Origin of the sequence: Salipiger sp. CCB-MM3, assembly GCF_001687105.1 — a bacterium.
Classification (GTDB): domain Bacteria; phylum Pseudomonadota; class Alphaproteobacteria; order Rhodobacterales; family Rhodobacteraceae; genus Salipiger.
In genome coordinates this window covers 114302-171972 of the sequence record NZ_CP014598.1, presented here as the reverse complement: position 1 = coordinate 171972, position 57671 = coordinate 114302, and the positions used below count along the sequence as shown (strand labels likewise).

At 64.0% G+C, this 57671-nt stretch carries 42 protein-coding genes (2 of these 42 running past the window's edge); 18 read left to right on the top strand and 24 right to left on the bottom strand.

Features of this window, described 5'->3' with window-relative positions:
* Positions 1-1872, bottom strand: partial view of a GumC family protein gene (locus AYJ57_RS22615; protein ID WP_083191480.1) — the 5' portion only. Its footprint begins 351 nt before the window's first position; the window shows 1872 of its 2223 coding nt (coding positions 1-1872); the start codon lies at positions 1870-1872; the stop codon falls past the left edge of the window.
* Between the two features lie 196 nt (positions 1873-2068).
* Here AYJ57_RS22615 and AYJ57_RS22610 point away from each other — a divergent pair, with 196 nt between their 5' ends.
* Complete coding sequence (locus tag AYJ57_RS22610; protein WP_083191479.1) at positions 2069-3514, top strand: oligosaccharide flippase family protein; 1446 nt, start codon at positions 2069-2071, stop codon at positions 3512-3514.
* 6 nt (positions 3515-3520) lie between these two features.
* Here the strand turns inward: AYJ57_RS22610 and AYJ57_RS22605 are convergent, their stop codons facing one another.
* Positions 3521-4603: a glycosyltransferase family 4 protein gene (locus tag AYJ57_RS22605; protein ID WP_066111323.1), complete on the bottom strand. Its 1083-nt coding sequence runs from the start codon at positions 4601-4603 to the stop codon at positions 3521-3523.
* A gap of 191 nt (positions 4604-4794) precedes the next feature.
* On the bottom strand, positions 4795-6246 hold the full coding sequence (locus tag AYJ57_RS22600; protein ID WP_066111322.1) for a hypothetical protein: 1452 nt from the start codon (positions 6244-6246) through the stop codon (positions 4795-4797).
* A gap of 453 nt (positions 6247-6699) precedes the next feature.
* On the opposite strand from AYJ57_RS22600, the gene AYJ57_RS22595 reads away from it, so the two are divergent.
* Positions 6700-8427, top strand: coding sequence for a hypothetical protein (locus AYJ57_RS22595; RefSeq protein WP_066111320.1), 1728 nt, complete (start codon positions 6700-6702; stop codon positions 8425-8427).
* Between the two features lie 189 nt (positions 8428-8616).
* Complete coding sequence (locus AYJ57_RS22590; protein ID WP_066111318.1) at positions 8617-9753, top strand: glycosyltransferase family 4 protein; 1137 nt, start codon at positions 8617-8619, stop codon at positions 9751-9753.
* A gap of 509 nt (positions 9754-10262) precedes the next feature.
* Here the strand turns inward: AYJ57_RS22590 and AYJ57_RS22585 are convergent.
* The 4 genes from AYJ57_RS22585 to AYJ57_RS22570 form a co-directional block, all read right to left on the bottom strand.
* The gene (locus AYJ57_RS22585; RefSeq protein ID WP_066111316.1) at positions 10263-11492 is read right to left on the bottom strand and encodes a polysaccharide biosynthesis/export family protein; all 1230 of its coding nucleotides are present in this window, start codon (positions 11490-11492) and stop codon (positions 10263-10265) included.
* Between the two features lie 152 nt (positions 11493-11644).
* On the bottom strand, positions 11645-13033 hold the full coding sequence (locus tag AYJ57_RS22580) for a phosphomannomutase (RefSeq protein WP_066111314.1): 1389 nt from the start codon (positions 13031-13033) through the stop codon (positions 11645-11647).
* A gap of 76 nt (positions 13034-13109) precedes the next feature.
* Positions 13110-14543: a mannose-1-phosphate guanylyltransferase/mannose-6-phosphate isomerase gene (locus tag AYJ57_RS22575; RefSeq protein ID WP_066111312.1), complete on the bottom strand. Its 1434-nt coding sequence runs from the start codon at positions 14541-14543 to the stop codon at positions 13110-13112.
* Between the two features lie 251 nt (positions 14544-14794).
* On the bottom strand, positions 14795-15925 hold the full coding sequence (locus tag AYJ57_RS22570) for a glycosyltransferase (RefSeq protein WP_066111311.1): 1131 nt from the start codon (positions 15923-15925) through the stop codon (positions 14795-14797).
* A 337-nt stretch (positions 15926-16262) separates the two neighbouring features.
* On the opposite strand from AYJ57_RS22570, the gene AYJ57_RS22565 reads away from it, so the two are divergent.
* Positions 16263-18494 carry a calcium-binding protein gene (locus AYJ57_RS22565; protein ID WP_066111309.1) on the top strand — a complete coding sequence of 744 codons (2232 nt, stop codon included), beginning with the start codon at positions 16263-16265 and terminating at the stop codon, positions 18492-18494.
* Positions 18495-18549: 55 nt separating this feature from the next.
* Here the strand turns inward: AYJ57_RS22565 and AYJ57_RS22560 are convergent, their stop codons facing one another.
* On the bottom strand, positions 18550-19647 hold the full coding sequence (locus tag AYJ57_RS22560; RefSeq protein ID WP_442974887.1) for a transglutaminase-like domain-containing protein: 1098 nt from the start codon (positions 19645-19647) through the stop codon (positions 18550-18552).
* Positions 19648-19885: 238 nt separating this feature from the next.
* On the opposite strand from AYJ57_RS22560, the gene AYJ57_RS22555 reads away from it, so the two are divergent.
* On the top strand, positions 19886-22507 hold the full coding sequence (locus tag AYJ57_RS22555) for a cation:proton antiporter (protein ID WP_083191478.1): 2622 nt from the start codon (positions 19886-19888) through the stop codon (positions 22505-22507).
* An 86-nt stretch (positions 22508-22593) separates the two neighbouring features.
* On the opposite strand, the gene AYJ57_RS22550 is transcribed toward AYJ57_RS22555, so the two are convergent.
* Both AYJ57_RS22550 and AYJ57_RS22545 read right to left on the bottom strand, forming a co-directional pair.
* Positions 22594-23682: a ParB/RepB/Spo0J family partition protein gene (locus AYJ57_RS22550; protein WP_066111306.1), complete on the bottom strand. Its 1089-nt coding sequence runs from the start codon at positions 23680-23682 to the stop codon at positions 22594-22596.
* Entirely contained in the window at positions 23682-25085 is a 1404-nt protein-coding gene (locus AYJ57_RS22545; RefSeq protein WP_066111304.1) for an AAA family ATPase, read from the bottom strand. Before AYJ57_RS22545 ends, AYJ57_RS22550 begins: the two co-directional genes overlap by 1 nt.
* A gap of 589 nt (positions 25086-25674) precedes the next feature.
* Between AYJ57_RS22545 and AYJ57_RS22540 the strand changes: the two genes are divergently transcribed.
* Positions 25675-26874: a replication initiation protein gene (locus AYJ57_RS22540; RefSeq protein WP_066111302.1), complete on the top strand. Its 1200-nt coding sequence runs from the start codon at positions 25675-25677 to the stop codon at positions 26872-26874.
* A 24-nt stretch (positions 26875-26898) separates the two neighbouring features.
* Here AYJ57_RS22540 and AYJ57_RS22535 read toward each other — a convergent pair whose 3' ends face one another.
* The 7 genes from AYJ57_RS22535 to ectA form a co-directional block, all read right to left on the bottom strand.
* Complete coding sequence (locus AYJ57_RS22535) at positions 26899-28140, bottom strand: MFS transporter (RefSeq protein ID WP_066111300.1); 1242 nt, start codon at positions 28138-28140, stop codon at positions 26899-26901.
* Positions 28141-28389: 249 nt separating this feature from the next.
* Positions 28390-29625: a saccharopine dehydrogenase family protein gene (locus AYJ57_RS22530; protein ID WP_066111298.1), complete on the bottom strand. Its 1236-nt coding sequence runs from the start codon at positions 29623-29625 to the stop codon at positions 28390-28392.
* A 41-nt stretch (positions 29626-29666) separates the two neighbouring features.
* Positions 29667-30758: a carboxynorspermidine decarboxylase gene (locus tag AYJ57_RS22525; protein WP_066111296.1), complete on the bottom strand. Its 1092-nt coding sequence runs from the start codon at positions 30756-30758 to the stop codon at positions 29667-29669.
* 302 nt (positions 30759-31060) lie between these two features.
* A complete protein-coding gene (locus tag AYJ57_RS22520; RefSeq protein ID WP_066111294.1) occupies positions 31061-32485 on the bottom strand; it encodes an aspartate kinase in 1425 nt (474 codons plus the stop codon).
* 3 nt (positions 32486-32488) lie between these two features.
* Positions 32489-32881, bottom strand: coding sequence for an ectoine synthase (locus tag AYJ57_RS22515; protein WP_066111292.1), 393 nt, complete (start codon positions 32879-32881; stop codon positions 32489-32491).
* A 4-nt stretch (positions 32882-32885) separates the two neighbouring features.
* Positions 32886-34175 carry a diaminobutyrate--2-oxoglutarate transaminase gene (gene ectB / locus AYJ57_RS22510; RefSeq protein ID WP_066111290.1) on the bottom strand — a complete coding sequence of 430 codons (1290 nt, stop codon included), beginning with the start codon at positions 34173-34175 and terminating at the stop codon, positions 32886-32888.
* A 61-nt stretch (positions 34176-34236) separates the two neighbouring features.
* The gene (gene ectA, locus AYJ57_RS22505) at positions 34237-34773 is read right to left on the bottom strand and encodes a diaminobutyrate acetyltransferase (RefSeq protein WP_066111288.1); all 537 of its coding nucleotides are present in this window, start codon (positions 34771-34773) and stop codon (positions 34237-34239) included.
* A gap of 215 nt (positions 34774-34988) precedes the next feature.
* Between ectA and AYJ57_RS22500 the strand changes: the two genes are divergently transcribed.
* Positions 34989-35489, top strand: a complete 501-nt coding sequence (locus tag AYJ57_RS22500; RefSeq protein ID WP_066111286.1) for a MarR family winged helix-turn-helix transcriptional regulator — start codon at positions 34989-34991, stop codon at positions 35487-35489.
* A gap of 24 nt (positions 35490-35513) precedes the next feature.
* Here AYJ57_RS22500 and AYJ57_RS22495 read toward each other — a convergent pair whose 3' ends face one another.
* Positions 35514-39263 carry an AAA family ATPase gene (locus AYJ57_RS22495; RefSeq protein WP_083191477.1) on the bottom strand — a complete coding sequence of 1250 codons (3750 nt, stop codon included), beginning with the start codon at positions 39261-39263 and terminating at the stop codon, positions 35514-35516.
* A gap of 310 nt (positions 39264-39573) precedes the next feature.
* Between AYJ57_RS22495 and AYJ57_RS22490 the strand changes: the two genes are divergently transcribed.
* The 3 genes from AYJ57_RS22490 to AYJ57_RS22480 all read left to right on the top strand — a co-directional run bounded on the left by AYJ57_RS22490 (position 39574) and on the right by AYJ57_RS22480 (position 42834).
* Positions 39574-40857, top strand: coding sequence for a hypothetical protein (locus tag AYJ57_RS22490; RefSeq protein WP_066111282.1), 1284 nt, complete (start codon positions 39574-39576; stop codon positions 40855-40857).
* A 19-nt stretch (positions 40858-40876) separates the two neighbouring features.
* Positions 40877-41749 (top strand): histidine decarboxylase, pyruvoyl type, encoded by an 873-nt coding sequence (locus AYJ57_RS22485; protein WP_083191476.1) that lies wholly within the window; start codon positions 40877-40879, stop codon positions 41747-41749.
* Between the two features lie 131 nt (positions 41750-41880).
* Positions 41881-42834 (top strand): 2-hydroxyacid dehydrogenase, encoded by a 954-nt coding sequence (locus tag AYJ57_RS22480; RefSeq protein ID WP_066111278.1) that lies wholly within the window; start codon positions 41881-41883, stop codon positions 42832-42834.
* Positions 42835-42849: 15 nt separating this feature from the next.
* On the opposite strand, the gene AYJ57_RS22475 is transcribed toward AYJ57_RS22480, so the two are convergent.
* A complete protein-coding gene (locus AYJ57_RS22475) occupies positions 42850-43773 on the bottom strand; it encodes a LysR substrate-binding domain-containing protein (RefSeq protein ID WP_066111276.1) in 924 nt (307 codons plus the stop codon).
* A 101-nt stretch (positions 43774-43874) separates the two neighbouring features.
* Between AYJ57_RS22475 and pcaD the strand changes: the two genes are divergently transcribed.
* The 6 genes from pcaD (at position 43875) to AYJ57_RS22445 (ending at position 48673) form a co-directional block, all read left to right on the top strand.
* Positions 43875-44657: a 3-oxoadipate enol-lactonase gene (gene pcaD / locus AYJ57_RS22470; RefSeq protein WP_066111274.1), complete on the top strand. Its 783-nt coding sequence runs from the start codon at positions 43875-43877 to the stop codon at positions 44655-44657.
* Complete coding sequence (gene pcaC, locus AYJ57_RS22465; RefSeq protein WP_066111273.1) at positions 44658-45041, top strand: 4-carboxymuconolactone decarboxylase; 384 nt, start codon at positions 44658-44660, stop codon at positions 45039-45041.
* Positions 45038-45781: a protocatechuate 3,4-dioxygenase subunit beta gene (gene pcaH, locus AYJ57_RS22460; RefSeq protein ID WP_066111271.1), complete on the top strand. Its 744-nt coding sequence runs from the start codon at positions 45038-45040 to the stop codon at positions 45779-45781. The genes pcaC and pcaH overlap by 4 nt, the downstream gene beginning before the upstream one ends.
* Before the next feature lie 2 nt (positions 45782-45783).
* On the top strand, positions 45784-46383 hold the full coding sequence (gene pcaG, locus AYJ57_RS22455; protein ID WP_083191474.1) for a protocatechuate 3,4-dioxygenase subunit alpha: 600 nt from the start codon (positions 45784-45786) through the stop codon (positions 46381-46383).
* Positions 46384-46456: 73 nt separating this feature from the next.
* Positions 46457-47527 carry a 3-carboxy-cis,cis-muconate cycloisomerase gene (locus tag AYJ57_RS22450; RefSeq protein ID WP_066111269.1) on the top strand — a complete coding sequence of 357 codons (1071 nt, stop codon included), beginning with the start codon at positions 46457-46459 and terminating at the stop codon, positions 47525-47527.
* Positions 47528-47779: 252 nt separating this feature from the next.
* A complete protein-coding gene (locus AYJ57_RS22445; RefSeq protein ID WP_157374375.1) occupies positions 47780-48673 on the top strand; it encodes a sulfotransferase in 894 nt (297 codons plus the stop codon).
* Here AYJ57_RS22445 and AYJ57_RS22440 read toward each other — a convergent pair.
* The gene (locus tag AYJ57_RS22440) at positions 48670-49746 is read right to left on the bottom strand and encodes an acyltransferase family protein (RefSeq protein ID WP_066111265.1); all 1077 of its coding nucleotides are present in this window, start codon (positions 49744-49746) and stop codon (positions 48670-48672) included. The two genes, AYJ57_RS22445 and AYJ57_RS22440, sit on opposite strands and share 4 nt — an antisense overlap.
* Positions 49747-50175: 429 nt before the next feature.
* Between AYJ57_RS22440 and AYJ57_RS22435 the strand changes: the two genes are divergently transcribed.
* Positions 50176-51639 (top strand): aldehyde dehydrogenase family protein, encoded by a 1464-nt coding sequence (locus AYJ57_RS22435; protein WP_066111263.1) that lies wholly within the window; start codon positions 50176-50178, stop codon positions 51637-51639.
* A 172-nt stretch (positions 51640-51811) separates the two neighbouring features.
* Positions 51812-53488: a BCCT family transporter gene (locus AYJ57_RS22430; RefSeq protein WP_083191473.1), complete on the top strand. Its 1677-nt coding sequence runs from the start codon at positions 51812-51814 to the stop codon at positions 53486-53488.
* A gap of 11 nt (positions 53489-53499) precedes the next feature.
* On the opposite strand, the gene AYJ57_RS22425 is transcribed toward AYJ57_RS22430, so the two are convergent.
* The 4 genes from AYJ57_RS22425 to AYJ57_RS22410 all read right to left on the bottom strand — a co-directional run.
* Positions 53500-54333, bottom strand: coding sequence for a 3-keto-5-aminohexanoate cleavage protein (locus tag AYJ57_RS22425; RefSeq protein ID WP_066111261.1), 834 nt, complete (start codon positions 54331-54333; stop codon positions 53500-53502).
* A gap of 92 nt (positions 54334-54425) precedes the next feature.
* Complete coding sequence (locus AYJ57_RS22420; RefSeq protein ID WP_066111259.1) at positions 54426-55991, bottom strand: phospholipase D family protein; 1566 nt, start codon at positions 55989-55991, stop codon at positions 54426-54428.
* Between the two features lie 172 nt (positions 55992-56163).
* Entirely contained in the window at positions 56164-57225 is a 1062-nt protein-coding gene (locus tag AYJ57_RS22415) for a patatin-like phospholipase family protein (protein WP_066111257.1), read from the bottom strand.
* Between the two features lie 112 nt (positions 57226-57337).
* Positions 57338-57671: the 3' portion of a GFA family protein gene (locus tag AYJ57_RS22410; RefSeq protein ID WP_066111255.1), read on the bottom strand. 29 nt of this gene lie beyond the right edge of the window; 334 of the gene's 363 nt are visible here — the last part of the coding sequence; its start codon lies off the right edge, out of view — the gene reads right to left on this strand; the stop codon is at positions 57338-57340.

Genomic DNA, 57671 nt, shown 5'->3' with positions numbered 1-57671 from the left:
CTCTTCTAGGCCCTTCGCGCCACCGAGATGCTCACCCAGCTCTCCGCCTTCGACTTCCAACTCCCTTGAGAGCAGGCCCCGGCGCGTGTCCAGATCCAGTAGGATCGTCGACACCCCAGAGCGGGCATAGAAATCCGCTAGCGCAATTGCGCAGGTCGTCTTGCCCTCATTGGGGACCGAAGACATGAGCAGAAGGCTACGTCCCTCCCCATCCATCGGGGTGCCCGTGCGCAAAAGGGTGCGCAACTGTCGGACCCGCTCGGCGAGCTGCGAATGGGGGTCTTTTTCGAACAGACGCAAAACGTTGCGCGGTCGGCGCAGCTTGGTCCGGGGAAGCGTCGCGAGCACCGGCAGATTTGTTGCGCGCGCGAGCTCGGCTCCACTACGGAAACCTGCCGAAACTAGCTCAAGAAGCAGCGCCACAATGAGGCTTACGGTCAGGCCGAGGGTTGCGCCGAAGGCAGTCATAAGCATGGGACGCGGGGCCGAGGGACCAAGGGGGATAAGAGCCTCATTGACGAGCTTGGCCTCAGCCCGCTGAATTTCAGCCTGCGCCCGCGTCTCGCCAAGACGAGCGAGCAATTCCTGATATGTCTCACGCTTGGCATCAGCCTCGCGTTCGAGCTGGCGCAATTGCAACGAAGACGCTGCGAGCCCCGACAGGCGCTGTTCTAGCTCAGCGACGTCCTGCTGGAGCGATGCTTCGCTGCCCTCGAGCACCTCGATACCGTTTCGATAGCCCTGCGCAATATTCTCGACTTCGCGCGATATGGATTGATCTATGCCGGAAAGGTCCGAGGCGATTTTGCGCCGGTCCGGATGGCTCGGACCGAAAGTTGTGGCCAACCTCGCGTCCTCGCGGAGAAGGTCGTCCCGCGAAGCTCGGAGCGACATAAGGTATTCGGAACTTTGCGTTTCGGCGGCGGCCATAGCACCCTGCGAGACAACCATCGCCTCGAGCTGCTGCAAGCGCGCCTGCTCCGTCGCTTTGGCTGAACGGGTGCTTGCCAGTTGCTGATTGAGCTCTGCCAACTGCTGCTCGATCACCTCCAGAGACGCACCGACATTCTCGAGCTGTTCTTGTTTGTATTGCTCAACGGCGGCCTCGGCGTCGGCGACTTCCTTACCGCGATCTTGGACCTGCTGAGTGAGCCATTCTGTGGCGCTCTCGGCGACCCGCTTGCGCTCGCCAACCTGCATGTCGATGTAAGTATTAGCGATCCCGTTCGCGACCAGCGCCGACAGCTCGGGGTCCGGCGTCGTGACAGAAACGTCCATCACATAAGAGTCGCCCTGCCGTCCGATGTAGATACCGGAGCGCAATGCGGCAACGATCCGGTTCATCCGGCGTTGTTCCGGGGACACCAGCGGCGCCTCTTCGGAGACGGTGGTCTCTGGGCTCGAGAGCGCTGATTGCACCTTCCAAATCAATTTCGCCAGCATGCTCGGCTCTCGGAGAGCCGGGTCGATGCCATCAAACCTGTCGATGCCGATCTGGTCGACCACTCGCCGCAGAAGCGCGCCGGAACGCAACACGGCAACCTCGCTATCGAGGATCGCATTGTTGAGCTGAAGATCGGAAACGACCTGTTCGCGCGACGTGAGGATTTGCTGCTGGCGCGCATCCAGCATCAAAGTGCTGTTGGTCGTGTAGAGAGATGTGCGGCTCGACGTCAGCAACAGGAAAACGAGAGCGCATGCCAGAGTGCTGGCGAAGATCATCCACTTGCGGCGCCAGAGCGCGCGGATCAATCCGGACACATCGACCTGGTCCTCCGGGACTGGAGGGCGCAGTTCTTGAACCAAAGAATCCTCGTGAACGCGATTGACTTCGACAGGCCGCATGATGCGGCTCTGGTTACCACCATTCATAAATTCGCCCTCTCAAATCGCTAAAGCTACAATTTCACGCTTGAGGAAATTCGCAAGCCTTGCCGCACACGTTCACCGTTGCATCGCCAGCAACCCGCCGAGTAATGCTTTAATAACATGCGTTCAGGAGCACTCTCCACGATGTCACTCAAATATAATAAATTTGCATGCCCAAAATTAAGGCGTCCGGTCGTTTATGTCAGGTGACAACACGTCGAGTTCCAAGCGTAGCGGGGTCAATGCTCTGATCTCTGTCATGGGAATGACATCCCAACAGATCGCTTCGTTTCTTATCACATTGCTCGCTGCAGGCTTCCTGAGCGCGGCATCTTACGGCACCTACACGTTGGCCATCGTTTTCGATGAATTCGTGGTCATGCTGATCTACACGGGCTTCTTTCACTTCGTCGTCAATTCAGACGCGGACGATGAAACTCTGCTCTCAACTCTGTTTTGGATCATGGCCGGAATCGGCACCTTCGGCGGAGCGTTGTTGTTCATCTTCGCTGAGCCGATCGCCGATTTCTTCGATGCCCCGGACCTTGCAATGGTTCTGCGCTTCTTCGGCATAATGCAGCCGTTCGCCTCGATGAACGGCTGGGCCGCAGCGGCGCTCACGCGTGCCGGTCTGATGAAGCGCTACTTTCTCATCATGCTCGTGGTAAACATCGGCGGCGTGCTGGCCGGATGTGCAGTCCTCGCGCTCTGGCAATCGCTTTACGGGCTGATCGTCTACCGCGCCATCCGCCTCACGATTGGCCTGGTCCTCTTTGGCTGGAGCGTTCCCATATGGCCCCGGCTACGTTTCGACGGAACGCTCGCGCGGCAGGGCCTATCCTTTGCAGCCGGCCTTTATGGTTCTCGCTTTCTGAGCTTCTTCTCGACTTTCGGCACGGACCTGATCCTCGCCTACCTCTTCACAACCGCAGAGTCCGGCCTCTACCGCTTCGCCAACCGCCTTGCGATGGCATCCGTGGACATCGTCGCGCAACCTATGCGCAGTTTTGCCATCAAGCGCTTTGGCGAAGCCGGAAGAACCAAAAAACCGCTCGAAATCGAACTTGAGAGGTTTCTTTCCGGAAATGTCTTCCTGTCGGGCCTCGTCGCAGTGATGCTGATCATTCTCGGCGCCTCGGTCATCGAGACCTTGTTCCGGCCCGAGTACCTCGCTGCGGTCGGAGCCCTTCAGGCGCTCGCGATCCGCGCCGCCGGCTTGTCGGGAGCGCAACTGATCGATCCGGTGTTTGCCGCGCGTGGCACCACGCGCATCAGCATGTATTTCAACCTGATCTGGACGACCGCGATGATCGCCGCCATCGCGATCTTCTCGTCGATGGGCTATACCGCGCTCGCCTCAGCGCAGGCTGTGGTCGTGATACTCAGTTCCGCCACCGCCATCTACGCGATCAAGCGCTACGGCAAGGTCGAGGTCGGAGCCGCCCTGCGCCGCACCGCTGCAGCACTCGGCCTTATCGCAGCCTTCGCGATTGCGCTCTGGCTCGCCTGGACCACGCTCTCCGCTTTGGTTACGGGCAAGTTGCTGCTGATGATCAGCGGGATCGTCGTCGCGCTCGTGCTGGCCGCGGTCACCATGGCCGTCGCAGTCTACCTTAAGGTGTTCGACATCCGGATCTTCGAGTGATCCACCTCAGGCCGGAAACCAGCGATCAAGATGGCCGAGGGCTGCATGGGCCGCATTCTCCCATGTGAAAATCGAGGCCCGCGCCCGGCCCGCCTCGGAGAGGGTGGCGCGGCGCCCGGGCGCGGATGCGAGCCCGCTGATCGCAGCAACCCAGGCGCCTGGGTCGTTTGCGGGTAGCATGACACCCGCTTCACCAACGACTTCCGGCAAAGCACCGCGATCGGCCACCAGCGCAGGTGCGCCATGCGCCATGCCTTCGAGCGCCGGAAGGCCAAAGCCTTCTTCCGTCGACGGAACGCATACTGCCAGCGCCTCCGAGTAAAGCGCGGCAAGCTCCGCGTCGCTGACGAAGCCAGGAAACACCACGTTTTCGCCCGGCGGATATCCTGCTTCGGCAAATGCCTCCGCGCCCGCCTTGCCGATCAGTACGAGCTTCAGATCAGCAAGTGCAGGATCGGCAAAAGCTTTGAGCAACAGCGGGATGTTCTTGTGCGGCAGCAAGTTCGCCAGCGCAATGCAATAGCTCCCTTGTCCGAGCCCGAGGCGCCCGAGAATTGCGTGATCGGGCCGCACCCGCCCCACCTCACCAAGACCGTTCGGCACCACGCCCATCCGATCTTCCGTGCCAAGCCCAAGACGCAGCAACTCGTCCTTGGAATGCTGCGACACCGTGAGAATGTAGTTTCGCGGGCTCGCAGCGCGACGCGACAGAAGCCGACGCCATGTGCCGGTCGCCTTGCCGTAGGATTCCGGGGTGGTGAACACATGCGCATCATGCAGCATCGTCACGTACCCCTGTCCGCGCAGCGGCACAGTGTTGAAGAAACCCGCGACAACAGCATCACGCCGGGCCCGCGGCAGATCCATTTGCTCCCACAGGATGCCGTCACGCGTACCATAGGGTTCCACTGCCGAACCATCCCCAGCTCCAATCAGAGCCGGCGGAACCAGCACTTTCACGTCCCAGTTCCCCTCGACCTTCGCCAGCGCAGCGGTAAGTTCGCGCGCCACCGCGTTAACGGCTGTCTCTGGACCACCAAGGAACCGCCCATTGACCACCAGCCTCCGCTTCTTCGCCGTCACCGCCATCCAAGAACTCCCGAAACCTTAAATTTGTCGGCCACCGACGCTGCAATCAGTGAAAGCAACACCCCAAGAAGGGTGGCCGCGAGGATGATGAGATTGGGCAGAATCGAACCCCATAAATGAGACCAGCCGATCCGTTTTCCCTCCATCACAACGAAGCCCGGCCAGCTGCACTTTGGCATCGAGAAAAGTAATCATGCATTCACTCTGCTCGCGTAACCCAGTGTCATCCCATCATGGCGGTAGCGAACCAGAGCATCCGCGCGCTTCACTCCTGCATAGAGCCGACGCTGGTAAATCAGGAGCCCAGCAATCATCCCCGACACCGCGTAGAATTGGAGGTCCAGACTGGGAAAAGTCTTCAAGACCAAAGCCTGCAGCAAAATCGCAACGCAACAAGCCTTCAGTGCGCTCGTGACCTCGTTGATCTTCGTGTCTAGGCTACGCAGCGTGCGCCCCATCGTCAGAAGAGACAGTAGGAACCATGCTTGCAAAGCTATCCCCGCAATGCCCAAGTTGCCGAGGTTGGCCATAATCCAGCTGGAGGCGCGCACACTGCCGATGCCCAACCCGAGGCCGTAGCTGTCGCGGAAATTCTGCATCGCCTGCACGTTCCACGACATGCGTTCCTCGCCGGAACTGCTGTCCATCTTGTTGAAAACGAGCGTATCGATGAAGTCCGGGATCGCGGGCACGAAGTTGAATATCACAACCGTTACACCGACCGCGAATGGCACAAACATGGTCAGCAGGATGTAGGCTGTAATCCCCTTGCGCTCACGCGCAGCGGCGCGCATGTGCCACACGAGAAAGAGCCCGCTAAACACTACGAAATTGACCATCCCCGCCGTCGAAAGGGAACGCAGCAGGGCCAGCCCAGTCAACACCACCATTGCAATACGAAGCCTTGAGGTCTGGTCGCGGAACCAAAGCGCGAACCAAAATCCGTAGAGACCAGAGGTATAATACGCGTAGGCCGAGGGTTCTGGAAATCCGCCGATCATTCGACGAATGTTCATCATACGCTGATTATCGAGCATCTCGTAATTACTGGTCCGGATGAACTCCAAGAGTTCCGGAAACCCTAGACCATTACTGATGAGATCTAGCGCCGATATCACGAGATGGACGACCGTTGCCACGATAACTGCCTTCATCACGATCTCAGTGTCCCCCGACCTTGCAAGAATTGCTGCGAGAAGTGGCATGGCCGATGCAACAAGCAAGAGACGTAGGAACTGACCAATGTTGGCACCCGACGGCGCAAGCGGCTTCAGCAGGATAGCAGCATGACCGTTCGCCCGGCCGATAGCAAAAACCTCGGTCTGCCCCATGAAAATACGTGGCAGAAAGATCGCGCCAACCCCTGCCACCACCATCAGCATCATCAAGGGAAATCCAGGCAGCCCCGGTCGCAGCATGCCCAAAGCGCGCGGCACGGCTGCAGTGCGCAGGAAGAATGAGAGCCACATCGCGATGAGAGCGATATCTCCCAAGCTCACCGACCCGAGGCCCGGGGCGTTGAACGCTGCAGCAGCGTAAAACGGCATCGCCGCGAAGAGGATAGGAATTCCCCGGAGCGGTCCCACCCAGAGAATGGCCGCGAAGATGATCAAAGCAAAGGGTGAAGTGGAAACGATTTGCATGCCGTCTCAGTGACTACACGAGAGAAGTTGGTACGATGCTATAGGGGCGCGCCTACCAGGAAAAGGTTCTGCGGTGCGGCATGGCTCGTGGAAATCTGGTTATTAAAACTGTGCTGTTTTTTCTTGCACCGCCCCGGAAGACATGCTGCCGGAAGGGCTCACTCGCACCCCGCTTGTACGAACCTGGTACATCTAGCGGAAAACGCTCCCCACTTACGCTCCACGTCCGACCGCGCGATCAGTAGCGAAGTGAACGGCCCAGCCGGGGTTTTCCTGTGTTCAGCCGAAGAGCATGCAAGAATTTTGACCAGGCAATTGTTTCTGGCCGACCTACCCGGCAGATTCTCAAGAATTACCGACACAGTTTGAGCGTTGTTTGGTTATCTGGGTCCGTTTGGGCAGAACACCTGCCCGGCGCAACTGTCAGAGTTTTGCACCGCCAAGAGCTCATGTATGAATGCATTTTTCAGCATATATAACCTATCTCGGCGGACCAAGTTCGTTGTGTATCTGGTCCTGACCATCCTTCCGGCCCTCTACGCTCTCCCGGCATCTGGCGAAACTGCACCGACTCTAGGAACGAACGCGCATTTCCAGGCGGGAATGTACCGCAAGCTCCTCAAGCGCATCAATGATTTCGATCTTCGTTCCTTGCGCACAGGCGTGGTCTGGGGTCGGGTCGAACGGCAACCCGGCGCTTACGTGTGGAATGATCCGTCGCTGCTTGCCACAACTGCGCTGAGCCGCCAGGAGCGTATCGGCTCACTCACGGTCTATCCCGGAAACAAACTTTTCGAGGGCGGGGACACGGTGGTCACCGATGCCGGAATTGCCTCTTTCGCGGCCTTCGTCGGTGAGATGGCCGCGAAATTTCCAGAGATCGAAACATTCCAAATCGGCAATGAGTTCAACTCCACGTCCTTCGTCAAAGGGCCTGCCAAGGAGATGTCGCCGCTAGAGCGTGCCCACCTACACGTGCGCCACCTCGCAGCCATTGACGCACAGCCCACCATGGCAGACCGTCGCATCCTCGGCGTGTCAGCCCATTCGGTGGCTGCTGGCTATATATGGGAAGTGCTCGACGCGGGCGGGGCAGATTACATCGACGCGGTGTCACTGCACCCATATACCTCAAGACCAGAACAAATTCCGGACGAACTCGAAGTGCTCCGCCGCCATCCCAAGATGCGGGGGCTCGATATCGAGATAACCGAGTTCGGCACGACGGATGTCGACGGTGCCCCGAGTTTTTTCTGGAAACACATGTGCATGATGGCTGCTGCGAATGTGCGTCGGGCGGTCTGGTATCCCCTCGAAGTGCGCGGCGACAATTACGTTCCGGTTTTTGGTCCCGACCTGAAGCTGACGCCCACGGGGCGCGCGATCGAGCTTGCTGGTCGTGTCGTCTCCGGCCAACCAACCGAGGTCTTCCGCCCCGATCCGTTTACCTATGGCTGCACCTTCGGCGAGACGCTCGCGGTCGTCTGGGGTGCACCGCGCAGCGCCAAGCTTCTAAATCCCGCGATCACCGCCCTCGAACCGGACCTCAGCGAGCGCGAGGGCGCAGAGCTTTCGCTCTCGCGCGACAGTGTTCTTCTTCTGCAGAGCGACGGTGCTCCAATCGATCTCGCCACGGATCTCGAGCTGGGGCCGCACCATGTTCTAGCCGACAGCTTCGATCAATTCGTTCGGCCACCAGCAGGCGAAGATGCAATGACCGGCTCGACCGGCGGCTTCGACCGGTTCCTGCGCCGCGACGACGAAATTCTGCCACTTGGTACCTGCCCGGGTCAGGAGAAGCCGCACACGCCGTGGCGGCCTTACCTGTGCAATGCCGAGGCGCCGCGGTTCGCTCTTTCGCCAAGGTCCGTCGTGCTTGGCGGCAAGCTTGAACTCTCGCATGTTTATCATGCCCAGACCGACGGCTCGGTGATGGTAGATGTCGAGCTTGGTGTTCACGAAATTAGTTCAGATGGGCTCGGTGTCAGCGTCGTGGCCGAAGACGGCACGCTCGAGCGTAAGCTCGCCAGCGGTGCCGAGACGCTAGAGTTCGGACCCATCCACCTCCTCGACGGCCAGACCGTGACGATCTCTATCGATCCGAACCAGTCCGCCGCGGGCGACCGCAGCTTGCTACGGGTACGGGTGCGGGATGCGATTCAAGATAATGCTTTGCAATAACGAGCAAAAGCCCAATGCGCATCCTCCCATTGAGACGCGGCATCTCCACAAGACCGACGAACAGCGTGGCAAGCCCCTGCGCTGCCCTTTGCAAAGACTTCAGTTCCCCCGCCCCCCGGAAAAGCGCAGTCTGTGGAACGAAAAGCTCCCGTTCCTCAAAGCACTTGCCAGCTACTATAAAGGGCCCATATGACCGGACTTCTCCTCAATGCTCGTTTTCTCATGCGCGCTCCGACCGGCGTCGACCGTGTTGCCGAGCAACTGGTAGGTGCCCTCGTGGACCTTGGGCTACCGCCTGGCTTCGATGCGTTTCACGGGCTCCGTCCTCAGGGCGATATTGTCTTGCCCGAAGAGCGACCAAAGGCGGTGACGGATGCGCTCGAGGCACCGAAATCCTCATTGAAAGGCCATGCTTGGGAACAGTTCTACCTCGCTCGGACCCGGCCCGACGACTGGATGCTAAGCCTGTGCAACACCGGCCCCGTTCTGCGGAAGCGCCAGATTGTGATGATCCACGACGCTCAAGTGTTCCGCCAGCCGGAGTCTTACTCAAAGCCTTTCCGGCTCTGGTACAACGCGATGCAGCCCCGTCTTGGCCGCACCGCACAAGTCGTGCTCACGGTGTCCGAACACTCGAAGTCCGAGCTAGAGCGTTTCGGCGTCGTGCCGCCGGGCAAGGCTCGGGTGATCCCCAACGGAGCCGACCATATTCTCAGGATCAAACCCGACGACACCACTATTAAACGCCACGGGCTGACCTCCGGCCGCTATCTTCTGGCACTCGGCAGCCTCGCCCCGCACAAGAACCTTGCGATGCTGGTTGCTGCCGCGCGCGCCCGAAAAGACCGCTCGGTCCCGCTGGTGATCGCCGGTGGCGGAAACGCGGCAATCTTCAGCGACAACGGCATCACCGCGTCCGACGACGTGCGGCTTCTGGGCCGAGTCAGCGATGCCGAGTTGCGCGCGCTTTACGACAACGCCGCGGCGCTGGTCTTTCCATCGCTGACCGAAGGCTTTGGCCTACCGCCCGCCGAGGCGATGTTCTGCGGCTGCCCGGTAATCGCCTCGACCGGCGGCGCCATTCCCGAGGTCTGCGGCGACGCGACCATCTCGCTTGATCCCTCAGATCGCGACGGATGGACGGCGGCAATGGAAGACCTTTGCGCCAACACTGAAAGACGCACACGGCTGTCCGAGGCCGGTCGCATTCGCGTGCAGCAATTCACATGGCGCGCTGCGGCCGAAAAGCTGGCGGGCATATTGTCCGACCTACCGCGCACTAGCGCCGGGCAGAGCAGCACGGCACCGGCAAATGGCACTGTCTAAGCCCCGAGACCAAGAGACTTAACGACTGCGGCACGGGCGCGCGGCCTCTCAGAACGCCGACAACTCGCCGCTCGGTCGGAAAATTCCCCTACGTCAGAACCACCGCTTTTGGTTCCTTAATGGAAACATTCTGGGTATTTCATGCATCACTGTTTCGATTCGAGTTGCCCGGCAGGTGGGGCTGGGCGCACGACTTCTGCGGATCGGCAGCGGACAGAAACGCATCGGATAATTCCGAAGAAATGCACCTTGGGAGGGAAACGCCATAGATTCGTCCGAAACCCGCGTCGCCGGCACCCCTCCTGCCGCCGCATCTCTCGGCTACGCCGCAGCTCTGCTTTCGGTCCCTTTCGCGCTGGTCGCCACGATCTGGCTGGTCATCCGCCTCGGCATGCCGCTTACGATGTCCCTACCCGCCTATAGCCTGATCGGCGCGGCAGTCACGGGTGCGCTGTTGCTAGGCGCTTTAGCGCCCGCAGCCCTCCGTGAAGGCCAAGAGACCTGAGCGGTCAGCTCGGCTCGTCCAACGCCAAAGCTGTTACCTCAACAACGATGGTGTCACCTGGCAGCAGGCGTGTGCCTTGCGTGACCCTCCCTTCGATCTCTCGTTCGGCGCGCGTGCTGCTAATTTCGAAGCTCACGTCGACCGCATCGGAGGGCAGCAGCGCCCCCGAACTGCCGTCGCTGAGCAGGGCAAGCTGCCGAACCGCGCGGGCATAGCTGATCTTTAGATCGTCGAGATTCACCCGGCTGGTCTGAAGGTCGCTGAGGTTTTGCGACCGCTCGTCAGCAAGGAAACGGGTCCGGTCGCGCTGCGCGCTGGCGATGGCCTGCGTTGCGTCGATCTGGGCCGATTCCATGGCAAGCATCTGAGACCGCGCCTCCGCGGAACTCTGCTGCGCCGCAGCCAGTCGCGTCGAGGTCTGCAACCCCCGCTCCTGCAAGCTGCGCGAATCCTCCAGCGCCTGCGCGGTGGTCTCGACAATCTCTTTCTGCACCTCGATGCGCTGCGCGTAGAGTTCACGCTGCTGTCCGACGGTCTCGATCTCGTTGTCCCAGAAAGTCAGCAGCTCACGCGCGCGCTCGTTTTCCGTTACCAGAAGTTCGTGCTCGCGCGTCAGAAGCTCGTCCAGCGAAACCCGGTCCGGCGCCGGGATCAGCCGGCGCAACTGGTCCGGAAGCGTCACTTCCTCCTTGTCCGCAAGCGCCGCTTCGAGCCGAGCGATGCGCACCGCTGCCGCCGCGATGTCGAGGTTGAGCGCCTCAAGTTGGCCCTCGGACTCCGAACGCGCGCGGAGGATTTCCAAACGGGTGATGCCGCTCGACTGGCTACCGCCAGCAACAGCAAGCGCCGTGGCGATCGTCATCCCCGGCGCAAAATCGTAGCGTCCCGGCGAAGCGACGTCGCCAGCGATGATGATCGGCGCGTAGCTCGCCATCGCGATGCTGACCAACGGCGCGATAAACAGCCCCTCACGCTCAAGTGCGGCGGCCACGGTGTCCTCGGCATCGTCAAGCGTTAGACCTTCAACATCGACACCGCCGACATCGGGAATACGCAGCTGACCATCGGAATCCACCGCAAGGGTTTCAGGCTCGCTCAAGCCGCTGTGGCGTAGCTCGATGGTATCGCCGGGAACAAGACGGTAAGGATCCGCCAAAAGCGGCGCGGCAAAACCACTCGCCATGCAGAGTGCTGCAGCAAATCCAAAGCAGCGAACAAGATTAATCATCTTCATGGCACCCCGATCCTGATCTCTGCTGCCAATTCTATGCGTTCATGATGCGGACAAGGTTCTCTCACCCGCAACCCTAATCGCCCGCAGTTGCCCAGTTCACGGGCACATCGCGGTGATCAGCCCGACAATCGGGCTGACCGGCGCGATCGCCTTCAGCCGAGAACTGCCTTGCGCAGTTCCATCAGACCGGTTTGCATCAGCCCTTCAGCCCCGGCCTTGTCCATCGCCTCGACATAGAGCCGCAGCTCGGGCGCATTGCCCGAGGGGCGGACGTGCACGATGCGTCCATCCGCCAGTGTCACGCGCACACCGTCGGTCAGATCGCAGCCCGCCTCTTCGGCCCCGAAACGGGCAAGAAAGTCGGCCCGTGCATTGCGCGCGTCGCGCAGTTTCGCGACGAACGGCTGCGACGCCTCCTGCGGCACTTCTTGCAGACGGTCGGCCAAGGTCACCACTGGCGGCTCCTGCGCTACGCGTTCCGAGACGGTCCCCTCCCCCGCCGCGATCAGCGTCATGATCAGAGGCAGCATGCAGTCGCGTGTCGGCAGCGCGTTTAGAATCCCCGTCGGCCCTTCAGCTGCGAAGCCCAGAAGGAAGCCGCCATTGGCCTCATAGCCCACCACCTTGCCGCCAAGCTCTTCCATACCGGCGATGACATAGGGCGAGCCGATGCGGGTCGTCAGCACCTTGCCAAAGCCCTTGCGGGTGACCCCCGAGTTCGAGGAGATCGGAGTCACCACCGCCTCGGCCCCAAGCGCCTCGGCGGTGATCTGGCCCATGATATCCCCCGGAACGATGGTGCCCGTCTCATCAGCCAAGAGCGGTCGGTCGCTGTCGCCATCGGTCGAGACCAGCCCGTCCAGATTGTGCTCAAGCACCCAGTCGCGGATCTGCGCGCGGGTCTCGGGATCAACGGCTTCGGTGTCGACGGGAATGAACATTTCCGAGCGGCCGAGTTCGATCACCTCGGCACCAAGCCCGGTCAGCATCGCCGCAAGGTCGTCCCGACCAACCGCCGAATGCGCATAAAGACCGATCCGGCGCCCCGTCAGCGCCCCCGTGCCAAGCGCCCCCATGCCAAGCGCCCCAACGTAGCGATCGATAAAGCGACCCGCAGCACCTGCGTCAGTTTCGAGAGCACCATTCCCGCTGCCCGCCGGACGGCCAAGCGCGGCGCTGATCGCCACTTCGTCATCCTTGGTGATCTCGCCCTTGCGGACATAGAATTTCAGGCCGTTGCGATCGGCAGGAATATGGCTCCCAGTTACCATGATCGCCCCTGCACCGGCTTCCAGCGCCGCCAGCGCGAGCGCAGGCGTCGGCAGAGCGCCGCAATCCACCACAGTGACACCCTCAGCACGAGCGGCCGCAATAATGTCCCCGGCGATCCGTGGGCTCGAGGGCCGCAGGTCCTGCCCGACGCAGATCTTTCCGCCGTGGTCGCAGGCTGCAACGAAGGCCCGCACGTGATCCGCCACGAGATCCGGCGTCAGCTCAACCACAAGGCCGCGCAGGCCACTCGTTCCGAATTTTGGTGCCATCGAAAGGCCCTCCTTCTTGATCTTCAATTGCCAGCCCCGGACACGCGCGCCGTGGCGCGCTCGGGGCCGGCAAAGCTCAGCCCTTGGCGCCCTGACCGCGTGAATAAACGTCCTCGTAACGCACGATGTCGTCCTCTCCAACGTAAGAGCCCGTCTGCACCTCGATCAGCACCATCGGCATCTTGCCGGGGTTTTCCATCCGGTGCACCGCGCCAAGCGGGATGTAGACGCTCTCGTTCTCGGTCACCAGCTTCACCTCGTCGTCCACGGTGACACGCGCGGTCCCTTCCACGACGATCCAATGTTCGGAGCGGTGGAAGTGGCTCTGCAGCGACAGCGCCGCCCCCGGATGCACATGGATGCGCTTCACCTGAAAGCGGCTGCCGACCACGAGGCTCTCGAACCAGCCCCAAGGGCGGTGGTCCATCGGAAACTCGACAGCCTGCTTCGAGCCCTTTTCCTTCAGCGCGCTGACCGCCAGCTTCACGTCCTGCGCGCGATCCTTGGACGCCACCAGCACCGCGTCGTTCATCGCCACGGCGACCACATCCTTGAGCCCGATGCCCACAAGTTCCACCGCGTCGGAATCCGAGCGCAGGATCGAGTTCTCGCAGTCGATCGCCGTCGCGCCCTTGTTGGCCACAACGCCCGTCTCGTCCTGCTCCATCTCGCGCCAGATCGCGTCCCAACCGCCAAGATCGGACCAACCGCCGTCGAAGGGCACCACCTCCAGCGCGTCGGATTTTTCCATCACCGCGTAGTCGACCGAGATGTCCTCGGCCTCGCTCCACGGGCCCGGCGCCAGCCGAAGGAAGCCAAGATCGACCTCTGCATCGCGCACCGCCGCGCTCACCGGCGGCACCAACTGGCTGGCGAATTTGTCGAAGGCGGCCAGAATGTCTTTCACGCGGAAGAGGAAAATGCCCGCGTTCCACAGGAAGTTGCCTTGCGCCAGCATTTTCGCCGCGGTTTCGGCGTCGGGCTTTTCGACGAAGCGCTTGAGCGGCACACAGTCGCCGCCATTGGAGTCGAGCTCAAGATATCCGTACCCGGTCTCTGGCCGGTCCGGCGAGATACCGAAGAGAACGAATTTCCCCTTCTCGATCGCCGGAATGCCCTTTTCCAGCGCCGCCCGAAAGGCCGCCCCGTCGGGCATGCGGTGATCCGAGGGTGCTACGAGCATGGCCGCATCCGGATCCTTGGCATGCAGATGCAAGGCCGCCGCCAGAACAGCTGGCGCCGTGTTGCGCCCTTCGGGTTCGATCAGCACGGCACCGGGATCGATTCCAACAGCCGAAAGCTGCTCCGTCACCACAAAGCGGAAGTCCGAGTTCGTCACGATCACCGGCTTTTCGAAGCGCCCGGATCCCGCGAACCGCGCCGCGGTCGCTTGGAACAGGCTTTCATCATCGATCAGACGCGCGAACTGCTTCGGAAAACTCTTGCGGGACACCGGCCAGAGCCGAGTTCCCGATCCACCGCACAGAATAACAGGAGTAATCGTCTGCATTAAATGATCCCTTCTGACACCGTAAATTAGTCCCGTCTGATATCGCATGCTCCGCGCAGCGCGCCAATTCTCAGCAGCCTGAACATGTAAGAAAGAAGCTCATGATCTGAGGGACCGCAAGAGTTTCAGGCAGATCTCGCGAAACTTCAAAAATCTGTTTCTTTCTAAGGTGATCATGCACGCGAAAAGACGCCGCAACCCCGCCAAAATGTAGGGTGCAGCGTCACGCGAAAGCCTGAATTTGCCCTGATTCAGCCCCCGATCCGCGCCAGGCTCGAGGCGATTCCAGCACGGAACTTCACTTCGGAGAAATCCTGTGCCCGAGCGACGCAGGCACGCGGCCCAGCGTCGGCCAGCCCTGACCGCTCGAACCGTTCCACAGAGTCAACCAGCGCATCAACGCTCTGCTCCTCAAAGAACAGCCCCGTGAGCCCGTCGACGACCGAATCGAGCGCTCCGCCCCGCCCGTACGCGATGACCGGGCGGCCCGAGGCCATCACTTCCACCGGCACGATGCCGAAATCTTCCTCACCGGGGAATACCAGCGCCTTGCAGCGTGCCATATGGTCCTTGAGCACGCTGAAGGGCGCTTTTCCGAGGAAGGTGGTCTTGGGTCCCGCCTTCGCCTTCAGCTTGTTCACCGCGTCATCTGGACCGCCGATGACCACCAGCGGCAGGTCGAGCCGACGAAACGCCTCGATCGCGAGATCGGGCCGCTTGTAGGGCGCAAGTTCACCGCACCAAAGGTAGAAATCCCCAAGCTCGTCCTTTGGCACGGGCGAGAAATCTTCGATTGCCACTGGCGGCGCGACAACATCCGACTCGCGGCGCCAGTACTTTCGGATCCGGCTGGCGACGAAGTTTGAGTTGGCGGCGAAGCCATCCACTCGTGCGGCACTATTCACATCCCAGTTGCGCAACCCGTGCGCCAGTTGCGGCATCATCAGCCGCGTCATCAGCCCCGCGCCGCCGCGATACACGTGATATTGGTCCCACAGGTAGCGCATGGGCGAATGACAGTAGCACAGATGCGGCGCATCCGGCGGCGCGATCACCCCCTTGGCCGGGCCCGACTCCGACGAGATCACGAGGTCATAGCCCGACAGATCAATCTCCTCGAGCGCGCGCGGCATCAACGGCAGATACTTCTGGTAAAGCTTCTTGGCGAGCGGCAGACGACCGATACGTGTCTCCACGATACGGTGCTTTGTCAGCACCGCCGAGAGCTTCGACGGGTCCGCCACATGCGTGTAGATATCTGCGTCGGGGAACATCCGGCAGAGGGCCTCTATGACCTTCTCGCCGCCACGCATTCCAACCAGCCAATAATGGATGATCGCAACACGGCGGCCATCCTGAACGTCAATTTCAAAGTCTTTCATACTGCGCTCCAAAACGCGTGGAACACCCTCAGCTTTAAGATGTAGAGCGATCAGACGTTAAGCAATCTTTAACGTGCTGCGATGCAGCGTCGGGGCAAACAAATCCTGCGAGTGCTGGATTTCGAGGCCATTTAACTTGGTCACCGTGTCGAACACGCGACATCAGCCCAATCGCCCCATCGCTGGCTCAAACGAGCCACATTCCGACCATTCAAATCTCTCATGCCTGCCAAGTGCACAAAAGGTGCCTGGCAAGTTCCGCAAGCGGAGGTGCCAAGAGCCTCCTCTCGAGAAGAACGGGCAGACAAACGACAGAAGTCGGTAAAAGGGGAAACGGATGGATTTGAGTGTCGCGACCCATTTCGGGCAAGGTCAGGACTACGGCGAATTGAAAGCCGAGCAACTCCTAGAACTCGTTGACGACAGCGGAGCGACAGGGATCCGCGACGGCGTGAGCTGGCGGCTGATCGAGACAGAGCCGGGCGTTTATGACTTCTCCGATTTTCGCACCAGCTACATGCCTTTGGTCGACGGGTATGACCTCGACATCACGCTAACCCTGATGCCCCATGGAAACCCGCTGTACGACGATGGTGAGACGGTTACCTCGGAAGAAGGCATCGCCGCGTTCGCGCGTTTCGTAGAGGCATTGCTCGCCGAATTTCCCGAAATAAAGCGCATCGTCATCGGAAACGAGTTCAATGGATTGGACGGGCGTTTCACCAGCGGCGCCGCGACCACCCGGTCCATCCCCGAACGGGCTGCGATCTACACCGAAATTCTCAAGGGCGTTTCGGACACGGTCTCCGAGAGCTACCCCGATGTCGAAATCGGTGGTGGAGCCCTGCACTCTGTCGCGACAGGTTATGTAAAGGCACTCATCGACGCCGGCGCTTTCGAATACATGGATTCGCTGGACATTCACCCCTACGGTCTTGAACCGTCTGAACTGGGGGTGGCGCTCGCCCATCTGAACTCGATACTGGCCACGCTCCTCGAAGAGCAACAGCCGAGCATCGTGATCACCGAGTTTGGGCGCAGCGCGGTGACTGATGATCCGCTTTCGAACGCTTCCTATCTCGCAAAGGCCGTCGCTGTCATGTCGGCCAATGGCGTGACAGAAGCGTCTTGGTACGCACTTCTCGATGAAGACTGGAGCGGCTCCCCCGACATGGGCCTTTACGACAAACCGACCACCGAAAACGAGATGCTGGATGGGTTCCGCTTTGTTGAATCCATACTCGCAGGCGCACAAGACTCCGTCGCTCTCGACCTTGGCCCCGGCATCGAAGCCTATGATTTCGGAAATGGCACTTGGCTAGTCTGGGGCTCGGCTCAGGACATCTCGTTTTCAGGCACCAATCTTGTCATCCGTGATGCTGGGGGCGCGATCATCGATGCTCCAGATCGCATCGGAGATACCCCTGTCTATGTGCAAGGCTCCGACCTTTCGGTGACCCCCGTCGAAGGCCCAGGCGCTTTGATCACTGACAGCTTCTACGATTGGGACCTCGCGTCCGATCCAGAAGGTCCGTGGAGCTATCACCTGCTCAAGGTGGTCAATGGCACCGAAACCGAGATCGCCCTTCAGGTGCTCGAAGGTCAGACATATATGTCCGAAAGCTGGAACCCTTATCTCGGCAACAACTGGTCTCGGCCCTTCTTTATGACGGCAGACACGATGGCCCCGGCCGCCTTCGGCAACCAAGGAACGAACGATCGCGCCACGCTTGAAAAATTCACTGCCGAAAGCGATGGCCCGATCGATATCGTCGGCAGTTGGTCGGTCTCTGAGAACAGCGTCGACGGGATAATCGTCGAGGTCCGGCTGAACGGCGAGACACTCTCCACCCAGACAGTGACCGGCGACTTCGCGATTGTGGTGCGTGCCCTTGAGGTTTCGGTAGGCGACGAGATCGACTTCATCGTCCATGACGGAGACACGCCCAAAGGCGACTTTACCACCCGGCACATCCGCCTCTTTGAATCCGACAGTTCGCTCAGCACCGAACAGTTTCTCTCCGATCACCTCGGGGCAGATGTGATCGAGGGGAACGAGACGCTCGAAGCAGAAGTCGTCCTCGACTACACGTCAAACCAGAGCATCGATGCAGGAGCCGGAGGCATACAATCCCTGAACCTTGTTTCGAGCGAGTCCGACAGTTTGGTGACCGTTACTGAGGCCTCGGCGGCTGAACCCAACAGGGGTGAATTGGTCGCAGACGCGCCGGGACAGGACTCGCAACTGTTCGGGACTTCCGGAGATGACACCCTTACCGGCTACGATGGTGATGACACGCTCTGGGGTGGAGCCGGGGCCGATGTCTTTGTGTTCACACCAGATGGCGGCGTCGACACCGTTGTCTTCCGGCGCGAAGCCGAAGGGGATCGTCTCGATTTCTCGGCGCTGGACATCAGCTACAGCGACCTCGTGGTAACCGAAACGGGGCGTGGTCTTGAGGTCGCTGTGCAGACCCAAGAGGACGGGCTGACAGATATCGCCCTGCTGAAGCATCTCGACGCCGACGGCTTCGACGCACTTCAGGACCACGGTCTTCTGATCTTCTGATCGGGTCAAATTCGGGCGGCCTGCATGCATGGGCCGCCCAAACCTACCCTCACACTCAGGCACCCTCCTCACGCACGGTGATCTCATAGGCAAAGCTCGACGGGTCCAGCTCGTCCTGCTCCACGCCGTCAATCTCGGCCTGCGGGTACATCAGGAAGCCGACGCTGTCGCGCTCCGAGCCGGGCAGCGCCACGTCATGGGCGAAGTTATAGCCGACCCAATTGCCTTCCCACGACCCGAACAGCCCCGCACGCACGGCGCGCACCTTGGGATCGTCGAGGTCGAGGTTCTTCGGCGGCTCTTCCAGCATCACCTTGCGCACATCCGCCGGATCGACCGCGACCCAGCCATAGTCCTCAAGGAACACTTCGGCGCGGCAGTGCTGCGCCTTGCTGACGTTCTCGGAACTGGCGCCAAGGCTCTTGTAGCCGAATTTCGACGGCGCCACGCGCAGACCATAGACATCGCGCGCAGGCAGGCCCGCGGCGCGCGCCAGCCCGACGTAAAGCGCGTTGAGGTCGGCGCATTTGCCGGTCAGATCGCCCATCTCCAGCATCGAGGCCACATCGCCGATGCCGCAGCCGCGGGTCTCGGGGTTGCGCTCGGTGCTCTCGACAACCCATTCATAGATCGCCCGCGCCTTCTGCAGATCGCCGCTCATGTTCTCGGTGATCATGTCCGAGGTCGCCTTGACGATGCCGTCGGTGGGGATGAGCCGCGTCGGCGCGGTGTAGAGCGCGCGCTCTTCGTCCGAAAGGCTCGCCCCCTGCCCCGGTTCGCCCAGATCGACAAACCGGTCGCGGGTCTCGACCTCGGCGGTGATCTCCAACTCGGCCTGCGCCTGACCCGAGGACCACACCGCGTGCACGTATTTCGCACCGCTCTCGGCATCGGTCTTCAGCTCGGCGCTGTCGGCATTGCCGCTGAACGCCGGCGCCTCGGCCCGCATCCATCCCTCTTCGTTGACCGAAGGCACGGGGATCCACGCCTGCACCGGCTTGCCGTCCGCAGGGATGTCGATCTTGGTGGTCAGCGCAAAGCGGCGCCAGTCGGCGGGCTTCGGCGAGAAGGCGGCAAAGGCGCCGCGCGGCAGCAGCGCCGTCAGGGTCAGCGCAGCACCCGCGCCAATGAAATGTCTGCGATCCAATTGCATGTCATGCCTCATTGTAGAATCCGCGTCCGCCCCCCATTTGGCCCCGCAGATACAGCCGCAGACCCCAGTTCTCAAGAACCAACGGCGACCCGAGCCGCAAAGCGCCCCCATCCGCCCGATATCGAGGCTGAAACCCAACCCCCTGCCCAACCACTTGTCCGGCCCGCGCGCGCCACCCCACGAAGATTTTTGCCAATCGCCAGTTCTCCCAGCGTCAAACTCGGTCTATCTGAGGCGCATGGATGTCGTTCTTGTCACCGCGGTCATCGCGTCGCTCTTTCTCGTCATCGCCGCGGCCGAGCCGCTGGCGGCCCGTCTCCGCCTGCCCTACAGCGCGATCCTCGCGCTCTTGGGCACGCTCATCGGCGCGGCGGCGATCTTCTTTCTGCGCACCGATCTGACCGATGCGCTCAATCCCGTGGCCGCGGCGATCATAAATTTCCCGATAAGATCCAACGTCTTCCTCTATGTCTTCCTGCCAACACTGCTGTTTCAGGCGACCTTGGGCATGAACCTCAGGCGGATGCTCGACGATTGGGTGCCGATCCTTGTGCTCGCCATCGTCGCGGTGGTCGCCGCCACGGTGTTTGTCGGCTTTGCGCTGTCGTGGACAAGCTCGCTGCCGCTGGCCGCCTGTTTCCTCGTGGGTGCCATTGTCTCGACCACCGACCCTTCGGCGGTGGTCAGCATCTTCCGCTCGATCGCCGCGCCACGCCGGCTCGTTCGGATCATCGAAGGCGAAAGCCTGCTCAACGACGCCGCCGCCATCGCGCTTTTCAGCCTCTTCATGGGCTTCGTGATGGAGGGCGTGCCCGACCCCACGCTCGGCGGCGCGCTGGCACAGTTTCCCATGCTTCTGGGCGGCGGCGCGCTGGCTGGCTGGCTGGTGGCGCAGGGCGCGATCGGCGCCATGGCGCTGCTGGCGCGCTATGAAAAGGCGCAGCTTTCGGTCTCTATCGCCCTGCCCTATCTGGCCTATATCGGCGCCGAGCAACTCTTTGGCGCGTCCGGCGTCATCGCCGTTGTCACCGCCGGGATCACCCTCAACCTCGTTGGCCCGGGCAAGATCCCTCCCACCGCTTGGGCCAATCTCAACGACGTCTGGGACATCCTCTCGCATTGGGCCGGGGCGCTGATCTTTATCCTCGCCGCGCTGCTGATCCCACGGCTGCTCGAGGACGTGCACTTTGGCGATTTCCTCCTGATCCTCGTGGTCACCGCCGCCGCCATCGCCGCGCGGGGCGCGATCCTCTCGGGGCTGCTGCCGATCCTGCGCATGTTGCGGCTCTCGCCACGGATCGAGCGGCCTTACCGCGTCGCGATCCTCTGGGGCGGGCTGCGCGGCGCGCTGACTCTCGCGCTGGCGCTCGCGGTGACCGAAAGCTTCCGCGTGCCGATCGAGGTGAAACGCGTCGTCGGCATCCTCGCCACCGGCTTCACCCTCTGGACGCTGCTGGTGCAGGGCACCACGCTCACATGGGTGATCAAGAAGCTCGGCCTCGACCGCCTCGGCCCGCTTGATCAGGCGCTCAGCAATCAGGTGGTCGCCGTCGCCCTGCAAACCGTGCGCGAGCAGGTCTCGACGACCACAGACACCTACGGCCTCGACCGCGAGATCGTCCGCTCCGAGGCGAAACGTTTCGGCAAGCGCCTCGACGCCGCGGTGAAGACCGCCGAGGAAGGCGACGAGATCCAAGACCGCGACCGCGTCACGCTGGGCCTCATCGCGCTTGGCGGCGCCGAGCGCGACGCCACCACCGTTGGCATCCGCGAACGCACCATCTCGCTGCGGCTCGCGCAAAAGGCGCTGTCCGATTGCGACCGGCTGATCGAAGGCGCGCGCAGCGATGGTCGCGTCGGCTACCAGCGCGCGGCCAAGGCCAATGTGCGCTACGGCAACGTCTTCCGCGCGGCGCTCTTTGCCCACAACCGCCTGCATATCTCCGGCCCCCTCGCCCGGCTCACCGCCGACCGTTTCGACCTCTTGCTGTCGAAACGGCAGATCCTGCGCGATCTCGAAGGCTTCATCGACGGGCGCATCCGCCGCATTCATGGCCGCCGCGTCGCCGAGTTGCTGCGCGATCTGCTGACCCGCCGCCGCGAGGCCACCGAACGCGCGCTCGAGGGTCTGCGCCTGCAGTATCCGGGCTATGCCGAGGAACTGGAACGCCGCTTCATCCGCCGCACCGCGCTGCGCCTCGAAGAGGGCGAATACGACACGATGCACGAAGACGGGCTGATCGGAGACGAGCTTTATACCGCGCTCAGCCAAGACCTCGCCCGCCGCCGCGCGCAGGCCGACGAGCGCCCGCCGCTCGATCTGTCGGTGCAGCGCGCCGAACTGGTGCGCCGCTTCCCGCTCTTTGCCGATCTCGAGGAAAAGGAAATCCGCCCCCTCGCCCGCGGCCTGCGCACCCGCTACGTCGCCCCCGGCGATGTGATCAGCCGCCGCGACAGCACCGCGCGCAGCGTCTATTTCATCGCCTCGGGCGCGGTCGAACAGCGCGTCGCCGGGCACACCTATCGCTTGGGCCGCGGCGATATGTGCGGCCAGCTGGCGCTGCTCATGCCGCGCCGCCGCCGCTCGGAGCTGGTGGCGATCACCCCCTCGACCCTGCTCGAACTGGATGAGACCCGCTTCAAGCGCCTGCTCAAACGCAGCGCCCGGCTGCGCGAAGCGGTGCGCGACAGCGCCACCCGCCGCGGGCTCGACCTCAATGACATCCTCGGCGAAGCCCCCGAGGTCGCCAAGGCGCTCGCCAAACCCGATCTCAAGCCCACTCCTGAGCCTGAGGCAAACGCGCAGGACGCCGAGGCCAAGCCCGAGGCCGTCAAGGCAGACGAGGCAGCCAAAGGATGATCGATTTCCCCGGTTGAGAGCCCCTCGGCCGGGGATTAGATAATTAAATCATTAGCTTAGAGTTCGCTTCTAACTCTAAACCCCCGCTACTTCCCCGGCGCCTCCAGCAGCCGCTCCAGCTCGAACATCGCCGCCTCCATCAGCTCGCGCCCGACCCGCTTGCCGCCGACGCGGATGTACCAGCCCTGCGTGTCTTCGCCCAGTTGCAGCGTCAGCCCCGACGACAGCGCCTTGGCGGGCGCCGGTTTGGCCGCCTTCTTCGGACGTCCGCCCCGGGCCGGGTCCAGCTTCCGCTCCAACCCGTCCAGCGCCGCGGCGATCTGCTCGGCCTCCTCGGCGGGCGTCTCCGGCACCTTCTCGGCCAGCGCCTCGCGCAGCCGTACCTCGGCGCCGTCGCGCAGCGCCGCGGCGATGCGCAGCCCGTCCTTCTCCTTGAGCAGATCGGGGAAGGTCAGCATGTCGCCCAGCTCTTCGAAGATCAGCGCGAACGAGCGGATCTTCGAGCGCTTCGCCTTCGAGGCCATGGGAAAGAGCGCGTTCACCGCCTCCTCGGCATTGACGAAGGCCCCCTGCTGCGCCGCGATCACCGCGATGCGCCCGCGCTCGTAATGGCTCAGGTTGGCGCGGATCTCGTTCTCTTCGATCATCGCCGCAAAGGTGCCGCCCATCGCCTCCGGATCGCGGATCACCGCCTTGATCTTGGCGTAGCGCGCATCCTTGGTGAGCGCGTAAAGATCGCGCACCGCCTTCAGACGGCGGTAGCCCGACAGCAGCCCATAGCCGAAGCCCTGCGCATCATCGGGCGTGGCAAACACCTCCACCGGCAGCCGCAGCCCGCCCTTGGCGATCGAGGCCTTCAGTTCCTCCATCTCCTCGACGTCCAGCACCACCCGGTCGCGCACCAGCGCGTCGGCGTTGATGTCCTCCACCGCCAGCTCCAGCATGAGCAGCCCACGCCCTTCGGCGTCGCGCATCCGCTCGGCATCCACCCGGTCCTTGGCATCCTCGGCGCGGCGCTCGGGCGGGCGCGGATCATGCAGCGTCGCGGCCTCGGCGGCCACCTGCGCGATCGGCGCCGAGAGCGGCCCGCGCCCGGCGGTCTCGCGGCGAAACTCCTCTTCGTAGCGGCTCAGGTCCTCTGCCGAAGGCGCTTCGAGCTTGCGTCTCTTGGCCATCAGATTGCCTCCCGTTCAGCATTTTCCATCTGCACGTCCCGCCACCAGGTGCCGAGGATCACTTCCTTCACCTCGGCCCAGGTCCGGTCGAAGGTCTCGCGCCCGCGCACATAGGTGTCACGGTTGAAGTCGCGGTAATCGGTCTCGTAGATGCCAGAGACCTGCTCGCCCGCCTGCCCCACCATTGCCGTCAATTCCTGCCGGTAGGTGGTCATGAAATCCCCGAAATAGGCTTGGATCACATTCGCCAGATCGGTCTGCTGCGCCGCGTCGAACCGCGTGACCAGCGCCCGCACCGCGTCCCATTCAAAGCGCATCTCCGGCAGGCCGCCCTGCCGCCGCACCCGGTTCTCGCCCTCTTCGATCGAGGCGAAGGTCGAGTAGATCATGTCAAAGAAGCGCCCGGTGGAGTCGAACTCCAGAAAGCTCGCCCCCAGCGGCACCAGCAGGATGTCCGCCGCCGACAGCGCATTGATCGTCAGATAGCCAAGCGCCGGCGGCGTATCGAGCAGGATAATGTCATACTCATCCAGCATCCCGCCGTCCTGCAGGGCATTGGTCAGCGCATCCCACAGCGGCCAGCTCAGCATCTGCATGCGCCACACCGGCACCTGAAACTCCGCCCAGTAAAGGTTCAACTGCGCGCCAATGAGGTCGATGTTTGGCCAGTGGGTTTTCTGCACGAGGTTTCGCGGCGAAACCTCTAACGCTGCGGTCAGTGTCTCATCAAAGGGGAAAGGTTTCTGGCCCGAGGCCTCGCGTACCTTGTTCTCTTGCTGCAGGTGTTGCGCGTAATCGCGCGCCAGCATGGGGAACACGGTCTGCCATTCGTCCTCGACCTTGCCGCCCATGATCGAGGTCATCGAGCCTTGGCTGTCGAGATCGATCACCAGCACCTTGTAGCCATCAAGCGCCGCCGACATCGCCAGATGCGCGCAGGTCGAGGTCTTGCCGACACCGCCTTTGAAGTTGGCCACAGAGACCACCTTGGCGGGCTGTCCCTCGGGACGCCACGCGCGATACTCGCGGTCCTTGGCACCTTCCTCGGCGAAATGGTCGCGCAGCCGCAGCACCTCTTCGAGGGTGAACCACTTCGAACCGCCCTCGCCTTCGCCCTGCGGCAGGTCCGGGTTCTGGCGCAGCACGCGGCGCAGATGCGCGGCGTTCACCGGGATCAGGTAGCGGCAGACTTCCCATGTGGAGAACCGCCGCAGACGCTTGGCGCCATCGGGGGCATAGCCGCGCCGGGCCAGATCGTCGCGCCCGCGCATGGCAAAGGCGGCGGCCTTCGCAAAACGCGCGGTGTCGATCGGATCAGAGAGCTTGGCAGCCGCCTCCGCCGGGTCGATATTGAAATAAGGGGGAAGATCAGCCTTCGGGGAACTGCCCGGTTTATGTGCCATGTCGCCTCACCACGTTCGCTGTTTGCCGCGATATCCACGAAACTATGGCACATGGGTTGGGCGAAGTTAACCAGCTTGAGACCCTAAGTCCTCTAAATATGGATCATTCTGGCACATCGGCACCAGATGTTTGAGAGTATTTGGATCTTCTTTTGAATCTTTACGCTGTAGAAAATACGTATTTACAGTCACTTACGGGTCTTAGGGTGCCTGCGTCCGGGTTAAAGGGCATCCGATTCCGGGACCAAAGGCACCCATTTCCGGGATCAAGGGCCCCGATTCTCGGGTTCCCGAGTCCCAGAGCCTTAATCAGTGTCGATTTTCCCCGTCTTAGGGTCTTTTCGCCACGAATCGGACTCGCCCTGCCCGCCGCCGGATCCGAGGGATCCTGCAAATGGATACCTTTCCTCACCCCGTCAAAACCATGGGTGCCCGTTTCCGGGATTGCCCTGAGGTGCCAGAGAGCCACTTGCCCGTGGATACCTTTTGGCCGATCATAGCTGCAACCGGACCATGGCGACTCGCCTCCACGCGCCCGGAGCCTTGAGGATCGACACTGGGGCCCGACGGCCCGGAAAGCGAGAGCAGAATGGACGACATTCCCCGCGAGCGGCTGAGCGGCCCCCTGCGCCGCGGCGCGGTCAAGAAACACGTGGCGGCGATCCACGTCTCGGGCAAGCTGACGCTGTTGCAGCGCAAGCTGTCGAACGTGCTGCTGCTTAACGCTTACGACACGCTGACCTCGCAGAGTCGTCACCAGATCGACGCGCGCACGCTGTGCCTGATGATCGGCTACAATTCGAACGACATGGAGACGCTGAAACAGTCTCTGCGCGGGCTCGCCGAGACGGTGGCGGAATGGGACATGCTCGACGAGAAGGGTCAGCAGGAATGGGGCGTCAGCTCGCTGCTCAGCTACGCCAAGCTCAAGGGCGGCATCTGCGAGTACGCCTATTCCCCGGCGCTGGCCGAGAAGCTGCACGATCCAAAGGTCTTTGCGCTGATCAACCTGAACATCCAGCGCCGCTTCACATCGGGCCACGCGCTGGCGCTTTACGAGAACTGCTACCGTTTCGTGCGCACAGGCTCCACCGGCTGGTGGTCGCTCGATCTGTTCCGGCGGCTCATGGGGGTCTCGGACAGTCCCTATTACGAGGTCTACAAGCAGCTTAACGCTAAGATCATCAAGCCCGCGGTGGCCGAGGTGAACAAGACCTCGAACATCATGCTGACCCCGGAGACCCGCAAGATGGGCCGGACGGTGACCGACATCCGCTTTCTGATCTCCGAGAACCCGCAGCTGGCGATCCTCGATCTCGACGATGGCGAGGGGCTGCGAAACTCGGACCTCTATGCGCAGCTGCGCGAGCTTGGCGTTTCGGACCGGCTGGCGCGGCAGTGGCTGGGCGAGCATGGCGAGAAATATGTGGCCGAGAAGCTGGATTTCGTGACCGGCCGCGAAGGCGTGAAGAACGCGGTGGGTTATCTCACCAAGGCGCTGCGCGAGGATTACGGCGCGGCGGAGGTTTCGCGGCGAAACCCTCCGAAACCGTCAACGCTGCGCGCGCGGCGGCTGGAGCGCATCCGCGATCTGGCCGCGAGCCGCAAACCGACGCAGCGGGATGCGGACAAGCTTTTGTTCATGGGGCGGCTGTCGGGCGCGGCGCGCGACGATTTCGAGCGCCATGGCTGGATGTCGGCGCTGAATGCCGAGGCGATCGTGGCGTTCTGGGAAGAGCTGTCGCCCGGTGCCTTCGAGGATATCGAGGCTGAGAGCGAAAAGGGCTGACCACGGCGGTCAGCCCGAGGGGCCTCAGCGCGCGCCATGGGCCAGCTTCGCCGCTTCGGGACGGCGGCGCAGGATCAGCATGGCGGCGGTGCCGATCACCGGACCGGGCAGCAGGAAGAGGAAGGCCCATTGCCAGCCGCCGATGGCGGCGGCGAAAAGCGGCAGCAGCCAGATCGCCACGACGGTGAGCGCAAAGCCGAGGCCCATCTGCAGCGCCAGCGCGGTGCCGACAAAATGCGGCTCGGCCAGTTCGGTGACCGCGGCGGAGAATTGCGCGCTGTCGCCGATGACGCTGATGCCCCAGACCAGCGCCAGCAGCGCCAAGAGCAGCGGCGGGCCGTCGAAGGCAAAGCCGATCAGCGCCGCGCAGCCGCCCGAGACCAGCATCATCCCGGCGCAGGTGAAGCAACGTCCGATCCGGTCCGACAGCCAGCCGCCGAGCAGGCAGCCGAGCGCGCCGCTGGCGACCACCACGAAGCTGAGCATCGAGGCCGTGCCGAAGGGGAAGGGCGCGAGGCCGCCCGATTGCGCGGCGGCGGCGAAGGCGAGAAACCATGCCCACATTGCGTAAAGCTCCCACATGTGACCGAAGTAGCCTAGGTTGGCGAGCAGAAGTGGACGGTTGGTAAACACGGCGAGCGACTGCCTTGGGTCGAAGGTGGCGCGGCCGAAGCCATGCGGCCCTTCGCGTAAGGTACCCGCGAACAGGATGGCAGAGACCAGCGCCGCGCCGGAGGTGCCCCAGACCACGCTGTGCCAGTCGATGCCCTCGGTCAGGGCGCGGATGAGGTGCGGCATCGACGAGCCGAGGGTCAGCGCGCCGATCAGAAAGCCGAGCGCCAGACCGCGCCCCCGCACGAACCATGTGGCCATGAGCTTGAGGGCAGGGGGGTAGACCCCGGCCAGCGCGACGCCGGTGACAAAGCGCGCGGCGATGGCGCCGCTGGGGCCGGTGAACAGCAGCGCCAGATTGGCCAGCGCCGCAAGCAGCGCGGCGGCGGTCATCAGGCGCTTCATCGGCAATATGTCCGGCAGGTTCACGAGCGAGGACCCGACCGCGCCAACCACGAACCCCAGTTGCACCGCATTGGTGAGCCAAGCCGCCTGCGCCGGGCTGAGGCGCCATTCGGTGATCAGCTCGGGCACGATGGCGGTGGCCGAGAACCATGTGGTCAGAACGCCGACGACGCCGAGGCAGATCACCGCGAGCATCGGCCAGCGACCGGCGGCGGCGGGCGGGGCAGGGGAGGGGGACGCGGGGCTCATGCGGGCGGCCTTTATTCTATGGTCTCGGAAGGCGCACTGTGCCGGAGCGGGCTTTGGGGCGCAATTGCCGGGGGCGGAAAGGGGGCGCTGCCCCCTCTTGGCCGGAGGCCAATTCACCCCCGGCGTATTTTTAAAGAGAAGAAGCGGGGATGGCGGCGCGGTTGTGCCGGCTGGGGCTGAAACGAAGAACGCCCCGAAAGCTTGGCTTCCGGGGCGCGAATTTTGGGATTTTACTGTTTGGTCAGACGCTTATGCGTTCCAGGCGCGGTCGCCCTTGGCATCCTTGACGCGGGTCGGCAGGCCGATGTCGTCGAGGATGGTGAAGAAGGGCTTGGGGTCGAGCTCTTCGACGTTCTTCATCGTCTTGGCGTCCCACTCACCGGTGGCGACCAGCATCGCGGCGGCGACCGGCGGCACGCCGGCGGTGTAGGAAATGCCCTGGCTGCCGACCTCATTGTAGGCGTCCTTGTGGTCGGCGACATTGTAGACGAACATCTCGACCTCTTCGCCGTCCTTCACGCCTTTCACCAGATCGCCGATGCAGGTCTTGCCGGTGTAGTCAGGCGCCAGCGACGACGGATCGGGCAGCACGGCCTTGACCACTTTGAGCGGCACCACTTCGAGGCCTTCGGCGGTTTTTACCGGCTGTTCGGACAGCAGGCCGAGCGATTGCAGCACGGTGAAGACGTTGATGTAATGCTCGCCAAAGCCCATCCAGAAGCGCACGTCGGCCTGCGGATAGTTGGCCGAGAGCGAATGCACCTCGTCGTGGCCCGACTGATAGGCGCGCTGGGTGCCGACGACGGGCAGATCCCAGTCACGGCCCGAGGCGAACATCGAGGTTTCCTTCCACTGCTGGTCTTCCCAATAGTAGACGGTGCCGGTGAACTCGCGGAAGTTGATCTCCGGGTCGAAGTTCGTGGCGAAATACTTGCCGTGGCTGCCAGCGTTGATGTCGACGATGTCGATGCTTTTGACCTCGTCCATCTGGTCGATGGCGAAACGCGCGAAGGCGTTGACCACGCCCGGATCGAAGCCGGCACCGAGGATCGCGGTGACGCCTTTTTCTGCGCAGAGGTCGCGCTTTTTCCACTCGTAGTTGGCGTACCACGGCGGGGTCTCGCAGATCTTCGCCGGGTCTTCGTGGATGGCGGTGTCGATATAGGCGGCGCCGGTCTCGATGCAGGCGTCGAGCACATACATGTTGACGAAGGCCGAGCCCACGTTGATCACGATCTGCGCGCCGGTCTTGCGGATGAGATCGGCCACGGCGGCGCTGTCCATCGCGTCGACCTGATGAGCCTCAAGAACGCCCTCGGTTTTCATGGCACCCTTTTCGCGCACCGACTCAAGGATCGCCTCGCACTTCGAAAGCGTCCGGCTGGCGATATGGATCGCGCCAAGCACATCGTTGTTCTGAGCGCATTTATGCGCCACGACCTGAGCGACGCCGCCTGCGCCGATGATGAGAACGTCTTTTTTCAACTCAAAGGACCTCCATTTTGTCCGTTTGATCCGCGCGGCGCTCAGGAGAGCGCGTCGCGGAAGTCTTCATAGGTGAAGCCGCGCACCAGCCGCTCGCTGCCGTCGAGCTCGCGGATGGCGATGGCGGGCATCTGCACCCCGTTGAACCAGTTCTTTTTGACCATCGTGTAACCGGCGGCATCCTGGATCGAGAGCCGGTCACCGGGTTTGAGCGGGGCGGGGAAGTTGAACTCGCCGAAGATATCGCCCGCGAGGCAGGATTTGCCGCAGACCATCCACGGCTGATCGCCGCTTTCGTCCATCTTGGCGCTTTCGCGGTAGATCAGCAGGTCGAGCATATGCGCCTCGATCGAGCTGTCGACGATCGCGAGGTTCTTGTCGTTGAAGAGCGTGTCGAGCACGGTGACCTCCAGCGTGGTCGAATTGGTGATCGAGGCTTCTCCCGGTTCAAGATAGACTTGAACCTCGTTTTCGCCAGCGAAACGCCTGAGACGCTCGGCGAGACGGTCGAGCGGGTAGCCCTCGCCGGTGAAATGGATGCCGCCGCCGAGGCTGATCCATTTCATCTGGCGGATGAGATGGCCGAAGCGCTGCTCGATGGAGCCGAGCATGTTGTCGAAGCGCTCGAAATCGTCGTTCTCGCAGTTGTTGTGGAACATGAAGCCGCTGACCTGCTCGAGCACCGGCTCGATATCCGCAGGGTCATGCTCGCCGAGGCGCGAGAAGGGGCGGGCGGGGTCAGCAAGATCGAAGCCCGAGGTCGAGACGCCCGGATTGACCCGCAGCCCGCGGGTGTGGCCGCGGCTGACCTCTTCGAAACGCTGCAGCTGCGCGGCGGTGTTGAAGATCACCTTGTCGGAGCTTGCCAGAACCTCGTCGATCTCGTGATCGGCCCATGCCACGGAATAGGCGTGGGTCTCGCCGGGGAATTTTTCCCGGCCCAGCTTCACCTCGAACAGCGAGGAGGAGGTGGTGCCGTCCATATACTCGCTCATCATGTCGAAGACCGACCACGTGGCGAAGCACTTCAGCGCCAGCAGCGCCTTGGCGCCCGAGGTCTCGCGCAGATGCGCGATCTTTTCCATGTTGGGCAGCAGCCGCGACTTGTCGATCAGGTAATAGGGCGTCTGCATCTGGTCACCTCCGGACAGCGAAACACGGGGAAGAAACGGCAAGAACCCGTCCCACTATAGTGCAAATCTGGCGAGAACAATGCCCTGCGGCATATGGCAGGGGGATGACGGCATGGGAGCGCGGCGGCAAAAGTCTTGGAAGACTTTTGCAAGTCTCTTCGTAAGAGACTTGGGGCGCGGTCTGGTTTGCGGTCTGGCGCGCGGTCGGGGCCACGGTCGAGGACGTCGGGGCTTGGGGTAAAAAAGGGCAGCCCGAAGGCCGCCCTCAGTTGGTCGAATGGTCCCTGTCGGACCGCGCAGGCTCAGGCGGCCGATTTCAGCTTCTTCGCCTGCGGTGTCACGAAGGCGCCGTGCAGCGCGGCGATGACCGGGTCGAGGTCGTCGCGTTCAAGGATGTACTGCACGTCGACGTTGCGCGGGCCCTGCGTGGCGCCGATCGACTCGTAGCCGGCTTCGGCGATCGCCTGCAGGCCGCGGGTCAACACCGACAGGCCCTTCAGGTCGCGACCGATGACCGAGGCCATCGCAAGCGTGCGCGAGCTGATCTTTGCCTGCGGATAGAGCTCCGCCAGATCCTTTTCCACCCGGCGCATCGTCTTCAGCGAGCTGTCCAGATAGTGGGTGATCGTATTGGCGTTCGACACTTTCGACACGATGCGCACATCGTGACGGGTCAGCACGTCGAGGATCGCGGCGTCATAGCCTTTCACGCCAACCATGTCCTGTTCGAACACCTCCAGCGCAACGATATCGAGGCCGGTGACGATCTCGACCGCGGCTTCTTCGGCCGGCTGGTCGTCGATCAGCGTGCCCGGATCGCCCGGCTCGAACGCGTTGGTGACGCGCAGCGGCACCTGCGCCTGACGCAGAGTTTTCGCCGCCTTGGGGTGGATCGCCTCCATGCCCATGTTCGACAGCTGGTCGGCCACGTCGTAGTTGGTGCGGCCCAGCTTGCGGACATTTTCCGCGCCCACCAGCTTGGGGTCAGCCGAGCTGAGGTGGAATTCCTTGTGGATGATCGCCTCGCGCGCCGACGTCAGTGCCGCCAGCTTCGAGAAGGTCACCTCGGAATAGCCACGGTCGAACTCGCGCATCAGCCCTTCGGTGCACTGGGCATAGCCGGTGACGATGGGCATTTCGCTGGCCGGATCGACCCCTTCGAGCGCCTTGGTGATGCGCTCTTCGAGGGTGTAGTGGCCATCATCGCGCCATCCCGAAAGATCGACGTTGCGGGCGTTCACACCGGCGCGCTGGAGCATCAGCACGGTGACATAGGCTGAATGCGCCTCGCCGAGGCCCGACAGCAGCTCGCGGATCTGCAACATATGCTCGGACAGCTGGAAGTGCCCGTAGGAGCACAGCCGCTGCAGGTCGATCAGGCAATTGCGCGCGCCTTCGATACGGTTGCGCACAAAATCGGTCGCCTGTTCGACGTCGCCGGGGTGATCGAGAACCGCTTCATGGGCCTCGATCATCGCCTTCGACACTTCGGTCAGCGCGTCGTGCCAGCCGTGGCCGGAATGGGCGTTGGCGAACTGCCCGTAGACGCCGGGTTGCCCCGACTTCTTGTGTTCGAGCAGCAGGTCGGTGATGCCGCCGAAGGCGGAGACCACGAAGATGCGACCGTAGAGATCTTCGCCCTCGCGGCCGCCGATCAGCAGCGTGTCGCGCAGTTCGTTCAGGCGGGACATGCTCGTCCCGCCGATTTTCTCAACGGTATGGGTCATGGCTTACGCCGTCTCCTCAGCCGGTGCGTAGGACCCGTCTTCGCGGTGCACCTCGGTGCCGGTGACGGGCGGGTTGAAGCAGCAGGCCATGTGCAGCTCTTCGGTCGCACGCAGGATGTGCTTGTCGTGCAGGTTCAGAGCGTACATGACGCCGGGCTTGATCTCATGGGTCTCGCCGGTGGCGATATCGGTGATCGAGCCCTTGCCCTTCATGCAGTAGACGCTTTCGAAGTGGTGCTTGTAGTGGAACGTGTGTTCCGAGCCTGCTTCGAGCACGGTGATGTGGAACGAAAAGCCCATGCCGTCATCTGCCAGCAGCATGCGCGTGGAGGTCCAGCGCGCGTCGGCAATGTGCTTGTCGGTTTTCTTCAGTTCGTTGAAATCGCGTACAATCATGGTGTTACTCCGCGGCAATCTTGTGGTTGTTCAGGCAGGCGGCGGTGCTGTCGCGTAGGATCTCGAAGCCCTTGCGGAAGGTCTCTTCCGAGGTGGTCAGCGGCGCGAGCACTTTGACGACTTCGTCGTCGGCGCCCGAGGTCTCGATGATGAGACCGCGCTTGAAGGCTTCGGCGCAGATGTCACCGGCCAGGTCGCCCGAGCCGACGTCGACGCCCCGCATCAGACCGCGACCCTTGAGGTACGCGCCGGGGATCATGTCGGCGATGGTGTTCAGCTCGTCTTCGATCAGCTTGGCCTTGGTCGCCAGTTCCGCTTGGAACTTGCCATCGGCCCAGAACTTCTCGAGCGCCACGCGGGCGGTCACGAAGGCATGGGTGTTGCCCCGGAACGTGCCGTTGTGCTCGGCCGGTTTCCAGACGTCCAGCTCCGGCTTCATCAGCAGCGCGGCAAAGGGCAGACCGAAGCCCGAGAGCGATTTCGCCATCGGAATGAGGTCCGGCTCGATGCCCATCTCCTCGAAGGAGAAGAATGTGCCGGTGCGGCCGATGCCCGCCTGAATGTCGTCTGCGATGAGCAGCGCGCCGTGCTTTTTGGCAAGGCGGGCGATGCCGCGCAGCCATTCGGCGGAGGCGGCGTTGAGGCCACCCTCACCCTGCACCGGCTCCACGAGGAAGGCGGCGGGGGCGTCGAGACCCGACGAGGGGTTCTCGAGCATCATCTCGATCTGCTTCAGCGTATCGACATCGGGGCCGAAGGCGCCCTCATAGGGCAGATGGGTCACGCCCTGCAGCGGCATGCCGCCACCGTTGCGCTTGCCCTTGTTGCCGGTCGCCGCCAGCGCGCCCACGGTCATGCCGTGGAAGCCGTTGGTGAAGGCCACGATGTTGGTGCGGCCGGTGACCTTGCGGGCGAGCTTCATCGCCGCCTCGACGGCGTTGGTGCCGGTCGGGCCGACCATCATCACCTTGTGGTCCATGCCACGCGGCTCGAGGATCAGGCGCTCGAAGGTCTCAAGGAAGGCTTCCTTGGTCTCGGTGTGCATATCAAGGCCATGGGCAATGCCATCGCTCATGATGTGCTCGACCAGAGCCGCCTTCATGTCGGCGTCATTGTGGCCGTAGTTCAGCGAGGAACAGCCAGCCAGAAAGTCGATGTAGGTCTTGCCGTTGGCGTCGGTCAGTTCCGAGCCCTTGGCAGAGGTGAAGCTCACCGGGAAGGAGCGGCAGTAGGAACGTGCCTCGGATTCGCGGCGAGCGTAAATAGTCGGGCCGTTAGACGTGTCTTTCGGCATATCAGAAGTCCTTTCTAGGAACTTTGAAAAGATAAGGATGTAGCGATGTAAGGGGGTGCGATCAGGCCGCGGCGCGCAGCGCCTCTTCCTCTTCCGGCAGTTCGATCGTGACCATGTGTTCGGTCGCGTGCATGCCGTCGAAGTGCTCGTCGCGCGTGTAGTGCGGCTCGTCCGAAAGCTCGCCGCCGATAGAGCGGGCGAAGCTGCGGAACAGCCCCCACGACGCATCATTGTCGCGGGTGATCGTCGTCTTCAGTTCAGTTGCGTCCGCGCATTCCTCACGCTCGATCAGATGCGTCAGCATCTTGCGGCCAAGGCCGAGACCGCGGGCCTTGGGGCTCACGGCGACCTGCCAGACGAAGAAGGCGTCTTGGTTCGGGATCATGTGACCCGAAATCCAACCCACCGGCTCGCCGTCGAGTTCGGCCAGCACGCAGGTATCGCGGAAGTGCTCTGCCTGAACGAGATTGCAGTACATCGAATTCTCGTCCAGCGGCTTGCACGCGCGCACGAGATCCCAGATCGCAGCCCCGTCCGTTGCTTCGGGCTTACGCAGCACGGGAGTGCGCGTTTCAGGCTGTGTCATGTCTTTCGGCATTGATCAGGGTCCTCTGGTTCGTTCGTCAATCTAACTAATCGAACAGCGATAAAGTTTCAACCACCGAAGCAGTTTTTACGCTTATAGCGGCTTTTGAGGCCATTTAGCCTCTGAAGTACTAAGTTTTTATGAAGCAAATCCCCTTAGTCTTTCGAATGACCCTGGCAAGTGCTTCGTAGATTGAAGCTTCGGCAGAAAGCTGCCAAAAGATTGCCATGTCCGACCCCGTTCCCGACCGAACCGATCAGAGCCTGATCGCCCTGCGCCGAATCCTGCGCGCGACCGAACTGTACGAGCGCAAGCTCGCGCAGGCCGCTGGCCTGACCCCAGCGCAGCTGCGGGTGCTGCAGATCCTTGCCAAGAAGGACCATGGCGCGGCCACGCCTAAGGCGCTGGCGACCCAGATGGGCGTCAGTCAGGCGACGGTGACGGCGCTGGTCGACAAGCTGGTCGCACGCGCCATGGTTGGGCGCGAGCGCTCGGTGAAGGACCGGCGGCAGACCGATGTGGTGATCTCGGACAAGGGCCGCGAGGCGGTGAGCCAGTCGCCCGATGCGCTGCAGCAGCGCTTTGTCAAAAGCTTCGAGGGGCTGCAGGACTGGGAGCAGGCGCAGCTGGTCGCGTCGCTCGAGCGGGTCGCGGCGATGCTGGACGCGCATGAGATCGACGCCTCGCCGGTGCTGACCATCCGCGACATCCGTCAGGAAGGCCACTAAGCGCAGACTTAGCGGGGCCGTAGGCTAGGGCTCGGCGGCGTCCTGCGTCGCCAGTATCTGCTGTGCTTCGGCGATCTCGCCCGCGGCTGTTTGTTCCGGAAGTTCGTGCAGCGCCCGGCGCAAAGCGGCATCGCCAAATCCACGCGCGGCCATGTCGCGGGCGGCGCGCAGTTCCAAAAGCCCTGCGCCCGAGTCGCGGGCGGCCGTCAGCGCGCCGGTGAGCAGACGTTCTGGATAGCCGCCGCAGCGCGCCGACAGCCGCAAAAGCTCGGCCTCGAAATAAAGCTCGCCATTGGCAGCGGTGATCTCGCGCGCCTGCTGCAGAAGGCTTTGTGCCGTCTCGCGGTCGCCGCCGCGCAGCGCGATCTCGGCCTGCCACGCGCGGGCGTAGGGCAGGGCGAGGCGGGCGCCGGTGGCCAGATAGGCCTCGGTGCCCTTGGTCAGCAGCGCCGCGCCGGTGGGATCGCCCTGCTGGTCGCGGGCGTAGCCGATCACCATCTCGGCCTGTGCGCGCCATTGCGCATAGCCGTGCCGGTCGGCGAGTCGCTCGGCGATCTGGCCGTGATGCAGTGCGGGGCCCGGAGCCTGCAGGAAGTGATGCATCACCCCGGTGAAGACATGGGCGAAGGCCATCGAGAAATCATGCGCATGGGCTTCGGCGGCGGCGATCGCCCCGGCGCTGGCCTGCCGCGCGGCCTCGGGCGCGGCGCAGAGCGCGTGCAGCCAGCACTCATAACTGCGGGCGCAGACCGAAAGGTCGAGCCCATAGCGCTCGATCTGCGCCTCATGCAGGCCGGGCCGGTGCTGCGCGACGGCCTCGCGGAAGGCGGCGAGCGCCTCGGGCAGGTCGCCCGCGTAATATTGCGTGACCCCCAGCGCATAATTCGCCGCCACCTCGCCCACCGTATCGCCAAGCTCGCGGCAGAGCGTCAGGTAGCTTTCGGCGATGCGGGTCGCCGTGGCGATGTCGGCGCGCACGACGTAGTAGCTCCATAGACCCCAGTAGACATGCGCCAGTTCACCGCGTTCGCGCGTGCTGTCGGCGAGCTTCAGGGCGCGGGCGTAATTGGCCTCGATCGCGGGGGCACCGAAGCCGTGCAGGGCCAGCAGTTGCGGGCCGCGCAGCAGCAGGTGCTTCAGCTCCAGCGCGGTGGCGTCTTCGGAGGCGGGCAGGCTGCTGGCAAGCTCTGCGGCGCGCGCGAAATGGGCGTCGGCCTCGGTATGGGCGGCGACGCGCAGCGCCTGTTTGCCGGCGGTTTCCAGCAGCGGGATGGCGTCGCGCGGGCGGCCGCCCTGTTCGAAATGCCGGGCGATGCGCTCGGCGGGGACGGGCACTGGGGCGGCGGCGAGGATATCGCCAAGGCGGCTGTGCAGCGCCGCGCGCTCGGCCAGAAGAATGGTCTGATGCGCCTGCTCCTGCACCAGCGCGTGTTTGAACTCATAGCGCACGTCGGCGGCGCGCCCGAGCCGGTAGACCAGATCAAGCTTTTGCAACTCGCGCAGCGTGGGGTCGAGATCCTCGGCCCGGCGTCCGGCGAGGGCGGCCAGCGTCTCGCGGTCAAAGACCCGTCCGATCACCGCCGCCTGCTGCAACAGCAGCCGCGCGCCGTCGAGCCGGTCGATCCGTGCGGTGAGCGAGGCCTGCAGGCTGTCGGGGATGCTGCCGTCGGCGCCGGTGGCGGCGGTGTGGACCAGTTCCTCGAGATAAAGCGGGATACCGTCGGAACGGGCGACGATCTCGGCGATGCGGCTTTCGGGCCATGTCTCGGGGCAGATGTCACGGACCAGCGCGGTCGCCTCGCGCGGGGTGAGCCGGGCGAGCGTGATGCTGTGCATCCGTGGCGGCTTTGGCACGGCGACGCCCTCGGCCTGACGCGAGGTGCCCAGCATCATCAGCGGCAGATCCTCTAGCTCGCGCGCAAGCCGGACGAGCAGCAGCTGCGAGGTGGGATCGAGCCAGTGCATGTCTTCCACGATGAGCAGCAGCGGGCGGCCTTCGGTGGCGGCCAGCCGCAGCAGCGCGGTGATCGCCGAAAGCAGCGCGTCCTGATCGCGCAGCCGCTCGTCGGGCACCGAAGAGAGGCCCAAAAGCGTCGAAAGCACCTGCTCGACCTGCCCAAGATCAAGGCCGGGGCGCCTTTCGAGCCAGTGCCGAAGGCGGGCGCGGCGGCTGCTGTCGTCGGGCAGATCGGCGAAGCCCAGCATCTCTTGCAGGTGCTGAACCAGCGGAAAGAGCACGCTTTTCTGGTGGTGCGGCGAGCCGGAGAATTGCAGCAGGCGCGGCGCGTCGGTCAGCGCGCGTTTCTTGAAGTCCGACAGCAGGCGGGATTTGCCGATGCCGGACTCGCCGCGCAGCACGATAACCTGCGTCTCGCCTTCGGTCGCGGCGCGCCAGCGGCGCAGCATCTCGTGCAATTCCTCCTCGCGCCCGGTGAGCCGAGACAACTGCCGGGTGGCGCCCGAGATGAAGAAACGGTCTGCATGGTGGCTTTCGCCCAGCACTCGTTGCACCTGAGAGCCGCTGACCGCATCGCCCACCGGGGACAGGCGGAACTGCCCGCGCAGCGCGTGCTGCATCGCCCCGGCGATGCGGGTCTCCCCCGGACCGGCCTGCAGTTCGATGCGCGAGGCGGTCATCACCGCAGGCCCGGCGACCGAGACCACCGCGCCCTCGGTGCCTTGTTGACCGACCAGCGTCTCGCCCATGGCAAGCCCGGCGCGCAGCGCCAGCGCCTGCCGGCGCGCATCGCGAAAGGGCTGTTCCAGCAGGCCAAGGGCGGCCATCACCGCGCGCTCGGCATCCGCCTCATGCGCGCGAGGGTGGCCAAACAGCGCGATCATCCGGCCGTCGGCCTGATCGATGATCTTGCCGCCATAGGCGCCGATGTGATCGCGGCAATGCGCGGCGAAATCGGCCAGAAGCGCCGACAGGCTCTCGGGGTCGCGGTCGAGGTCTTCGGGCAGGGCAAAGCCCAGCACCGCGACGGTCAGTTGCCGCCGCTCGGGGACGGCGCTGCCGCCGGGGCGCAGCGGGCCGGTGCTGCGCCCGGTGACGGGTGGGGCGGTGGTGTCGCGGATCTCCTCGAAGAGATCGATCGTGTCGGGGTCGGGCTCGGCGTCGAGCTCGCGGCGCAGCGCGTCGAGGCAGCGCTGGTACTGCTGCAGCGCCTCGCCGCGCCGCCCGGTCTGCCAGAAGTGCCGCATGAGCGCGCGGTGCGCCTCTTCGTGGGTCTCGTCGATGCGCAGCAGGGCGCGGGCGATGTCGGGCTCGGCGGGATCGTCGAGCAGCGCCTCATGCAGCGTGTCGAGCACCCGGTCGCGCAGCTGTTCGCGGTAGAGGCGGCGCCAGTCCTCGAAGGCTTCCGACCGGATGTCGAGCCCGGAGAGAAAGTCGCCCTGATAGACCTCTGCAAGCTCGGCGGCGGCTGCGGGCGTGGCCTTGGCGATCAGCGCCTCGGCGGTTTGGGTGTCGATCTCGATGCGCCGCGAGTCGAGCAGCACCGCTTCCTTGCTGGCCTCGATGCATTCGAGTCCATAGCGCGACAGGGCGCGGCGCAGCACCGAAAGCTCTTGCCGAAGGCTGGCGCGGGCCTGTTCTTCGCCCCGGTCGCCCCAAAGCAGGGTGGCGATCTCTTCACGCGGCACGGCGCGGTCGGCTCTCTGGGCGAGGATGGCGAGCAGGGCAAAGGATTTGCGCGAGGTGAGCCGCAGAGGCGTGCCGTCTGCGAGCTGCAACTCGTAGCCCCCAAGCAACCTCAACACGGCCTGCGTCACTTACGTCACTCCCCCGGTCCCCAGCGGGCGGTGCCCGGCGCAAGCTGGTGTCGTGCCTAGCCTTGCTGCGGTTCTGGGTGGCGATACACTTTTTGCGGTAGTTTTGCGCAGCCCGTAGAACCCTAGGGTATTAAGTCGATACTAAAAATGCGTCTTTACCATGGGGAAGGACGTTCAACGTTACATAGAGAAATTGCAAGCGTTTCCCGAAATGATTGCAACAGTTTCCGCGCGGGATGTGATGATCCGGGCAAAGCGCGGGCACTTGCGCATGTCGGGCTGGCTTACGAATTGGGGCAAGGAGAGCCGCGTGACGATACCGCAAACACCCTTCAACGGCCTGACCATCGCCGGCCAGCCGGTGGATGATTCCGAGGCCGCCCTGCACGAGGTGGTCAAACATCTGACGGTGCCCGCAGCGCGCCAGTCCGAGGCGGCTTTCGGCGGCAGCGACGCGCAGGCGCTCCGCGCGCTCGAGCTGCCCTTGGCGCGGCAGATCGTCGAGGCGTGGCAGCTGTCCCCGCGGGGACACGCGTTTGCCAGCCTTGCGGATGCGCTTGACGAGATCCGCTTTCGCCTTGCCGCGATCGCGGCGATGAGCCGCTTCAACACCGGCGCCTATGACGTGGATTACTTCAATCCCGACATCCATTTGGTGCCGCGGCTCGGCAGCGCCGGACCGGCGCTCTTGTCGCGCTTCTGGCAGTTTTTCGGTCCCGACGGGGCAAGCGAGGCGCAGTTTGCGCAGGCGCCGGATACGCCAGCGGCGCAGGCGATGGCGCCGGTGACGGGGGCGCTGCTGCCGTTCCGCGGGGAGTGTGCCGGGGGCTTTCAGATGGCGGTCTATCTGGGGCTGCTGAATGGTTTGGGTGCGGCGCGCTTTGATGAGATGGCCGCCAAATGGCAGCGCATGTATATCGGGCCGTGGCGCATCGGTGAGGCGGAAACGCCCAATCCGGCGACGCTCTTTATGATCTCGGCGCCGCTCGACGCGCCGCCGGTGCCCGGCGATTACCTCTATTTCAAGAACAAGGACGACTACCTGCATTGGGCGCCCGAAGGGTTCTGGACCGGGCTCAACGCCATGTACATGGGGATGGATGCGCTTGGCACGCGGCATTACTCGGGCATGGGCGCGAGCTGGCTGAGCGAGACCAATCTGCGCGCCTCGCTGGTCAACGCCTATTACCACGACTGCGCGCCGCATGTGATCGACGATCCCGCCACCGAGGTGCGTTTCACCCAGCGGCGGTTGCTGCAGATCCCGGCCGATATCGAGGCTGCCATGGCTGAGCCCACGACGCCCAAGGGCGGCACCGCCACCCCCACCTCCAGCGCGCTTTTGGCCGCTGGCTTTGCGCCGCAGACGGGCGGCGTCTTTGCCCATCCCGGCACCACGCTGGCCGAGCTTTGCGCGGAGCTTGGCTTTGCGCCCGGTGATCTGCAGCAGGTGCGCAGCGCGGGGATCGACAACACGCCGCACCGGGTGATGCTGGGCGGCGCCATGCTGATCGTCACGCCTGTGGATCCGGGCGGCAGCGCCAGAGACCCCGGCGCATGGGTGCGCGCGCATCTGCGGCTGGACCGGGAGTAATTCATAGGTGAGTGATCTGATGAGTGAGCATTTCCGCGAGGTGGCCGAGAACGCCATCGGCCCTTTTCCGGGCAATTGCGCCGGTTACGGCAATCCCCCATCAAGCGGCTGGGGCTATGTGGCGGCGCTGAAGCTGTCGATCGGCACGGTCGCGGCGGATATGGACGAGGGGCTGGAGGGCATCGTTTCTTACGACCGGGCGGAATGCGAGGACGCCTATATCGGGCAGATCAACATGATCACCGTCTCGAGCTTTTGCGGCGTGAACGGCGCGGTCTGGGGCTATGACCTTGCCCGTGCCGATGATCTGGCGCAGGGCCGTGTGGCGCCGAAGATGGTGCTGCCGCGCCATGATGGCGCCGAGGTGCCGGTGCTGCCGATGGAGCCGCTGCTCGACGCCGCCTACCGGCTGTTCGGCTCGCGCCACGAGCGGCGGTTCGCGCCGTTGCCGGGGGCCATGGTGGTCTGCGCGAATAAATCCCAGACCATTCGCCCCAAGGCTGAAACGACGATCTGGTGCGCGCTGGCGCTGGCCATCGCCGAGGACCGGATGACCACGGCGAACCTCTTCATCGAGGATGCGTCGGACACGGAAAGCACCGGCGAGGCGCCGCTGCAGGACATCGAGGCGAATATTGCCAAGTCGATCCTGCGCTGCGGCGCCGATCAGGGCGTCAAATACCGCGAGATCTTCATCGGCACCAAGACGCTGCGGATCACCCCGGACATGGTCGGCTGCGCGCTGGCCTGCGTGCCCTATGTGGCGCTGCCACCCGCCGCGATCCCGCCGGGGCGCAGCGCGGGCGATCTGGCCGATATGACCCTCGGCGAATGGGAGGCGGCGCTGAATTTACCGCCGATGGAGCCCTATCCGGGCCGCTACCGGCGATAGTTCGGGCTTCGGCGCTTGTAACCCCCGCGGTGCTCGGCGCAGATGGGCGCGAGTTGCGCCGCGCGGGGGAGGGGCGGCGCCGATTGAAGACCCATCCCGCCCTGCGGGGTGCCAGACCGGAGAGCCGCCCGATGCCGCAGCATGTCGCCATCAACATCAAAACCCGTGCCTATCACACTCTGCTGGGGGCGCATTACACGCTGCATGATTGCACCGAAGGCTACGGCCATCTGAGCGAGGAAGAGCGCGCGGAAATCCGCGTTCTGGTCACCGCCGGGTTCAAGGGCGCCAAGGGCCCCGAGATGGACGCGCTGCCGAACCTCGGGCTGATCTGCTGCGTCGGCACCGGCTATGAGGGGATCGACGTTCCGGCGGCGATCGCGCGCGGCATCAAGGTCTCGCATGGGGCTGGCGTGAACGCCGGCGCGGTGGCCGATCACACGATGGCGCTGCTGCTTTCGGTGGTGCGGCGGATTCCGCATCAGGACCGTCTGACCCGCACTGGCGCGTGGAATTACGGCGAGACGCCGCGGCCGCTGTTCTCGCGCCGCAAGATCGGCCTTTACGGCATGGGCGGCATTGGCGCGGCGGTGGCGCGGCGCGCGACGGGCTTCGATCTGGAGGTGCTCTACCACAGCCGCACGCCGAAAGCCGATCTGCCCTATGCCTATGTCCCCTCGCTGCTGGAACTGGCGGAGCGCTGCGATTACCTCGTCGCCTGCGTGCCGGGCGGTCCGGCGACGCAGCACGCGGTGAACGCGGAGGTGCTGCAGGCGCTGGGGCCGAAGGGCTATCTGATCAACGTGGGGCGCGGCTCGGTGGTCGACACCGAGGCGCTGATCGCGGCGCTGCAGTCGGGCGGGATCGCCGGGGCGGGGCTCGACGTCTATGAGACCGAGCCCGAGGTGCCCGAGGCGCTGATCGCGCTCGAGAACGTGGTGCTGACGCCGCATATGGCGGGCAATGCGCCGGAGGTTCAGGAGATGGCCGCCGATCTCATCCGCGAGAATATCGCCGCCTTCACCAGCGGCGTGGATCTGGTGAGCCCGGTGCCGGAGATGAAAGCGCTGGCGACGGCGGGGTAGGGGGCAAGGGCGCTCTCACACCGCCTGCGCCGGATGCTCTGCGGCCACGGCGACGAGCGCGTCGACCAGACCCTGCAGCGCCGGGTCCGGCAGCGTTCCGTCGCGCAGCGAGATGCCGACCGGGCCGCCCAGCAGTTCGTTCTGCACCGGAAGCACGGTCAGCTCGCCGCTGTCGAGCTCGGCGCGCACCACGCCCGCGGAGATGAACCAGATGGTGTCGGACCGCGCCACGACCCGCCGCCCGAAGGCGTGGGAGACATTCTCATATGCGGGAACCGGCTCGCCCAGCCCCAGAGATTGCAGGAACGCCCGCACCGAGCCCGAAATCACCGCGCCCGCGGGCGGCAGCATGAGCGGAAAGCGGATCAGGTCCGACGGCTCCCAAGCCTGCCCGGCAAGCGGATGGCCGGGGCGGATCACCGGCACCACGCGCTCCCAGTAGAGCTGGCGGAAGCTGAGCCCCTCGCCAGTGCCAGTGGCGGGCATGCGCCCGACCACCAGATCAAGCGCGCCCTCGCGCAATTGCGACAGCAGCAGCCAGTTCGGCCCGGTTGAGACGCGCAGCGTGCAGTCAGGGTAGTTGTCGCGAAAGCGCGCGGCGGCGTCGGGGAAAAGCCCGGTGGCGGCGGTGGGCAGCACGCCCACGGCAAGCTTGTGCTGGTTTTGCGGCAGTTCGCGCAGCAGGCGCTCGCCGCGTTCGAGATCGGCCAGCGCCGTGCCCGCGTATTGTTGAAAGATTTTGCCCGCCCGGCTCAGCGCCAGCCGCCGCCCGCTGCGGTCGAACAGCTGGGCGTTCAGGATCTCTTCAAGCTCGCGCACTGTCTTCGAGGCGGCGGGCTGGCTGACGTGCAGCGCCTCGGCGGCGGCGCTGAGGCTGCCGAGGCGGGCGGTCTCGAGAAACACCCTAAGGTGACGCATGCGCAGGTGAGGGTGGAGCATCTATAACCCATCAGTTATGAGTGATGCCTCTACTTATATTTTTCACGGGCGGTTTGCCATGGCAGAAGAGCGCCAGGCCCGACCCGGCCCGAGGAGGACACATGCAGACAATCGACGCCGCAGGGGTGACCCTGCACATCCGCGACGAAGGCCCGAAAGATGGCCGCGTGCTGATGCTGGCCAACTCTCTGGGCACCGACCTGCGGGTCTGGGACGCGCTGCTGCCGCTGCTGCCCGAGGGGCTGCGCGTGGTGCGTTTCGACAAGCGTGGGCATGGTCTGTCGGATGCGCCCGAAGCGCCCTATGCGATGGAGACGCTGGTGGCGGACGCCGAGGCGGTCTGCACGGCGCTCGATCTGAAGGATATCACCTTTGTCGGCCTGTCGATCGGCGGGCTCATCGGGCAGGGGCTGGCGGTCAAGCGCCCGGATCTCATCCGCGCGCTGGTGCTGATGGATACGGCGGCCAAGATCGGCACGCCCGAGATGTGGCAGACCCGGATCGACGGCATTCGCGCAAACGGTGTGGCCTCGCTGGCGGACGCCATTCTTGAGCGCTGGTTCACGCCGGGCTTCCGCGAGAGCGACCCGCAGTTCGCGCTGTGGAAGAACATGCTCGAGCGCACCCCGCTCGAGGGCTACGTGGGCTGCTGCGCCGCCATCGCGGGCGCCGATCTGACCGAGAGCACCCGCGCGCTGAGCCTGCCGGTGCTGGCGATGGCGGGGGCCGAGGATGGCTCGACGCCGCCCGAGTTGGTGCGCGGCACGGCCGAGCTTTGCGGCGCGGAGTTCGCGTTGATCGACGGGGCGGGGCACATCCCCTGCGTCGAACAGCCCGAAGAGACCGCCCGCCTGATCACTGACTTTCTGAGGAGGACCGCCTGAATGGACGAGCTTTACGAACAGGGCATGAAGACCCGCCGCGCGGTGCTGGGCGACGCGCATGTGGACCGCGCCGAGGCCGCCAAGACGCCGCTCGACGAGGCGTTCCAGACGCTGATCACCCGCAGCGCATGGGGCACGGTCTGGAGTTCTGACGCGATCAGCCATCGCGAGCGCTCGATGCTGACGCTGGCGCTGCTGGCGGCGACCGGCAACTTCGAAGAGATCCCGATGCACATCCGCGCCACCGCGCGCACCGGGGCCAGTAAGCAGGACGTGCTGGAGGCTTTCCAGCACGTGGCGATCTACGCCGGGGTTCCGCGCGCCAACCACGCGCTGAAACTGGCCAAGGCGACCTATGCCGAAATGGAGGCGGCAGCCGAATGAGCAACTTCATCACCACAGATAAGGGCCCGCTGATCCCGCGCAACCGCGACGCGCATCCCGTGGCCTATGATCCCGGCTATAAGACCAGCGTCACCCGGTCCCCGAACCTGCCGCTGCTGTCGATGGAAAGCTCGCCCTCGGAAGAGACCGGCCCGACCTTCGGCCACGGCAAGCTGGGCGCGCTCGACAACAACCTCGTGCTGAACTGGACCAAGGGCGCGGCGCCGGCGGTCGGCGAGCGCATCCTGATGCATGGCCGGGTGCTCGACGAAAACGCCAAGCCGGTGCCGAACACGCTGATCGAGATCTGGCAGGCCAACGCGGGCGGGCGCTACCGCCACAAGAAGGACACCTATCTTGCGCCGCTCGACCCGAACTTCGGCGGCTGCGGGCGCACGCTCACCGATGAGAACGGCTATTACCAGTTCCTCACCGTGCGTCCCGGCGCCTACCCTTGGCCGAACCGCGGCAACGACTGGCGCCCGATGCACATCCATATCTCGGTCTTCGGTCACAGCTTCGGCCAGCGCCTGATCACCCAGATGTATTTCGAGGGCGATCCGCTGATCGACCACTGCCCGATCGCCGCGACGATCAAGAACCGCGCCCAGCTTGATGCGCTGGTCGCCCCGCTCGATCTGGCGCATTCGCGCCCGCTCGACTACCTCGCCTATAAGTTCGACATCGTGCTGCGCGGTCGCCGTCAGTCGATGTTCGAGAACAAGCTGGAGGGCATGTGATCATGGTGCAGAAACTCGACACCCTCGTGGAAACCGCCTCGCAGACCGCTGGCCCCTACGTCCACATCGGTCTGATGCCCACCTATGCGGGCAACGCGGGCTACTACGACGAAGAGATCGGCGTCAGCCCCATCGAAGAGGGCTGCGACGGCGAGATCATCGAGATCACCGGCTCTGTCTATGACGGCACCGGCTGGGCGATGCGCGACGCGCTGATCGAAAGCTGGCAGCCCGACGCCAAGGGCGTCTTTGCCGGGCAAGAGGGTGCGGACCCCAAGGTTTCGGGTCATTGCCGCTTTGCCGCCGACGCCGAGACCGGCGAGTTCACCCTGCGCACGGTCAAACCGGGCAAGGTGAAGGGCCGGGGCGGCGTGGAGAGCGCGCCGCATATCTCGCTCTGGGTCGTGGCGCGCGGCATCAATATGGGCCTTCAGACGCGCATCTACTTCGAAGACGAAGACAATGCCTCGGACCCGCTCTTGGCGCGCATCGAGCAGCGCCCGCGCGTCGAGACGCTGATCGCCAAGAAGACCGGCGAGGGTAAATACCGTTTCGACATCCGCCTGCAGGGCGAGGGTGAGACGGTCTTCCTCGACATCTGAGGCGCGGAGATTAGAACGATGCGACGGGGCGGCTGTGCGGGCCGCCCCTTCGGCATGTGAAGGGACAGGACCTATGAGCGCGAGCGTTTTCGATCACCCTTGGCTGGGCGGGCTCTTTGCCGACCCCGAGATGGCGGCGATCTGGTCTGCGGACCGGCAGATGGCGCATATGCTGGCCTTCGAGGCGGCGTGGAGCCGGGCGCTTGGCGCCTGCGGGCGGGCCGATGCGGCGCTGGCCGAGGCGGCGGCGGCAAAGATCGCGGCGGCGAAGATCGATCTGTCTGACATCCGCGCGGGCATGGCGCGCGACGGCGTGCCGGTGCCGCGGCTGGTGGCGCAGCTGAAGGAGATCGTCGGCTGCGATCTGGCGGTGGCGGTGCACAAGGGGGCGACCTCGCAGGATGTGGTGGACAGCGCGCTGGCGCTGACCCTCAAGGAGAGCAGCGCGCTGCTGGCAGAGCGGTTGGCCACGCTGGAAGCGGCGCTGATCGAGCTTGACGCGCGCCGCGGCACGACGCCGCTGATGGGGCGCACGCGGATGCAGGCGGCGACCGAGATCACCGTCTCGGATCGGCTGCGCCCCTGGCATCAGCCGCTTGCGGCGCATCTGGACCGGCTGGCGCAGCTGGCGCCGCGGGTCGAGCGGGTGCAGATCGGCGGTGCCTCGGGCGACCGCAAGGCGCTTGGCACCGACGCGCAGGCGGTGGTGGATCACGTCGCCGCAGCGCTCGATCTGGCCAGCGCGGACAGCGCGTGGCACGCGATGCGCGGCGGCGTTGCGGAATATGCCGGGCTTCTGTCGCTGATCACCGGAAGCTTGGGCAAGATCGGGCAGGACATCTGCCTGATGGCGCAGCAGGGGCTGGACGAGATCAAACTCTCGGGCGGCGGCGGCTCTTCCGCGATGCCGCACAAGCAGAACCCGGTGAGCGCCGAACTGCTGGTGACGCTGGCGCGGTTCAACGCGGTGCAGCTGTCGGGGATGCATCAGGCGATGATCCACGAACAGGAACGCTCGGGCGCGGCTTGGGCGCTGGAGTGGATGATCCTGCCGCAGATGGCGCAGGCCACCGCTTCCGCACTGGCCACGGCGACCGCGTTGGTGAGCAAGATCGACCGCATTGGGATGCCCGAGGCAAAGTGAGGCGGCGGCTGGGGTGACTGGGTAGGATTAGAGAGTCCGATAAGCGTGCTCACTGTTAAGTAGAGCGATGCCGAAAAACACATCCGTGGCGCTTCGGGTGTGCGGTCTATGCTGTATTTGCCCGATATTGCCGCAGGTGTGAAAGAACATCGCGGGTGGCGCGCGGCAGCGCACTCTCAGGCCGGATTTGGGTTGCGGAACGGATTGCGACTTGCTCTGCTTTCTACCAATTCAATCGGCAGGGAGCGTTAAGTGAGCAATCTCATTTACATCATCGGTTCCGGCCGTAGCGGTTCCACCGTCATTGAGCGGGTTCTGAACTCCGCGCCAAGAGTCTGCGGGGTCGGCGAGGTTCACGCGCTCTGGCGTCTTAATGCTGCAGAGCTATTGTGTTCCTGCGGGCAACGGGTGCCAGACTGCTCCTTCTGGAGCGAGGCAATGGAACATGCAAAGATCGGCCCCGACGATCTAGCACGCCTAGCCGTTCTCGAGAACAGCGTCGTGCGCAACAAATACCTGCTAAAGCTGCGCTACGATCTTTCGCGCATCCGCAACGACGACCGATTGGCCGAGTTTATCGAGCTGCAGAAGCGGCTCTTTGAGGGCGCGCGGATGGCTTCCGGGGCCGACATCGTGCTCGACAGCTCCAAAGCCGGGCCTCGCGCTTACGTGCTAGCTGCTGGCCTCGACCCGATCTTTTTACACGCCTATCGCGGTGCAGAAGACGTGATTTCCTCATGGCGGCGGCCGAAATTCGAACCCTCTACCGGCAGTCCGATGAAGAAACCGCCTATCCGCGAGGCGGCTTTGGATTGGGTCAAGGTCGAACAGGCGGCTCATGCCCTGTCGCGCGTCGCGATGCTGCGGCGGATAGACTATCACGCGTTCTCTTCGGCACCTCGCGCGACCCTGCACGCCGCGCTGGATGAAGTTCTTCCGGGGCTTGTCGACAGTCTCGACTGGCAAGGCGAGGCGCGAGTGCGGCCTGCGGCGACCTATCATTCGGTGCTGGGAAACCCGGATCGGTTCAACCGCGATGACATCGAGATACGCCCTCAACATGCGTCTGACCGATCGCGCTTTGGTACCGGAGAGCGCTTTCTGATCCGCTCTGTCGGCAAGGGCCTCGAAGCGATCTGGCGCTAGCGCCCGGCTGCCGCGCGTTCGCGTTGCGCCGGGGCTCGTTTGGATTTCAGTTTAAGTGTGATCGGTCTTTCAAGATACAGATGTAGGGCGACCCCGACGAGATGTGCTGCCACAAAGACGGTTGCGGCGAAGCTTAGCGCAGCGATGGTCTCATCCAGCGCCAAGTTCAGTCTTGCGAACGCTTTCTCCGCCACTTGGATAACTATGGCGTGGCTGAGATAGAGGACGTAGCTCGCAGCGCCCAGCCATTGCAGCCACCCGGTGCGCAGAGAATGACCCGAGCGCTCGAGGAGGAGCGCTCCCGCCACGCAGCAGACTGCCGGTATGCCGAACCAAAGCACGCGGTCTCGCATCAGGAAGGTAAACTCCTCGGGTCGCGCTGCGAAGGCGAACAGAGCGATCCCGACACAGAGAAGCGCAGTGCCGACCACTGCTCCGCTTTGCACCACGCCCGTCCAATTCAGCCAGAGCTGCGCGAGCACGACGCCCGCCGCGAATTCTAGCAAAATTGGATTGAGATAGAACTGTCCGGCGACGCTATCGGGTTGCAGCAGCACGCCGGCCAGAGACAGCAAGAGCATTACCACCACCAACGCGCCGGATCGGAAACGCCCCGGCAAGACCAACAGGATGGCGACGACCACGTAGAAAAATGCCTCATAGTTGAGTGTCCAGCCAACCCCGAGCAATGGCATGATGGCTCCATGCTCCCGCTCGAACGGGATGAAGAACATAGAAAGGAGCATTTTGCCGACGGTGCCATCCTCAGGTTGAACGCCAATCGGCGAAAGGCCTGCGAACAGCGCCAGCCCGATGAGCCAGAGCGTTAGCCAATACATAGGTACGATGCGAAGAGCCCGTCGTTTTAGAAAAGCGAATGCACCGTCGTTGCGCCCCTCCTCTGTTAAGGTGATGACCACGCCGGAGAGGACGAAGAAAATGTCCACACCTGCCGCGCCGACTTCGATCTCGACCACTGAAGGAAAAGCTTCTGCCAACGCTTCCCGTAAGTGGTGCAGGACGACCATCGCCGCTGCTACCGCACGCAGAACCTGAAGATTGTAGATCATCATCTTCCCAGCCTCCGTTTCGGCGGGATGCGCACCCGCCTGATTCAGGCTAGGAAGGGCGCGACGACGCGGCTAGAAAATCCGTGCTGGCACTCGCCTTTTCCGACAGCGATGCCGAAGGATTGGGCTGGCCTATGCGCGACGGGACCCAGCTGGAAGGGACGGCATCGCTCTCCCGGCCGTCGGACAATTCGCGAAGCCGCCCGATTTCGCGCTGCCCGCAAAAGAACAATCCCCGGCCAACATGGCTCAGTTTCGTCCCGCCGGACTTGGCGGCTCTGGCCAGCCGAAAATCCGCTCGCTAAGACTAGCGCACAATCTGTCGTCCATGTCCGGAGGACGCAGCGAAATATACTGCGCTTTCTGGGCATTCGGCAGCGTTCACTGCGCCTGTTGCGGCAGGCTGGCCCCAAGACCTGAATGAGGTACCCCATGACGTTCGCTTTCGATCCCGCCCGGCTGCCACTGCCGAACCGGCATTTTATCGGAGGCGAATATGTGTCCGGCGATGAGGCGATCGAGCTTGTCTCGCCCTCGACCGGTCAGCGCCTTGGGGCCATTCCCTGCGCCGACGCCGCGCTTGTGGACCGCGCCGTGATGAGCGCGCGCAACGCGCTGCGCACCTCGGGCTGGGCCGGGCTGCAGCCGCGCGCCCGTCTGCGCGCCCTGCACGCATGGGCCGATCTCATCGAGCAGGAGGCCGAAACGCTGGCGATGCTCGAAGCGGTCTGCTCTTCGCGCCCCTATGCCGGGGCGCTGGCGGGTGACGTCATGGTGACCGCCGAGCAGATCCGCTTTTTCGCTGAGTTCGCCGACAAGGAGGCGGGCACGCTGGTGCCGACCTCGGACGCCCAGTTCGGTTTCATCTCGGATCATCCTTACGGTGTCATCGGGGCGATCACCCCGTGGAACTTCCCGATCTCCATGGCCGCGTGGAAGCTGGGCCCGGCGCTCGCGGCAGGCAATGCGGTGGTGCTGAAGCCTTCGGAGATGACCCCCTACACCACGCTCTACCTTGCCGAACTGTCGGTGAAAGCGGGCATTCCCGCCGGGCTCATCAACATCGTGCTGGGCGACGGGCCGACCACCGGCGCCGCGATCACCGGCCATCCGGGCATCGACAAAGTGTCTTTCACCGGCTCCACCCGCGCCGGGGCGGCGATCATGGAAAACATCGCCCGCTGCGGCATCAAGCCGATGACGCTGGAGCTTGGCGGCAAGAGCCCGATGGTGGTTTTCGCCGATGCCGACCTCGACGTCACCGCCGACGCGCTGACCACCGGCATCATCCCGAACGCCGGGCAATTCTGCGTCGCGGGCTCGCGGATGATCGTCGAGGCGAGCGTCGCGGATGAGCTGGCGGCGAAACTGTCGGAGCGCTTTGCCAAGATCACCCCGTCGGAGACCCATAGCGCCGAGGCCGGGTTCTCGCCGATCATTTCCGAAAAGCAACTGGCGCGGATCGACAGCATCGTCCGCGCCGCGCAGGACGAGGGTGCCGAGCTGATCTGCGGCGGCGGGCGGTTCGATCACGCCGGGGCCTTCTATCGCCCGACGCTGATCGGCGGCGTCGACGAGACCAACCCCGCCGTGCGCGAAGAGATCTTTGGCCCGGTCGCCACCTTCCAGACCTTCGAGACCGAAGAGCAGGCCATGGCGCTTGCCAGCCACCCGACCTATGGGCTGGCAGCTGGTCTCTTCACCCGTGACCTGTCGCGCGCCATGCGCCTGACCCGCGATCTCGAAGCGGGCACGGTCTGGGTCAACCGCTATGGCCGCACCCGCGACCACATCCTGCCGACCGGGGGCTGGAAGGCCTCGGGGCTGGGCAAGGATCTGGGCCGCGAGGCCTATCTCGCCAACCGCCGGACCAAGTCGGTGCTGATCGACCTGTGAGGTCACACTGAAAGGTAGGCCCGCCTCTCTGGACGCGGGTCTGGCTGTCGCTTGGCGTGCCCGCGAAAAGGGGGTGTGCCGAAAATATCAATTCCCGTGAAGATTGTGTGGAACCCTGCCGGGGGTGGGTCCGTTGGGTCAGGAGATTTGCCCCAAAACACGGATTTGATCCTTGGAACAGCTTGCACGCCGCCTCGGCCTACGAACCGATCCGACGATTTTCTTCATTTCGGCCGCCTTCACGATCATTTTCGTGCTGGCTCTGGTCCTTTTCCCCGAAGCCATTGGAGACGCCTTCGCGGTGGGACGAAATTGGATCGTCACCAACCTCGGATGGTTCTTTGTCCTCGGCGTGAACGTCTGGCTGGGCTTTCTGATCTGGGCCGCCATGTCGCGCCACGGTCATATTAGGCTCGGGCGTAAGGGAGAGCGGCCGGTCTATTCGAACCTGTCGTGGTTCACCATGCTGTTCGCGGGCGGTATCGGCACGGTGCTGATGTTCTGGGGTGTGGCCGAGCCGATCAGCCACTTCTCGAACCCGCCTTTGCCGGGGGTCGAGCCTTATACCGATGAGGCGGCCAAGGACGCCATTTCCATCGCCATTTATCACCTTGGCCTGCACACTTGGACGATCTTCACGCTGCCGGGTCTGGCCTTTGCCTATTTCATCAACCGCTATGATCTGCCGGTGCGCGTCAGCTCGGTGTTCTATCCGCTTCTGGGCGAGGGCATCCACGGCCCCATCGGCAAGGCGATCGACATCGCCTCGATCCTCGGCACGCTGTTCGGCGTTGCCGTGTCGCTCGGTCTCGGCTCCAGCCAGATCGCGGCGGGGCTCGATGCGCTCTTCGGTACCGGGACCGGCGCTTTCGTCAAGGTGATGATCCTTGTGGTGCTGACGGTGGTCGCCGTGGGCTCGATCGTCGCCGGGCTCGACAAGGGCGTGAAAATGCTCTCGAACCTCAACATCGGCATGGCCGTGGCGCTGATGATCTTCGTGCTGGTCTGCGGCTCGACGCTGTTCCTGCTGCGCGGCATCGTCGAGACCTTCGGGCTCTATTTCTCGAACCTGCCGCGGCTGGCGTTCTGGAACGACATGCTGGCCAATGAGAACCCCAACACCGATGGCTGGGGCTGGCAGGGCAGCTGGACGGTGTTTTACTGGGCGTGGACCGTGACGTGGTCGCCCTTCATCGGGCTTTTCGTGGCGCGCATCTCGCGCGGGCGCACGGTGCGTGAGTTCGTCTTTGGCGTGCTGCTGGCACCGTCGCTCTTCACGCTGATCTGGTTCGCCATCTTCGGCTGGCAGGCGATGGATTTCGACGGGCTGGGCCTTGCCGCACGCGAAGCGATGGGCGACAGCGCCGGCGAGATCAGCCGCGCCGTGGCGGACAGCGTGCCGCTGGCGATGTTCGCCTTCTTCGAGCACTTCCCCTTCACCACATTCATCCAAGGCTTTGCGGTGATCATCGTGGCGATCTTCTTCGCCACCTCCTCGGACTCGGCCTCGCTGGTGGTGGACATGCTCTGCACCGGCACGGCGACGCCCGGCCCGGTGCACCAGCGGGTGTTCTGGGGCGCTGCCGAGGGCGTGGTGGCCGCCATGTTGATCGTGCTGGCGGGCGAGGCGGGCCTCACCGCGCTGCAGCAGGTGATCACCGTGGTCGGCCTGCCGATCTTCATCCTCGTGAGCATGATGATCCCCTCGATCATCCGGGGCTTTGCCGCCGAGGATATCGAGCACATCAACATCGGCACAAGGCCCGCGCTCGAAGAGTTCGGTCACGGCCCGGCGAGCGAGGAAAGCACCTCGGGCGGGCTACGGCCCGAGGGCAGCCCGGCCGAGTAAGCCCGGAAAAATCAGGCCGCGCGCAGACCCAGCAGCGCGCGGGCCTCGGCGGGCGTGGCGATGCTGCGCCCGTGCTTTTGCGCCACCTCTGCGGCGCGCTGCACCAGCGCGGCGTTCGAGGGGGCCAGCGTGCTTTTGTCGAGGCGGATGTTGTCCTCGAGCCCGGTGCGCAGGTGCCCGCCCGCGGCGGCGGCCCATTCGTTCAGCTCCAGCTGGTGCCGCCCGATCCCGGCGGCGCACCACGGCGCGTCTTCGCCGAACAGCATTTTCACCGTCTCCACATAGTAGTCGAACACCCGTTTCACCGCGGGCATCGCGTTCTGCACCCCCATGACGAATTGCACATAGGGTGTGCCCACAAGCTCGCCGCGGTCGGCCATCGCCTTGGCTTGATAGATGTGCGAGAGGTCAAAGGCCTCGATCTCGGGCTTCACGCCGTAGGTCTTCATCTCGGAGGCGAGCCATTCCACCAGTTGCGGCGGGTTCTCGTAGACGCGGGTGGGGAAGTTGTTCGAGCCCACCGAAAGCGAGGCCATATCCGGCTTCAGCGGCAGCATCCCGCCGCGCGCCTGACCTGCGCCAGAGCGGCCGCCGGTCGAAAGCTGCACGATCATGCCGGGGCAATGGGTCTCGATCCCCTCCTTCAGCGCGGCAAAGCGCTCGGGGTCCGAGGTGGGTTTGCCCTCGTCGTCGCGCACGTGGCAGTGGGCGATGGTGGCCCCGGCCTCAAAGGCTTCCTGCGTGGACTCGACCTGCTCGGCCACGGTGATCGGCACGGCTGGATTGTCGGCCTTGGTGGGCAGCGAGCCGGTGATGGCAACGCAGATGATGCAGGGCTGGGTCATGGCGGAAGCTCCGTGTCGTCAGGGCCACGCGTGGCGCGGCGAATGGCAAGAGGATGTCGCAACCCCGCGCGCGCCGCAACCAAAGGCCGCGCTCAGAGCATCCATTCCACCGGCAGCCAGCTGATCACCCGGACCAGCGCGCGTTTCAGCAGGCCGGTGTTGGGCTCGCTGTGGAAGGTCTCGGCAGGGCCGTCCGCCGGGTCCGAGACCCATTGCAGATCGCCGCTCTCGTCCAGGGTGACGTGATAGGCATAGCTTGGCTTGTCGAGCTGCTCCGAGAGCGTGGCGGCGATGGTCGGGCTGTCGATCAGCAGGCCCATCTCGGTGTTGATCTGCGCCGAACGTGGATCGAGGTTGAACGAGCCGATGAAGGCGCGCGTGCCGTCGAGGCCGAAGACTTTGGCGTGCAGACCCGAGGCCGAGCCCGACAGCACCTCGGGCAGCGAGCGTTTCACATGCTCTTCGCGCATGGCGCGCAGTTCATAGAGCGTGACGCCGCTTTCCAGCAGGGCAGGGCGGTACTTCATATATGCGGCGTTGACCGGCATCACGTCGGTCGATTCCAGCGCATTGGTCAGAACGCGCACCCGGACGCCTTTTTCGGCCAGATCGGTCAGCAACTCGGTGCCGCGATCACCGGGAATGAAATAGGCCGAGACGAGGTCCGCCGAGGTTTCCGCGCCCGCCACCAGATCGAACAGCCGCTCGACGATCTTATGCTCGGGCGCCACATTGCCGAGCCCCTTGGCCGGGTCGTCGACGATCAGTTCGGCCTCGCCCCATTCCAGACCAAGCGGGCGACCTTCTTGCAGCGCCTTGACCAGCTGTCCTTCGGCGATTTCCTTCATGTAACCGGTGCCGATCGACGAGCCGCGCGCCGTCTTGCCCGCCGCGGCGATCAACGGGGCGGCGGGCTCTGTTTCGCCCTCTGGCAACGGGTCGAGGATCAGATCGGCATCATAGGACGAGGCGCTGTTCCAGTAGCGGTCGAACGCGCCTGAGACGTCGCTCACGATGGGGCCAAGCGCCAGCGCATCAACGTCGAAATAATGCGTGCCCTCGCCGTATGCGAAATAGATGTCACCGATGTTGCGCCCGCCGACCACGGTGGCGACACCGTCCACGGTCATGGATTTGTTGTGCATCCGCCGGTTCAGACGGCTGAAGTCGAAGAGATAAGAGGCCAGCTTCGGTTCGCGCAGGGTGAACGGGTTGAAGATGCGCACATCGGCGGTCGGCATGGCGTCAAGCTCGGCCAGCAGGGCGTCGAGGCCGGGGATGCCGTTGTCATCCACCAAGAGCCGCACACGCACGCCACGCTCGGCGGCAGCGCGCAGCTCGTCGAGCAGGATCATCCCGGTCGTGTCATCCTGCCAGATGTAATATTGCGCGTCGATGCTGGTCTTGGCGAGCCGCGCCAGCAGCACCCGCGCGGCAAGCGCGTCGCGCCCATCGGACAGCGGGCGCACGCCGCTCTGCCCGTCATGCTCCTCAAGCGCGGCGCGGACCGTGAGCCCGAGCGGCCCTTCCCAATCGGGCGCGAGACTTTGCTGTTTCTCGGCGTAGTTGCTTTGCGGCAGGGGGAAGGCCAGCTTCATGCCGAAGACGAAACACACCAGCAGAAGGACGAGGACCAGAAGGCCTTGCAGAAACCGCATTGGACGCACCTACAAAATTCGGCCCCGCGCGTCCGGGATCTGCAGAATGCCCCCGTAATGGGGCGGGCCGAAGACTTCCCTTCCGCGACGGGGATTTGCCGTCGCTTTCCCTCAGCCTAGCCGAAACGAACCGCCTGCGTCGAGACTTACCTTGGGAGGCCGCACGCGCCTATCACTGGCTCGGCAGCATCCCTTCGAGATAGCGCTCCATCAGCTTGGCGGTGCTGCTCTTGCCCAGTTGCGCGTAATTCTCCTCAAGCCAGCTCAGCGCCGCACCGCGCCCGGTTTCGTGCAGATCAACCAGCATCTCCCACGCCGGGTACATCTTGGAACTGGGATCGAGCTCGGACATGGAGGCCTGATCGTGAATCTCGTGGATGCGCAGATCGCGCAGCTGTTTCAGCAAGGCCGGGGCGTCGGACAGATCCTGCTCCGACAGCGCCTCGTGGATGATCGACAGCCCCCGCAATTCGGTCACCAGAGCTTGGTTGAACACCATCTCGCTGACCCGCTCGGTGATCTCTTCGGGGGCGCGGGCGGTGAAGCTGCGTTTCGCCGGGTTGATCGTGACCAGCAGCAGATCGGCGTGCGGCGTGAAGCGCACCAGCGAGGTGATCGGAGGGTTGGCGCTGTAGCCGCCGTCCCAATAGTCGACCCCGTCGATGTTCACCGGCGGGAAGCTCATCGGCAGACAGGCCGAGGCAATGGCCACATCTGGGCTCATCTCATGGTTGCGGAAGATGCGGCTCCCGCCGGTGCGCGCATCGGTGGCCGAGATGAAGAGTTCCGGCGCGCCGGGCCGTTGCAGCGCCTCGAAATCCACCTGTTCGGCAAGGATGTCGCGCAGCATCATCTGTGCGCGCCGCCCCTGCCATGGCCGCGCCGAGATGGTCACCTGCCCGGCGCTCACCAACTGCCACCATGCCGAGGAGGCGATGAAGAGGCCGGGAAAGCTCTCGAGCATATGGAAGGCCGGGGTGGCCTCGCGCGCGGCGGCGTTCACCGCGGTCCAGAACCGCCGCAGCGCATCGCGCCCGCCTTCCGAGCCGCCGGTGGCGAGACCGGAGGCGACGACGATGGCGTTCATCGCCCCGGCGCTGGCCCCCGACAGAGCGCCGATGTGCAGCCGGTCGTCTTCCAAAAGCGCGTCGAGCACGCCCCAGGTGAAGGCCCCATGCGCGCCGCCGCCCTGCAGCGCCACGTCGAGGATGATCTTGTCAGAGGAATTGGTCATCGAAATGCAAAAAGCCTCCCGGTTGAGGAGAAATTCTGCGCTGCAGCATATCGCGGTGGGGGATTCGCATCCAGCGGGCGGATCCGGTGGTCGGCGGCACCATGCCGAAGGCTCAGCGGGTGGGGCCGGGCGGCATGTCGCAGCGCCCGTCGTAGCGCCGCGATCTCAGCGTGAACACATCGATCCCCTCGATGCAGCGGGCGTTGACCGCGATCCGGTCTCCCCAGCCGGTGCGCAGCACGGCGACGCCGCAATCGGGGCAGAAGTGGTAGCCGCCATGGGCATCGCGCCAGAGGTAGGTGCTCAGCCGTATGCTTTCGGTTTTCAGTGTCACGGCCTCGAGAGGCAGAAGCCAGCGCAGGAAGCCGGTGCGGGCGCAGGTCGAGCAATTGCACTCGAGGATATCATCGGGCTCGGCATGCACCTCGGCGCGGAAGCGGCCGCAA

Coding starts and splice junctions, on each gene's coding strand:
- AYJ57_RS22610 (WP_083191479.1), top strand. CDS start 2,069: ATGTCAGGTGACAACACGTCGAGTTCCAAGCGTAGCGGGGTCAATGCT.
- AYJ57_RS22605 (WP_066111323.1), bottom strand. CDS start 4,603: ATGGCGGTGACGGCGAAGAAGCGGAGGCTGGTGGTCAATGGGCGGTTC.
- AYJ57_RS22600 (WP_066111322.1), bottom strand. CDS start 6,246: ATGCAAATCGTTTCCACTTCACCCTTTGCTTTGATCATCTTCGCGGCC.
- AYJ57_RS22595 (WP_066111320.1), top strand. CDS start 6,700: ATGAATGCATTTTTCAGCATATATAACCTATCTCGGCGGACCAAGTTC.
- AYJ57_RS22590 (WP_066111318.1), top strand. CDS start 8,617: ATGACCGGACTTCTCCTCAATGCTCGTTTTCTCATGCGCGCTCCGACC.
- AYJ57_RS22585 (WP_066111316.1), bottom strand. CDS start 11,492: ATGAAGATGATTAATCTTGTTCGCTGCTTTGGATTTGCTGCAGCACTC.
- AYJ57_RS22580 (WP_066111314.1), bottom strand. CDS start 13,033: ATGGCACCAAAATTCGGAACGAGTGGCCTGCGCGGCCTTGTGGTTGAG.
- AYJ57_RS22575 (WP_066111312.1), bottom strand. CDS start 14,543: ATGCAGACGATTACTCCTGTTATTCTGTGCGGTGGATCGGGAACTCGG.
- AYJ57_RS22570 (WP_066111311.1), bottom strand. CDS start 15,925: ATGAAAGACTTTGAAATTGACGTTCAGGATGGCCGCCGTGTTGCGATC.
- AYJ57_RS22565 (WP_066111309.1), top strand. CDS start 16,263: ATGGATTTGAGTGTCGCGACCCATTTCGGGCAAGGTCAGGACTACGGC.
- AYJ57_RS22560 (WP_442974887.1), bottom strand. CDS start 19,647: ATGCAATTGGATCGCAGACATTTCATTGGCGCGGGTGCTGCGCTGACC.
- AYJ57_RS22555 (WP_083191478.1), top strand. CDS start 19,886: ATGGATGTCGTTCTTGTCACCGCGGTCATCGCGTCGCTCTTTCTCGTC.
- AYJ57_RS22550 (WP_066111306.1), bottom strand. CDS start 23,682: ATGGCCAAGAGACGCAAGCTCGAAGCGCCTTCGGCAGAGGACCTGAGC.
- AYJ57_RS22545 (WP_066111304.1), bottom strand. CDS start 25,085: ATGGCACATAAACCGGGCAGTTCCCCGAAGGCTGATCTTCCCCCTTAT.
- AYJ57_RS22540 (WP_066111302.1), top strand. CDS start 25,675: ATGGACGACATTCCCCGCGAGCGGCTGAGCGGCCCCCTGCGCCGCGGC.
- AYJ57_RS22535 (WP_066111300.1), bottom strand. CDS start 28,140: ATGAGCCCCGCGTCCCCCTCCCCTGCCCCGCCCGCCGCCGCCGGTCGC.
- AYJ57_RS22525 (WP_066111296.1), bottom strand. CDS start 30,758: ATGCAGACGCCCTATTACCTGATCGACAAGTCGCGGCTGCTGCCCAAC.
- AYJ57_RS22520 (WP_066111294.1), bottom strand. CDS start 32,485: ATGACCCATACCGTTGAGAAAATCGGCGGGACGAGCATGTCCCGCCTG.
- AYJ57_RS22515 (WP_066111292.1), bottom strand. CDS start 32,881: ATGATTGTACGCGATTTCAACGAACTGAAGAAAACCGACAAGCACATT.
- ectB (WP_066111290.1), bottom strand. CDS start 34,175: ATGCCGAAAGACACGTCTAACGGCCCGACTATTTACGCTCGCCGCGAA.
- ectA (WP_066111288.1), bottom strand. CDS start 34,773: ATGCCGAAAGACATGACACAGCCTGAAACGCGCACTCCCGTGCTGCGT.
- AYJ57_RS22500 (WP_066111286.1), top strand. CDS start 34,989: ATGTCCGACCCCGTTCCCGACCGAACCGATCAGAGCCTGATCGCCCTG.
- AYJ57_RS22485 (WP_083191476.1), top strand. CDS start 40,877: ATGAGTGAGCATTTCCGCGAGGTGGCCGAGAACGCCATCGGCCCTTTT.
- AYJ57_RS22480 (WP_066111278.1), top strand. CDS start 41,881: ATGCCGCAGCATGTCGCCATCAACATCAAAACCCGTGCCTATCACACT.
- AYJ57_RS22475 (WP_066111276.1), bottom strand. CDS start 43,773: ATGCTCCACCCTCACCTGCGCATGCGTCACCTTAGGGTGTTTCTCGAG.
- pcaD (WP_066111274.1), top strand. CDS start 43,875: ATGCAGACAATCGACGCCGCAGGGGTGACCCTGCACATCCGCGACGAA.
- pcaC (WP_066111273.1), top strand. CDS start 44,658: ATGGACGAGCTTTACGAACAGGGCATGAAGACCCGCCGCGCGGTGCTG.
- pcaH (WP_066111271.1), top strand. CDS start 45,038: ATGAGCAACTTCATCACCACAGATAAGGGCCCGCTGATCCCGCGCAAC.
- pcaG (WP_083191474.1), top strand. CDS start 45,784: ATGGTGCAGAAACTCGACACCCTCGTGGAAACCGCCTCGCAGACCGCT.
- AYJ57_RS22450 (WP_066111269.1), top strand. CDS start 46,457: ATGAGCGCGAGCGTTTTCGATCACCCTTGGCTGGGCGGGCTCTTTGCC.
- AYJ57_RS22440 (WP_066111265.1), bottom strand. CDS start 49,746: ATGATGATCTACAATCTTCAGGTTCTGCGTGCGGTAGCAGCGGCGATG.
- AYJ57_RS22435 (WP_066111263.1), top strand. CDS start 50,176: ATGACGTTCGCTTTCGATCCCGCCCGGCTGCCACTGCCGAACCGGCAT.
- AYJ57_RS22425 (WP_066111261.1), bottom strand. CDS start 54,333: ATGACCCAGCCCTGCATCATCTGCGTTGCCATCACCGGCTCGCTGCCC.
- AYJ57_RS22420 (WP_066111259.1), bottom strand. CDS start 55,991: ATGCGGTTTCTGCAAGGCCTTCTGGTCCTCGTCCTTCTGCTGGTGTGT.
- AYJ57_RS22415 (WP_066111257.1), bottom strand. CDS start 57,225: ATGACCAATTCCTCTGACAAGATCATCCTCGACGTGGCGCTGCAGGGC.